This is a genomic window from Flavobacterium sp. Root420 (genome assembly GCF_001427905.1).
Lineage (GTDB): Bacteria > Bacteroidota > Bacteroidia > Flavobacteriales > Flavobacteriaceae > Flavobacterium.
Genome location: NZ_LMEF01000002.1, coordinates 115,344 through 173,014, shown reverse-complemented (window position 1 = coordinate 173,014; position 57,671 = coordinate 115,344). Strand labels below are relative to the sequence as shown.

Below are 57,671 nucleotides of genomic sequence, written 5' to 3'. Positions count from 1 at the left end.
GACATTTGAGGTTTTGGAGTTCCGGCATTAAACAACGTTGGCGTTGCATGCGTAAAAAACTTTTTAGACATTAAGTCGTAAGTTTCAATTACCGATTTTAAATCGTCCAAGTGAATACCAACCGAAACACGCATCAACATATGTTGTGGTCTTTCTACGATTTTTCCGTTTATTTTAAGCAAATACGAACGCTCTAAGGTTTTGAAACCAAAGTAATCATAATTGAAATCTCTTGTATAAATAATATGAGAATCTAAAAACGCAGCATTTTCCTGAATCACATTAAATACTTCATCGGAAAGTAATGGCGCTTCTTGTCCATTTCTTGGATTTACGTAGTGATACATATCTTTCATCGTTTCTGAGAAAGATTTTTTTGTATTTGAATGTAGATTTGAAATTGCCACACGCGCTGCCAATTGAGCATAATCAGGATGCGCAATAGTCATAGAAGCCGCCGTTTCTGCCGCAAGATTATCCAGTTCAGAAGTAGAAACCCCGTCATACAATCCCTCGATAACTCTCATGGCTACCTTAACAGGATCTACAAGTTCATTCAAGCCGTAACACAACTTTTTGATTCTTTCTGTAATCTTATCAAACATTACGGGCTCTTTGTGGCCATCTCTTTTTACTACATACATAAGCTTACTATTTTAATTATTGAAAAAATGAAAGACACTAGAAAAACGAATTCCAGCACTTAAACATTGCGTGTTTTTAAATTATTTTTTGAGAATTATCAAATCCTCAATAGTTGTCTGCTCCCAACCTATAAAATAGATCGAAAATGCAAAAAAATTGTTACTGAATCTACGATTTGGGAAAGAGATCCAATCTTAAAAAAATGATTTTATTCTTTTAGCGTTTTTGGGGTCGCTAAAATATTTTGTTGTCTAAAAATCTGCGTCAAATGAAATTTTCTGAGCATCGCTGTCTGTATTCATCACACCAGATTTTTGATACTCGGCAACACGTTTTTCAAAGAAATTAGTTTTTCCCTGAAGAGAGATCATATCCATGAAATCAAACGGATTCGCTGATCCATACACACGTTCACAACCTAATTCTACTAACAATCTGTCTGCAACAAATTCTAGGTATTGTGTCATTAAAACTGCATTCATCCCAATCAAACTTACCGGTAGCGATTCTGTTACAAATTCTCTTTCGATATCTAAAGCATCAACAATGATTTCTTTAATTCTGTCTTTTGGAACTTTGTTAATCAAGTGATGATTGTGCAAGTGAACTGCAAAATCACAATGTACGCCTTCGTCACGAGAAATCAACTCATTAGAAAAAGTTAAACCTGGCATTAATCCACGTTTTTTCAACCAATAAATAGAACAAAAAGCACCTGAGAAGAAAATACCTTCAACAGCAGCAAAAGCAATTAATCTTTCAGCAAACGAGTCAGATTCTATCCATTTTAAAGCCCAGTCTGCTTTTTTTCTAATAGCCGGAAAAACTTCCAAAGCATTAAACAATTCTGCTTTTTCTGCTTCATCTTTCACATAAGTGTCAATCAATAATGAATATGTTTCACTATGAATGTTCTCCATCATAATTTGGAAACCATAGAAAAACTTCGCTTCAGCATATTGTACCTCATTTACAAAATTCTCAGCAAGATTTTCATTTACGATTCCATCAGATGCAGCAAAGAATGCTAAAATGTGTTTGATGAAATATCTTTCGTCGTCACTTAACTTATTATTCCAGTCTGTCAAATCCTGGTGTAAGTCGATTTCTTCCGCAGTCCAAAAACTAGCTTCCATCTTTTTGTACCATTCCCAAATATCATGATGTTTGATAGGAAAAATAACGAAACGATTTTTATTTTCTTGTAATATTGGTTCGACTTGTGACATGACAGTTTTATTTAATTTTTATGCTGAATTTTTACTTATTCAGAACGATTACAAAGATTGTCATTTGTAGCCAAAAATGAAAGCCAAACTTATTCACAATTCGACGTAGTTTTTAACAACGCAGGAAAAATGAGATATTTTTCAGACAATAATTAAATATTTGTAAATGAGACATTTAATATAGTCACCTATACTTAAAACCCCTGTAAAATATAGACTTTTTAGAATAAAAAGCAAGAAATTCCAATTGTTTTTAAAAAGTTTTTTTTGAGTTAAAACTTTATTTTTTGAGTCAAAATATATCCTTGAAAAGATGTAATTAGAACACTTATTTTATTAAGAATTTCTAAGCTCTTCCGCTACTTTTTCAAGCTCCATATACCAGTCTTCACCAAAGCGGCGAATCAAAGCTTCTTTCACAAATTTATACACCGGAACTTCCAATTCTTTTCCTAAAGAACAGGCATCATCACAAATATCCCATTTGTCATAATTCACCGCGGCAAACTCCGTAAAGTCTTTCACTCGGATAGGATATAGATGACAAGAAACTGGTTTTTTCCAATCTACGATTCCCTGATTGTACGCTTGCTCAATTCCGCAAAGGGCCGTTTTTCCGTCGAAAATAACGTAAGCGCAATCTTTTTCGTCTATTAATGGCGTTTCAAGATCACCGTCCGTTCCTTTTACCCAGGTTCCTTGTGCCTCGATCGCTGCAATTCCTTCTTTTCGTAAAAAAGGTTTTACTTTCGGGTAAATCTCTTCCAGAATTTTGGTTTCTGCTTCGCTTAAAGGCGCACCCGCATCTCCGTCAACACAGCAGGCTCCTTTACAAGCTGACAAGTTGCACACAAATTCTTTTTCAAGAATATCTTCTGAAATAATGGTTTTCCCTAATTGAAACATGATAATAAAGTACTGTAATTTATAAAGTGCAAAGATAGTCAAAGAAAACAGATGAAATGGGATTTAATTTTACTGCGTAATTGGTTAGATTTTACCGCATAAATTCTACCACAGAGTTGCACAGAGTTTTTCACAGAGATCCACAAAGATTCATTATGCTTTGCGAAAAATTTAAACCCCAAAAACTTTATTAACTCTAAAAAATTACAACTCTGCGAAACTCTGTGAAAAACTTTGTGAATCTCTGTGGTAAAGCTATCGATTGTTACAAATATCACTTTTTTAATACTTAAAACATGTTTTTATAACAAAAGTGTATTGCATTCAAAAAACGCCTATCTTTATTATCTACCTTTGCAAAAATTTTAAACCCTTAAAATCAAAGTAGTATGTTAGAAATCGACTTTAAAGAAATTATTACTGTTGGAATGGTACTTTTTGCTGTAATTGATATTGTAGGATCTATTCCGATCATTGTCAATTTAAGAGCGAAAGTGGGACATATTGAATCTGAAAAAGCTTCGATTGTAGCCGGACTAATTATGATTGTTTTTCTTTTTGTTGGAGAAGGTTTGCTAAATCTGATCGGAATTGATGTGCATTCGTTTGCCGTTGCCGGTTCTTTTGTATTGTTCTTTCTGGCTTTGGAAATGATTTTAGGAATCAGAATCTATCGTGATGAAGAACCAGGTTCGGCCTCTATTGTTCCATTGGCTTTTCCATTAATTGCAGGAGCAGGAACGATGACTACTTTACTTTCACTTCGATCTCAATTTCATACGATCAATATTATTATTGCCATTTTATTGAATATTATCTTAGTATATATCGTTTTAAAATCCTCAAAAAAAATAGAAAATTTATTAGGAGAAAACGGACTTGGCGTAGTGCGCAAGACATTTGGAGTCATACTTTTAGCAATTGCTGTTAAATTATTCGCTGCTAATGTTAAAGGTTTGTTCGTCTAACGGATATTTTTATAAATTTACCCCATAAAATTTCTAAAATAGAACTTTTAACAAATTGCATATACTTAAAAGTTTTAGTTTAATTTTTAGACAAACAAACAACCCTATGAAAATCTTTACTTCAATCTTAGTGCTTTTAGCATTAGCTTTAATTGTTTTTAATATTACGCAATTAGACTTCAAAAATCCTTTTCAGGGAGATAGCGGTGTTGCGCTTATTGGAATAGCGGCTGCGTTTTGTGCAGTATTGATTCTTTTGATTTTTAGAATTTCAAAAAGAATTGAAGAAAAAATGCACGACAACAGATAATATGTTTGATGTTCTAATTATTGGCGGAGGCGTATCGGGCATGTCTTGTGCTCTCGTTTTAGGTTCTGCCAAAAACAAAGCTTTTGTTACCGATAAAAAAATCGGAATCTTTACCCATCAAAAGAATTCTTCTTTACAAGAAGCAATCTTCTATAATGCATACGGAATAACACCAGGTAAATTAGGCTCCGAACTACTTGTAGAAAGTACTCAGGATTTAGCCATGACTTATCCGCATATTGCTCAAATCCCAAATGAAAAAGTGGTTACAGTTGAAGGCTCTTATCCTGAATTTATTGTAATTACAAACAAAAACTCATACAAAACTAAAAGTATTGTTATCGGAATTGGTTCTGCCAATACTTTCGATATTGAAGGTTTAATGCAATTTATTGAACCTCACAAAAAAGCACTTCCCGAAAAACAACGTATTCAGCTTAAAAACGACGATCATAAAGTAGCCGAAGGAATTTATGTTATTGGAACTTTAGCCGGCTGGAGAAGTCAATTAGCCATTGCTGCCGGAAGCGGCGCAGCTGTTGCTACAGATATTCTGACTTTATGGAATAATGGTGTTCAGACTCATGCTCACGATAGTATTCGATAATATTTAAAAACATTAAATTTTTATTTTTACCATTAAGATATTAAGTATATTAAGCTTTGGTTTGAATAACCTAATGCTGAAAATCAAAAAACATAAACTTTCATAAAAAATTAAACCATTAAGACATTAAGAAAATTAGCCGCATAGCTTAATAAACTTAATATCTTAATGGTTCAAAAAAATTATGTTTAGTTTTTACTTAACCGAGACAATCTCAGTTACCTTGATATGTTTTTCATCATCTGTTTTCCAGATTTCTCCTTTTACAGAAACATTATCTCCAATTTTTAATTGTTTGTAGTTTTGTGGTCCGCCGACATTTACAATACTGATTGTGGCAAAATAAACTTCTTTTGTAGCTGTAGAAATTTTAGCAGTATAACCGTCTTTCCCTGCTTCTATTAAATCTACTTTACCGGTAACAGTATTTACATTATTATCTTTCATAGTTTTACAAGAAATTACAAAAGTCATTAAAACGAATAGAAAGCTTATTTTTTTTAGATTTTTCATGTTGATAGTTTAACTGCAAAGTTCACCAGGTTTTATACTAAGGTTCGCTAAGTTATATTTAAATTATTATTAATTATTCTATTGTAATTGAATACAGCTTCCTGCAATAACTTTTAGACTTTCTTCGAATTGTTTCCATACTCTGATGTATCGAAAAGCACCATTTATAGGATTATTATCGAATGCTCCTTTTAATGAAACTGTAACCACAACCACAGCCGTATCGTCAATTAGATTTATAATTTGATCTGAAGCTTCAAGTGCATCAACTTTCATTTTTCCAGATCGATAGGAAGCCAAATCAAATTCTTTCGTAATGGTATTTCCATCGGGTAAATTGAAAAGTAAATCTTCGTGAAGGATTTTTTCCAAAACCGAAACATTAGTATTTTTAATGGCTGTCAAAAGTTCTATCTCAGCATTTACAACGGCTTCTATTTTCATCTTAAAAAGTTTAGCGTTATTTTTTCGGATTCTGAACTGCTTTAATCATCACATCTTCTTTCAAAATCACATCGTAGTAATAGATTTCACCGTACAATTGTCTGGCAAATTCGGCAGTGATATAACGATTCACCAAAGCTTTGGTTTTGTCTAATTTCAAATCCAAACCCGTCATGAAAATATAGTTTTTGAATTTCTTGAAATAGACATCCGAGTTTTTCATTTCGGTCAAAAAGGCATTAAATTTAAGTCCGGTAAAAGCTTTTCGGTTTTTATCCAATTCTTCAAAAACAAAATGTCCTACTACCCCAGTTTGAAGTAAATATCCAACATTTTCATTTCCGTGCTCTGCTTCCATCGGAACAAAAACATCAGGAACAATTCCGCCACCGCCGTATACGATTTTACCTTTTGGTGTTTTAAATTTTAATGAATCCGCTACTTTTATACTGTCTTTGGCATAAAGCTCTCCCGATTTTATACGAGACTCTGATTCTTTAAAATATTCTTCATTTCCTTTTTTATAAGGCTTTTGAATTGATCTTCCGGTTGGCGTATAATATCTCGCCACTGTTAATCGTACTGCAGATCCGTCGTTGAAATCCATTTCACGCTGTACTAAACCTTTCCCAAAAGAACGGCGTCCCACAATAATTCCGCGATCGTTATCTTGCAATGCTCCTGCCAGAATTTCACTTGCAGAGGCACTGTTTTCATTAATCAAAACATAAACTTTTCCGGTTTCAAAACTTCCGGCTTTTGTCGCATACGTTTTTTCAGTTGTTCCGTTTTTATTTTTGGTAAAAACAATTAGCTGTTTGTCTTTCAAAAACTCATCGGCAATGGCCACAGCTTCTTCCATATAACCGCCACCGTTATCACGAAGATCGATTACAAGTGACTGGATTCCGCTTTGTTTTAATCTTGTCAAACCGGTCTTGAATTCATTAAAAGTAGTTTCAGCAAAACGATTGATTTTAATGTAACCTGTATTATTTCCAAGCAACAAAGAAGCATCGACACTTTTTATCGGAATAATATCTCTTTTGACTTTAAATTTCAGTTTCTTTTGTTCTGATTTTCTAAAAACGGTTAATTCTATTTCTGAACCCTGCAAACCTTTTAATTTGGAGAACAAACTATCTGAAGGCAACTTTCTGCCAAATAATTTCGTTTTTCCGGCAAATAAAATTCGGTCTCCGGATTTTATTCCGGCTTTCGCCGAAGGTCCGTTTTCAATTGGTTTTATAATCGCAACTGAATCTTTATACATATAAAAATTAATTCCGATTCCAACGAAATCACCTTTCATGCTTTCGGCCACTTCTGCCTGTTCGCTTGGCGGAATGTATACAGAATGCGGATCTAATTTGGATAAAATATTATCAACTGTCAGGTTTACAATTGAATCTGTATTGATACTGTCGACATATTCATTATTAATAAAATCGATCAGTTTATTCAGTTTGGTTTTGGAGTAATTTTTAGCCAAAAGACCATCATCAACGGGAGCATTCATCAGGCTTCCGAGGACAGTTCCGAGAGCAAAAGTCGCTCCGATCACGATTGGCAAATATTTCGAATTAAATTTCATTTACTCTTCTAAAACAGGAATATGTTCGACTTCGACACCTGCTTTTAATAAAAATTGAATTCCGGAATCATCGCGATATCCGTTTTGGTAAACCACTCTCTTGATCCCCGACTGATGTATTAATTTACTACATTCTTTACAGGGCGAAAGTGTAATATATAAAGTGGCACCTTCACAAGATTGTGTCGATCTGGCCACTTTTAGAATTGCATTTGCTTCGGCATGGAGAACTTCCCAGCGGGTTAATCCTTCTTCGTCTTCGCAGCAATTTTCAAATCCGGATGGTGTTCCATTATAACCGTCAGAAATAATCATTCGGTCTTTTACGATAATGGCACCAACCTGTTTACGTTTACAATAAGAGAGTGCGCCCCATTCCTTGGCAATACGAAGGTACGCTTTATCGTACTTATTTATTTTTTTTAAGTCCATTTATTTTATCTGTTCCAAATTGGGCTTTCAATAATCATCGGAACCACAACTCCGATAATAAAAGCCGACATTACAAGTGCCCAGTCGCGTTTAGAAAAACGAAACACGGTTTGCACAATATAGGATAGTATCAAAACCACAAAAACCACAATTAACTGCGCTACTTCAATTCCTAATGCAAATTCGCCTAAAGGTAATAATTTTGAGCTTGGCGAACCACCTAAAATGGTTTTAAAATAGTTAGAAAAACCAAGTCCGTGTATGATTCCGAAAAACAGCGTCACCATAAAAATTAAATTTACGCCTTCGTTTTTAGTTGCTTTTCCTGCGGTAAAAAGATGATATACTGCGGTTATTAAAATGGTAATCGGAATTAAAAATTCCACAATATTTACTTTTATAGCAATGATTCCAAAAACAGAAAGCAATAAAGCCAACGTATGGCCGATTGTAAAAAGAGAAACTAAAAGTAAAATGCGTTTCCAGTCTTTAAACAAATACGGGATCGTTAAAGCGATTAAAAAAAGAACGTGATCGTAAGCGTGGATATCTAAAACGTGTTTTAATCCTATCTGAAAATAAATCCAAAATTCTGACATAGGGGTAATGGTATTAATTGATTAAGGGGTTGTAAACTTACGATTTATTTTGAAAATTAAAGAAACCCCTGATATTAAATCAACGCAGAAAAATAAGTTAAATTTTATGAGAAATTTAAAATCGTTAAATTAAAATAAGATTTATATTTGCGTGATATAAAACTCTATAATTATGTCATTTTCAGATTTATTTGATAGCGAATTTAAACAAAGAAATAAAGGTCACTTTTCAGCTATTGTTCGTGTAGCTTTAGCAGACGGAATTGTGCACCCTGAAGAAAAGAATTTCTTAGACAAATTAGCTGCCCGTTTAGAAATTTCAGAAACTGAATACGAAGAAATTCTTAACGACCCATTAAAATACCCAATTAATCCTCCTTATTTACACGTACAGCGTTTAGAACGTTTGTATGATTTAACAAGAATGGTCCATGTTGATCATCATCTTGAAGATCAGCAAGAAGTGATGTTGAGAAAATTAGGTATTGCGTTAGGATTTACTCCAAGCAACGTAAACTATATAATCGCAAAAGCGTTGTCATTAGTAGACAAAAAAGTTGACGCAGATACTTTTGTTTACGAAATGCAGCACATGCATAAATAGGATTCGATTTAGGCTCCGTTTACAATTTTTGAACGGAATAAAACCAGAATCAAAATTAAACTATAATATAAACCCGACAAATTTTAAAATCTGTCGGGTTTGCTATTTATACTCAAAACTGAGACTAAAATTACTCAGCCGCCATAAACTCTTCCGCTTTCTCTACCATATTATAACTTCCACAGAAAAACGGAACCCTTTGATGCAATTCAGTTGGCAGGATTTCCATAATTCTTCCAAAACCATCTGTTGCTTTTCCTCCTGCCTGTTCAGCAATAAAGGCCATCGGGTTACATTCATATAATAAACGCAGTTTTCCTTTTGGTGCTTTTGAACTTGTCGGATAAATATAAATTCCGCCTTTGATCATATTTCGATGAAAATCTGACACCAAACTTCCAATGTATCTTGAAGTATAAGGTCGGTCATCTTCTTCACGCTGACAATATTTAATGTAATTTTTTACTCCCTGTGGAAAATGAACATAGTTCCCTTCGTTTACCGAATAAATATGCCCGTCTTTTGGAAATTGCATATTTGGATGTGAAAGGTAAAATGTTCCGATTGCCGGATTCAATGTAAAACCATTTACGCCATGTCCGGTTGTATAAACCAACATTGTCGATGTTCCATAAATTACATAACCTGCTGCTACCTGATTGATTCCCGGTTGTAAAAAATCCTCGCTTGTTACCGGAGTTCCAATTGGAGTTATTCTTCTAAAAACAGAAAAAATAGTTCCCAAAGAAACATTTACATCAATGTTTGAAGATCCGTCAAGCGGATCCATTAAGATCACGTACTTATTATTATGACTGTTGTCGCTCCCCTGAACAGTTATAAAATCGTCGTTTTCTTCTGAAGCAATTCCACAGACAATCTCACGGTTTATTAACGTCTGGATAAATACTTCGTTGGCATACACATCTAATTTTTGCTGGTCTTCGCCCTGAATATTTTGTTCGCCAGCGGCGCCAATAATATCGACTAATCCAGCCTTGTTTACTTTATAGTTGACAACCTTTGCCGCCAAACGAATAGAGTTGATAATTCGGGAAAGCTCCCCCGACGAATACTGAAATGCTTTTTGGTTCTCAATAATAAACTCTCCCAGTGTTTTATTGCGTTCTTCCATTGCTATATCGTTATAGTTTTAATTTTAAGTCACAAATATCGCTTATTTTGTGAGAATGATTTAAAAATTATTTTGTTAGTTTGCTACTATTGTATATTTGCTAATTAAAAGCGGAAAGAACGCTGTAATACCAAAAAAATTTAGCTAATAAATACATAATAATAAGAATACATGAAATTGCCCCTCATAAAAAGCTTCTGAAAACAAAGCGTTTTAAAAATCAGGACAGGGCATCTCACAAAATTGGATTAAAGAAATAAATTTTTAAATAAATATGAATATTAGAAAAGGGAATCCTGAAGACATGAAATCAGTTTTAGGATTGATACAGGAGTTGGCAATATTCGAAAAAGAACCGGAAGCAGTTGTAATAACAGAAGAAGATTTAGTACGCGATGGCTTTGGTGAAAAACCATTATTTCATGTCTTTGTTGCAGAGATTGAAAATGATGACAAACAGAAAGAAATTGTTGGAATCGCATTATACTATTATCGTTACTCAACCTGGAAAGGAAAAACAATTCATCTTGAAGATTTAATTGTAAAAGAAAAAATGCGTGGTACAGGTTTAGGATCTGCCCTTTATGCTGAAATTATGCAACAAGGAAAAAGAGATAATGTGAGAAGAATTGAATGGAACGTTTTAGACTGGAATACACCGGCAGTTAATTTTTATAAGAATTCAGGCGCAAGAATTCTTGACGGATGGCAAGTGGTTCAAATGGATGAAGCCGGAATTAATTCGTTTTTACAGAAATTATAAAAAATATTTTGCCACAGATTAAATGATTTTCACTGATTTTAAAAATCATTCTAATCTTAATAATCTGTGGCAAAAAAAATAAAAGGACACTAGATTTCATTTAATCTGAAATCTAAAATTAAAAATCTAAAATTAAAAATGAGAGTATTTAAATTTGGTGGTGCATCCGTAAAAGATGCAGATGGAATTAAAAACGTTTATGACGTTTTACAAAAAGTGGGGTATGAAGATGTAATTTTGGTGGTTTCGGCAATGGGAAAAACCACAAATGCTCTTGAAGTTGTGATCAAGAATTACTTTGATAAATCGGCAGAGTTGAATTCGTCTGTGCAGGAAATCAAAAAATATCACAATCAAATATTGCTAGATTTGTTTGAGGATGAAAAACATGCTGTTTTTGCGTCTGTAAAAGATCAATTCTCTGAATTAGAATACTTTTTGGCACATAATAAATCTCCAAATTACAATTTTGTTTACGATCAGATTGTGAGTTTTGGCGAATTGATTTCGACTACAATTCTAAGTCATTTCATGAATTTCATGGGCATTAAAACGCAATGGCTGGATGTTCGTAATTTCATCAAAACCAATGCAAATTACAGAGATGCTGAAGTGGATTGGGAAATTACCCAACAAAACATCAGTAAAAATGTACCAAGAAAACAATTAAACATCACACAGGGATTTTTAGGTGCTGATGAAAACAATTTCACAACCACTTTAGGCCGTGAAGGTTCTGATTATACTGCGGGAATTTTTGCTTATTGCTTAAATGCCGAAAGTGTAACGATCTGGAAAGACGTTCCCGGAGTTATGAATGCCGATCCGCGTTATTTTGAAAATGCGAGTTTGTTAAACCAGATTTCGTATCGTGAAGCGATCGAATTGGCTTTTTACGGTGCAACGGTAATTCACCCAAAAACACTACAACCTTTACAGAAAAAAGAAATTCCTTTGTATGTAAAGTCATTTATCAATCCATTATTAAAAGGAACCTGCGTTTCTAAAGGTGTTGATCTTGAGCCACAATACCCTTGTTTTATCGTAAAAAGAAATCAGCTTTTGATTTCGCTTTCGTCTATAGATTTCTCTTTCATTATGGAAGAAAACATCAGTGAGATTTTTGCTTTGTTTCATGAATTTAAAATTAAAGTAAACTTAATTCAGAATTCAGCGATTAGTTTTTCTGTTTGTGTAGAAGATAAATTTGAGAATTTCAATGAACTGAACGCAATACTTTCGAAAAAATTTAAAGTTGATTATAACGAACATGTTACTTTATATACGATTCGTCATTTTACAGAACAAGCTGCACAAACTGTTGAAGACAATAAAGAGGTTTTACTAAAACAAGTAAGCCGCGAAACCATGCAGATTGTTACTAAAGAACTAAATTAGTTTTAGACAGGTTATATTATTAAATTCAGCATAAAAAATAAAGGTCTCACCAAAAAGTGAGACCTTTATTTTTTCAATCAGCCAATTCAAAAAAGGTATTTTTATTTTATAATTTTTACAATACCTGATTTTCCGTTGCTGGTTTTTACTTTTACCAATAATATACCATGTTGATTTGATAAATCATTAGAGAACAATGTCACAGTATTATTTGAAACCGTATACATATCTTGCTTTATCAATTTCCCTAATAAATCATAAACCTGAATATTAACCAGAGTTCCGTTTGTATAATCAGGCAGTTCTAATACCACATAATCTTTCATTGGATTAGGATGCGCTTTTACAGAGAATATCTGAGTATCATTCTTAAATTCGTTATCAGAAATCCCAAGATTTACATCGCCGTCGGTATAAACAATTCCTCTTCCTACGGTACTCATATAAACCCTTCCAAAAGTATTCATATCACCAATTACAAAATTACCATTTCCTGTTCCGCCAAACTCATACGCATCATCATTTACACGAAGCCATGTAACGCCCTCATCAATAGAACGAAACACACCGGTAACTCCATTTACTGTTCCCCAAATATATATAGATGGATATGTTTTTCCAGGAGATGCTTTACCAATACCTACAGCTGATGCAGCTGTTACATTTGCTGAAGGAACAACAAAAGTCAGACCGCCATCAATTGAACGTTTTAAACCTCCACCATTCATTGCAATCCAGATGTGTCCTGCATTACCGGGAACAGTTCGAATTAATTTTGAACCCCCAGAACCAGCATTACCTCCAGAAACAAAATTAACTCCTCCATCAGTACTAATCATCATCAATCCTGTTGATTGATCATAAACATAAAACTTATTATTGGTTACATGATCAGAAAACGGGATTGCATCACTAACACTTATACCGTTACAGGTTGTCCATGTAGTTCCGTTATCAACAGAACGATATATACTTGTTGCACCGGAAGGACAATGCAAAATGGTATTACCATCATAAGACAAGGCTGCTCTGCCTTTTTGTCCCATTAAGGCCGCTGTAGTTTTGGTCCATGTCGCACCTTGATTTCCGGAATAATACATGAACTCTCCTAACCTCACAATTTTGTTTGTGTTTCCTGCAGCATACGAAATAGAAGTTGAAGTACCCATAGTCGGAGCATGTTGCGGAGCAAAAACAGTTACATCTGTATGTTTAAATCCGTCAAAATCGCCAATTACACTCATTAATGGACCAGATGGAATACTTATTAAATCTAAAGGAACTGATTCTTCAATACCGATTGCATCAAATTTCCAGGTAGTTTTAACTGCATTAATATCATCGCAAGTAAAAAGTCCGTTTCCTGAAACAATACTTGCCTGAGATGTATTTGTCGGGTTAAATTTAAAATCTGTTGCCCAGTGTATTGACTGACCGCTAACCCATGTACAGCCATTAGTTTCAAAAGAAAATCCGGAATTACCAACTAAATCTCTCCAATTAGTTCCTCCGTCTGTACTTACATAAAAATGATCACCATATACAGCTGTCCCCCCAGAAGTAGTATATTGGAACGACCATGTGTTTGTCGTTGAAGCGATTAATCGTTGTGGATTTGCCGGATCTACATCAATACCTCCAAACGGCCTTGTAACACCAGCTGGCGTAATGTCTGTAAAAATTCCTGTACTGCTTAATTTTGATATTTTCCCTTGGGTTCCATTCCAGGGTCCTTCCAGGTCAGCATAAGCAATCAATAAAGATCGATTTGAATCTAAAACAGCACGCTGCGGCATATAAGATGTTGTGGCTCCTGAAACAGCAGTCCAGCTAATTCCGCCATCAATACTTTTGTATAGATTAGAGGCTCCAACTTGTGAAACCCCGGCATAAATAGTTTGTGTTTTACCTCCTGAAACCGAAGCCGGATCTAAAACAACAAAACATACCCCATTTTCATTTGAAGTTGTCGTAACTGGAAAACCTGACAACTTATTCCAGGTCAAACCGGCATCAATACTTTGAAAAATACCATTGTTTCTGGTTCCGCAATAAATAATATTCGAATTATTTGGATCAACAGCTAAACGTTCACCATTCGAACGCCCCATACCATTACCGTGTGCTTTAAATTTAGAAGTCACTTCAATTTCAGTAAATGTATTTCCTTTATTTGTGGATTTTAAAATAGCCGTTTTTCCATTATTAAAATAACTGGTTCCAACCAATAAGTAAACCACATTATTATTTTGTGGATCTATTGCCAACGATTCAACGCCAAAATAACCAACCTGATCTATACTTAGCCAATCCAGCAAAGAGATCCATTTTTTATTAGCAGCATCCCATCTGTAAGCACCGCCAACATCAGTTCTGGCATATTTTAAATCTGCATCATTTTTACTGGTAATAATTCCAGATACAAAACCCCCTCCTCCTATCTGAACATTCTTCCATACATTTTGTGCTTTTCCTGACCAGGAAGCCAGAAGCAATAAAAAAAGTAAAAAATAGTTTTTCTTCATTTTAGTAATCATTTAAATTGTGGTTTAAGTAAATTCTTAGATCAAAAATATTCTCAATTGACTATCGAAAATATTCCATTTCAACTTGTGGTTAAATTGACAACAAGTATACATTTTTATTTTTTAAATAAAAAGAATATTCGAAAACGTAACAATTAAATATAATCATAAGTGCTGTTTACATTCCTAAAAAGAGTTATAGCTAAAAAATTTATAGAAGCATATTTCAAATATTAAATATGCATTGTTTTTAATTGTTTGTAAAACTTATATCTTTAAATAATGAAATACAATCAAGAACCATCCGAAGAAGAAAAAAACAACTGGCACAACGATCCTAAAAATTGGATCTGGGGTATCTTCTACTACAATCCGCAGGACAAAAGAATATTTCCTCCAAAACGAATAAAACAAATGGGCTGGACCATTAATTTTGGCAACCCAAACTCGGTTTTCTTTGCGGTAATATTAATACTTGTTTTACTTATACTGTCAAGATATATCGGGTAATTTACCTCGCCCTACTATTCTCAGTTTGCTCAATTTCTGATTTCTTGTAATTTGTTTTCTTCGAATTCCCAAAACTATAGGTGGCAGTAAATCTAAAGTAGTTAGTTGTATAAGTTCTATGATAATATATTTGAGTTTGCCCAACGTTATAATCTCCTGAAACCATAAAGTCATGAAAAATATCATTTGCAGTGAAATTAAGTTTTAGCGCCTCCTTAAAAAAATTCCTTTCAATTCCCAAGGCTACTGTAGATCGACTATTGTCGCTGCGCAATCCGTAACTTTTATCGCCAAGATACCAGGCAAGTAATTGAATTTTAAAAAGGTTTGGAATCGAAAATGTATTGTTAGAATACAAATATATTTGAGGTTTTACCGGTCCTGACACATATTCATAAACGTTATCAACAGCTTTCGTTAAATTCATACTTACAGTATTGGTCGAATTCCACCATTTGACTGTAAATGATTTTGAAAGTGAGGTAAAAAAAGTATGTTCTTTTTCTAAATTTAAGGATCTCAAGATATAACTATTGAGTGTATTACCTCTTAAAGCCGCACCACCAATGGGATCTGTTTTATAAGTATAACCTATTTTAAAATCAAACTTCCTGTACATAACACCAATTTCAAATGCATGAACTTTTTCCGGAAGTAAATTAGGATTCCCTTCGATAGTCGTAAACGGATCCTGATAAATAACATACGGATTTAACGCCTGATATCTTGGTCTCGTAATTGTGGAAACATAAGATGCGTGTGCTTTTAGATCATCCGAGAAATCGAAATTTAAAAGCAAGTTGGGGAAAATATTACCATAACTTTTACTGAATTTCTGAATTCCGTTTGCGTTTGTAAACAATTCATAATTGGTCCATTCACCTCGCGCGCCAACAGAAAAATTAACCTTTTCGCCAATCGAATTTCCGTAATTAAAATACACCGCGCCAATTTTTTCTTTATACGAAAAATCACTTGAGAGTTTGTCATCCAAAACAAAATTCATTTCTTCAGGACTTGCAATTAAAAAATCAGTTCCTGACTTTATAGTAGCGTAACTGTACTTCGCTCCTGTTTCGAGTTTTGTATTTTCATTATTTTTTTTAGAATAATCGGCCTGTGCCATAATTATATTTATACCATTCACAACATTATTCTTTAAATATCGCTCCGTATTTGCTTCATCAACCAAACTATTTTCATCAATAAAATCCTTTACAGTTCCATTATAATTCGAATATTGGGTTCCGATAAATAAGGACGAACCTTTAGTATCTGTAATAACATTATAATTTAAATTGATAAACTGATTGAGCAGAACATCATTTTTGGCAATATCCGTCGCATAAAAGTTAGTTCCGGCATTATCTTCAATTGAATTTCGGCTTTCTACAATGCCGCCTAAATCTTCGATATTTCCGCTGTAAGCCAAAGAAATATAATCTTTGTCTGAAAAAGCATATTGCAATCCAAATCCGAAATTAGAATGATTATTAAACTGACGTTTCCAGTCTGTTGTTAATTCTGATCTCATAAATTCATCGGGATTTGGACGCGTTCTTGTTGTAAATAAAAGTTCTCTCCCTTTTCCTAATTGCAATCCATAATTGGTTATAAAAGAAAATTTCCCTTTGGTATAATTAAAATCCAAAAGTGTATTTGTACTTGTTCCGGCAAATTCTGAAACAGTTACCTGCTGCGTTGCGGTTCCCATAATTCCGTTTTCGATATTTTTTTTGGTAATAATATTGACTACGGCTTTTCCTTCGGCATCATATTTTGACGACGGATTTGAAATTACTTCAATTTTCGAGATCTGCGAAACTGGGATTGCAGCAAACCTTTCGTAATTAATCAATATCCCGTTAAGGTAAATTATTGCCTCCCCTTTTCCGAGTACACTAATTTGCCCTTCAGCAAAAATCACATTCGGAACCCTGCCTAATAATTCATTTACAGAACTGCTTGTCGAAAGCAATGTGTTGGCCACGTTTACTTCTATTGTTCCGTTTGAAGAATACTTTACTAATGGCGTTTGTTTTTTAATGACAACCTCATTTAATTCATTATTCTTGTTTGCAACCTTATCTGAAATGGTTTGTGTCGTTTGTGCATTTGCTTTTGTTGAATACAAAAACAGGCAATAAATAGAGAAGAGAACTGAAACTAGGAATCTCATAAACTTTGGCGATTTAAAATTTGACTTTATCTGAAACAAAAGTCAATTCTTAATCACAAAATGAGGTAACCAAAAGAGAAATCAGGAGTACGAATTTATAAATTCACACTTCGTTTTATACTTGTAAAGCCTGAAGTTGATAATTTAGCGGCGTTGTTCCGGTATGTTTTTTAAAGGCTGAAAAGAAAGTCGATTTAGAATTAAAACCAACATCATAACCTACAGCTTCTAATGTAAATTTATCATTTGATGTAATGATTTTACAAGCTTCATTTATTCTGAATTCATTGACAAAACTGGTAAAATTCTTATTCAGATTATTATTTAAAAACTGTGATAATTGATGGCTTGAAATATTGAGTTCTTGTGATAAATCCTGCAAGCTTAAATTTGGGTTTTTATACAAACTTTTTGCATTCATTACATTTTCAAGTTTTTCAGATAAAATTGCTGCTTCTGCCGAATCTATTTTTTTACCAGAATATTTCTGATTATTCAAAAGAAACAAATCGTCTGTCTTTTTTCGGTATAAAAGAATCGAAATAATTAAATACAAAATAAAAGAAAAAACTACTGCTCCACTTATGTAAGTTGCTCCCGGAGCTCCCATTATTGACAGAAAATAGAAAAGAAATAATAAAAAATTACCTAGAAAAAGCATTCCAAACCAAGTTTCTGCCGGAGTTGCCTTGTGTCTTCTGCTTATGATTTTCACCAATATATCTTTGATTGCAAAACCTGAAAAAACAATGTAAACAAACCATTGCAAATAAATAATTCTTATAAAATAACCTCCCCAAAGTTTTGGGTAATGTTCATACGGAAAGATAACGCCAATATTAATAATAAGTATCGCCCAGAATAAAAGTGTGAATTTCCAGGATTTTGGCATTATATTGATTTCTTCAATTGCCGATTTAAGAAAATAATACAAACAAGGACCAATAAAAAAACAAGCCGTAAGCCCAAATTGTAAATACATTTTTGGCAAAGCCGAATCAAAGTATACAAATACAGATTTCCCAATTCGTATACTTAATGCGAATAAAAGCGCTCCCAGAAAATAATTAGTCAGGTATTTTTTCTTGGTAAAGAAGAAGAAATAAACTCCCAAAATAATTCCGTTGAAAACTCCCAAAGCACTAAAAAAGAATAAAAGTTCTTTGCCTGTATCCATGATTTAAGTTTATTTTATCAGGACAAAGCTATAAAAAAGATTGACGTACGCTGAGAATAAAATTTCAAAATATTACTGTCATAATTACAATTTCATTATTAATTGCTGCTATAGTCATTTTTATAAAATTTGCCAAATACAGCTGTAATCCCACTTATTAGCCAATAAAACTAAAATTTACCACCCCGCATTTCCCAATTATAAATACTACTTTTGGCTTTTTAGAGTTAAAGTATTTATGTTGAAAAAATTACTATTTTTAACGGTTATCCTCTGGTTTTCTGGACTTCACGCTCAGGAAACAGAATCATCGTACAAAACCAAAAAAGTAATTGCAACACGTGATACCATTCATCTGGAAGAATTCAGTATCAACTCCAGTTTTTTTCAGCTTTTAAATACCAAAAACGAAGCTATCGATTCGACCTTTTATAAAATCGATTTTCAAAAAGGAACTTTGCTTTTAAACGAAAAATTCACTTCAGGATCCGACACTTTAATTGTCAATTATTTAAAATACCCTGATTTTCTAACTAAAGAATATGGCCTTTATAAAGAAAGCCAGGTAGTGAGTAATGATGTTGGTACCGAGAAATTATACAAGATAGAAAATCAAAACACGAAAAAAGTTACTCCGTTTGATGGCTTAAATACTTCAGGAAGTATTACACGTGGCGTAACTGTCGGAAATAATCAGAATACGGTTTTAAACTCCAATTTAGATCTTCAGATTACTGGAAAAATATCGGATAAAGTGAGTCTGCGAGCTTCGCTTCAGGATAGTAATATTCCGTTGCAGGATGGTGGATATTCTCAAAAGCTGGATCAGTTCGATAATATATTTATGGAACTTTTTAGCGATGACTGGAACATTCGCGCAGGCGATGTCTTTTTAGAAAACAGAAAAACGCAATTTTTAAGTTTTAATAAAAAGGTTCAGGGTCTTTCAACCAATTTTAATTTTGGTACTGACGAAAACAAAACCAACGTTTTTGCATCGGTTGCCTTTGTAAAAGGACAATATGCCAAAAGTACTTTTACCGGACAGGAAGGCAATCAGGGGCCATACAAACTTAAAGGACAAAACGGTGAATTGTATGTTTTGGTTATTTCAGGTTCGGAGCGTGTTTATGTCAATGGTGTTTTACTGAAGCGTGGTGAAAACAACGATTATGTGATTGATTACAACGCCGGTGAAATCGTATTTACTTCTCTTTTCACCATTACTTCTGAAATGAGAATTAACGTCGAATATCAATATTCCGAACGAAATTATAATCGATTAGTTACCTACGCCGGCGCTACGCATGAAAGTAAAAACTGGAGTTTTGGCGGTTATTTATATTCTGAAAACGATTTAAAAAATCAGCCTTTACAACAAAATCTTTCGACAGATCAGGTACAGGTTTTAAGCCAGGCCGGAGATGATCCTGCATTAATGACTGCACCATCAGCCTATGTGGACAAATATGCCGACAACAAAATTTTGTATAAAAAGACGATTCTTAATTCGGTTGAAGTTTATGAATATTCCAGCGATCCCAATGAAGTATTGTACAATGTAAAATTCAGTCTCGTGGGGAATAATCTCGGAAACTACAACATTCAAAACAGTAATACGGTAGAACGGATTTTCGAATATATTGCTCCGGTAAATGGCATTCCGCAAGGAAATTATGAGCCTATCGTTCAATTGGTTGCACCAATAAAAATTCAGGTTGCCACTTTTTTAGGAAAATATAACCCAAACGATAAAACGGCTGTTGATTTTGAAATAGCTATGAGCAGCAACGATAAAAATTTATTTTCGAATATTGATGATGCTAATAACGATGGCCTTGCTCTTAAAACCAATATCAAAAAAAGACTTTTTACCCGAAACTGGACTTTAGACGGATTTGCCAATTACCAATTTGTGCAGGAAGATTTCAGATCTGTAGAGCGTTTGTATACTATTGAATTTAACCGTGACTGGAACTTAAATACCACTCTTTTTGGCAATCAAAGTCTTTTGGTTACCGGCTTAAATTTTAATTTGTTTGCCAAAAAGAAAACAGCAAACGTTGGTTTATTTACGTATCAATTCGAAAAATTAGATTATACTGAAAGTTACTCGGGAGCACGACATACCACGACGGCATTTTTCAAATTAAAAAAATGGACGATTGAAAATCAGGGTAGTTTTTTAAATTCTGATGCTACTACTTCAACTTCAAAATTTATTCGAAATCAGGCCAGAACCAAATATCATTTTGGAAAAAACTGGATTGGAGCAAGTTTTCAGGTTGAAGACAATCAGGAAAAAGATAAAGTAACCAATCAGTTTTCGGCCCTGAGCCAAAGATTTTCAGAATATGGCGCTTTTGTTGGTCGTGGAGACAGCACGAAAGTTTTTGTAGAATTAGGCTTTTTACAACGCCGCAACGATAGTTTACAAAATGGCTTATTACAACATGTAAACAATTCACAAACCTATTTTTTACGATCAAAATTAATTCAGAACAAAAAAACAGATTTAGCAGTTTATGCAAGTTACAGAACTTTGGATTTTACCGATATTTCCAGAAAAAATGAACCTTCATTAAATTCCAGAATTCTGTACAATGACCGTTTTTTAAATCAGTTAATGCAACTCGGAACCGCTTACGAAACGAGTTCAGGAACTATTGCGCAACAGGAATTTACTTATATTGAAGTTCCAACCGGTCAGGGGGTTTATACCTGGAACGATTATAACGGCAATGGGGTTCAGGAATTAGAAGAATTTGAAATCGCCCAATATTCAGATCAGGCACGATTTATCCGAATCTTTTTACCCAATCAGATTTACATTAAAACCAATCAAAATAAGTTTTCACAGTCTGTTGCCTTGAATCCTTTGCAATGGCAAAATGAAAAGGGCTTTAAAAAGTTTGCTTCTTATTTTTACAATCAGACTTCCTTTATAATGGATAGAAAAGTAAAAAGCGAAGGCGAACGATTAGAACTCAATCCGTTTGCTTCTTCTGAAGAAAATATTTTGGGATTAAATTCGAGTTTCAGGAACAGTTTATTTTATAATCGGGGGAAACAGAAACACTCGGTTACGTATTCTTATCTTGTCAATAAAGGAAAAAATTTACTTTCGGTAGGTTCGCAAACGGTCACAAACAATTCACATCAACTGCAATACACTCATTTGTATCAAAAAAGCTGGTTGTTTAATTTCTTTACCAAAACCATTAAAACCGATTTAGTTTCAGAAGATTTTGTGGAGAAAAATTATAATTTAAAAGGCTATCAAATTGCTCCAAAAATCAGTTATTTATTTTCAAAAAATACCAGTTTAGATTTCTTTTATGAATTTCAGAACAAAGAAAATCAAATTGGAAATTTAGAGACTTTACATCAAAACCGACTCGGAACATCATTTTCTTATGCCGGTGAAAAGAAAGTTACGGTGAACGGAGAGTTTTCTTTCTATGAAAATAAATTTGACGGAAATGAATTCTCCTCTGTAGGTTTTCAGATGCTCGAAGGACTTCAGGCCGGTCAGAACTTAGTGTGGAAATTGCTCTTGCAGAAAAATATCACGCAGTTTCTGGATGTGAATTTAAACTACCAGGGGCGTAAGAGTGAAAGTGGAGCAACAGTTCATACCGGAAATGTTCAGTTACGTGCTTATTTTTAATACTTTACAAAAACGTATAGATAAATTGTTTAATTTTAATTGAAATTTAAACTCTTAACCTCATGAAAAAATTATTTTTACTTTGTTTTCTGGTAGTTTTGTCGGGTAATTTTTACGCTCAGGAAACTGCAACAACAACCAAAGCCAAAAGCGAAGCAACGGCTAAAAAGAAAAAAGCAACAGCAGATAAAGCAGCTGCAGATGCCAAAAAAGAATCGGCTAAAGCTAAAAAGTCGGCAGATGACGCTACCAAAGCAGCATCAAAAGCGAAAAAAGAATCTGCAAGCGCAACTAAAAAATCAGCAGATAAAGAAGCTGCAAAAGCTAAAAAATCAGCAGATGACGCTACCAAAGCAGCATCAAAAGCGAAAAAAGAATCTGCAAGCGCAACTAAAAAATCAGCAGACAAAGAAGCTGCAAAAGCTAAAAGCAGTGCTGATAAAGCAAAAAGTAGTGCTGACAAAGCCAAAACTAGCGCAGATAAAGCTAAAAAGGATGCCGCTGCAACTAAAAAAAGCACCACTAAAACTTTAAAAGAAACGAATGAAAAAGCACCATCTGTTCCGGACAAAGTTACAGGAGAATACAATGGTAAAAAAGTATATACCGGACCGAGAGGTGGTAAATACTACATTAATAAAAACGGAAATAAAACCTATATTCAGGATTGAGAAGGTACTGAGGTGCTAAGACGCTAAGGCACTAAGGTTCAAAACATAAAACTTTGAAGCCGAACTTACGTTCGGCTTTTTATTTGTCAAGCCAAAAAAACTTAGTCCCGAAGCTTCGGGATAGCTCCTTAGCATCTCAGTACCTTAACTTAATAATTTAGTAATGTGTTCGAAATAGCATAAAAAACATATTTCTTTATCTTCGTTTTTAAAAAGCGTTAAACATATGAGCATTGACTATTCTGCGAACAAAACAATTTTAGTTGCTCCATTAAACTGGGGATTAGGCCACGCCACGAGATGTATCCCAATTATTAAAGCGCTTCAGGAAAATAATTTTATTCCAATTATCGCTTCTGATGGAGTTGCACTTGCTTTACTTCGAAAAGAATTTCCATACATACAAACCTTAGAATTACCCTCTTATCATATTGAATATGCTAAAAATGGCAAAAATTTCAAATGGAAACTAATTAAGAATTTGCCCAAAATGATTACCGCTATTTTGGACGAGAAAAAAATAGTGAATTCCTGGATTAAAAAACACGGAATAGACGGTATCATTTCTGATAATAGATTAGGAGTTTTTAGCAAAAAAATTCCATCTGTTTTTATGACACATCAATTGAATGTGATGACAGGAAATACGACTTGGTTTACCAGTAAATGGCATCAGCATATCATTAAAAAATATACAGAATGCTGGGTTCCTGATACCAATGAAGCAACCAATCTTACGGGCGATTTAGGACATTTGAAAACCAATCATCTGAATTTAAAGTATATTGGCCCTTTAAGCAGAATGCGCCAAAAGGAAATGCCAAAAGTATACGATTTGATGATCATTTTGTCCGGACCAGAACCTCAGCGTACTTATCTGGATGAGAAATTGCAGAAAGAGCTTATTAATTATAAAGGAAAAGTCGTTTTTGTTCAGGGAATTGTCGAAAAAACACAAACCAAATGGCAAGCCGGAAATGTGACGTATTATAATTTCATGAACTCAAAACAACTGGAACAAACTTTTAATGAAAGTGAATTTGTTCTCTGTCGTTCCGGATATACGACTGTGATGGATTTGGCAAAATTGGGCAAAAAAGCCTTTTTTATTCCGACTCCTGGTCAATATGAACAAGAGTATCTGGCGATAAAACTTCAGGAGGAAAATTTGGTACCGTATGCAATGCAAGACGACTTTACCATTGAAGATCTCTCCAAAGTAAAGTCGTTTAAAGGTTTGTCTCAATTTAATAATGAAATCGATTGGGACAAGTTATTTTCTGTTTTTGAAGACTAAGTTTAGAAATTAAACTGCGCTTGTAATCTTAGTAAATTTCCTTGTTGTCTGTTAATAGGGCGCGCGCTGTCTTCAAAAGTCCTGTCAGCGATAACGTACTCGGCTGTTAATTCGAAAGCTTTGATTGGCTGCCATTCGATACCAAATTCGTAATCTCTTACGACATAACTTCTGGCATCTTTTTCATATTTTTTTCCTCCGTCATAATATTGAAATTTGGCGAAAGGATAAATATGTTGCTTTTTTAAGTCCCATTTGTAGTTTAATAAAACATAACCTCCGTTCAAATCTGTTTCATCAACTGTGTTCGTTGCAGGATTATAACGTGGGCCTGTTCCAATATTATATTCAGTTTGAATACCGAAAGGTTTTGGGTACAAAACAAAAGTTGCCCCTATTCTTTGATCTTTCACATATTTTGGATCATTGACAATTACGCCAGTCGAAATTTCGTCTGTAAAAGCCCACTTTCCAGTATAAGCCTGAATGCCGGGCTCAATAATCTGACTTCCAATTACAAAAGGATAACTTACTCTTGCCACAACATTCAAATCTCTGTTTGCGTCAATTTTATTTGCGATTTGTCCATTATAAACTCCAAATCCAAAAACTCCATAATCGCCTGAGCCTTTGTAACCGTCTTTAACCAACATGGCAAAACGTTCTCTGATTTCTGCGGGAGCCCAATAAAAAATTATTCCCAAATCACGTTCATTTGCTATTGAACTGTTTATACCATCGGCTCGGTCTAAAGTTAAACGTTGTGAGCTAGACTGCATGTTTTCAAAACCATACGGAATTTTACTTTGCCCAATACGAACACGATATTCTCTTTTCTTATCAAAAGAAAGATCAAAATATAAGTCACGAATTTGCACAAAATTTTGAATTCCCGTAACCGGCGAACTGGCAAAATCAGGCTGGAAATAGAAGAAAACATTAGGATGAACCTGTCCAGAAAACACTAAACGTGCACGGCGAATAAAGAGTCCGTTATTTGCTTTTGCGTCTGGAGCCGTTGAGGTTGTTCCCCAAGATCTATCACATTGATCGCAGGTAATTTTATCATTCGTAGAAAACAAACCATTGTAACGAATTTGAGCATAACCCCTTAAAGAAATTTTATCATACCAATGTTCTTCGACTCCACCTCCAGATTTAGTTTCCGGTAGTTTTGCTTTATTGATAGAATCCAGAAGGCGAACTACTTCTTTTTTTACATCTTCTTTACTTAATTCCTGCGCATTTGAAACACAAGAAAATAGCAACAAAATTGCTAAAAGTTTTATTTTCATTATTTTCTTTTTCTTTGACACTAAATTTCGAGTGCAAAGATGTAACCATCTATGTTAAGAAATCATTAACAGGATGTTACCATTATAAGAAGATTTGTTTCGAAATAGTTAGGTAAATATTATTGAGTTCAACGCAACTTATTCCATGGCACTTTAAAATAACTGAACTTACAATTATTTAACCTCAGCTTTTATTGTTTTATGCGCTTTTTCGAGTGTAAAAGAGAATTCGGAACCAATCCCGAACTCACTTTCTACATAAACTTTCTCTTTATGAGCCTCAATAATATGTTTTACAATCGCCAAACCTAAACCAGAACCACCTTCTGATCGGGTTCCGCTTTTGTCTACTCTGTAAAAACGTTCAAAAAGCCTTGGAATATTTTGTTTTTCAACTCCTTCTCCGTTATCACTAATACGGATTAAGACTTTTTTCTTGGTTAAATTTACAACGCCAACTTCCGTCAGACCACCGTCTTTTCCATATTTAACAGAGTTCACAATCAAATTTTCGAGAACTTGCTGAATTCTGTCCTGATCTCCACGAACAATAACCGATTTTACATTTCGGCTTTCAAAGGCCAATTTGATTTTCTTTTTGTCCGCTTTCATTTCTAATAAATCGAAAACATTCTGAATCAGCTCCACAATATCAAAATCAGTCATATTCAAATCCAGATCACCAGATTCAAGTTTGGTAATCATATCTAAATCTTCGACTATATAGATAAGACGCTCCACTCCTTTCTCGGCACGTTTTAAATATTTTTTTCGGATATTTTTGTCATCCATCGCACCATCCAGTAAAGTGGAAACGTAACCCTGAACGGTAAACAAAGGCGTTTTAAGTTCGTGCGAAACATTCCCTAAAAACTCTCTTCTGTATTGCTCACGAATTTCGAGCATTTCGATTTCCAGTTTTTTATCGGTAGCAAACTTTTTCACTTCACGTGAAAGCGTTTCCATATCGGTGGTAATCGGCTGATTGATTAATGTCGTTGATTCTAGTAATGAAACCTCATCGTAGATTTTTTTCACTCTTCTGTAGATGAAGCGCTCTACACGATATTGCAAGACCAAAAAAGAGAAAATATAAATTGATATAAGAAAAATTATTCCAAAAGCGATCTGATGATTCAATTGACCTTTATAGAACAAGGACATTAATATCAATACAAAACCTGTCCCAAAAAGACTTATATATAAAGCCGATTTGACAGCAAACTTGTATGTTTTTTTAAAATTAATTTTCATTGAAATTGTTCAACCATTAAGAGATTAAGAAAAATTAAGTCTTCTATTTGAGTTAATACGTTTTATTGAATTAACATTTGAACTCAAAACAAAGTTAATTCAAAAACCATATAGGTAATTAAAGATCGCATGAACTTTAATTGCCTATATGGTTTAATTTTATTTAATGTTTTAAAAATTTGAATCTGTTTTTAAATCTAAAAATCACTTAGAATCTTAGTCCCTTAGCAACTTAGTATCTTAAAAAACTAAACTTCAAATTTATAACCTACACCTTTTATAGTTTTAAAAAAATCTTCTCCAATCTTTTCACGTAGTTTTCTAATGTGAACATCGATCGTTCTTCCTCCCACAACAACTTCGTTACCCCAAACTTTATCAAGGATTTCATCTCTTTTAAAAACTTTTCCGGGTTTTGAAGCTAATAAGTAAAACAATTCGAATTCTTTTCTTGGTAAAGCTATTTCGACATTGCCTTTGATGATCTTATATTCTTCACGATTAATCTCGATGCCGCCAACGTTTAAAGTATCGCTAACCACTTCTTGTTCTTTTAACCTTCTTAACAAAGCCTTTACTTTGCTGACCAATAATTTTGGTTTTATTGGTTTGGTAATGTAATCATCAGCACCTGCATCAAAACCAGCAACTTGCGAATAATCTTCACTTCTCGCCGTTAAAAATGTTATGATAACATTATTTAATTCAGGAATTTTTCTGATCTGTTCGCAGGCTTCCATTCCATCCATTTCGGCCATCATCACATCCATAATAATTAAGTCCGGCAATTCTTTTTGAGCTTTTGCGATGGCGTCTTTTCCATTTGAAGCTGTTACAATTTGGTAGCCTTCCTGAGCAAGGTTATAGCCTACAATTTCCAGGATATCCGGTTCATCGTCAACTAATAAGATCTTGGTTTGTGTTTTTTTCATAAAATAGCAAAAATTGAGTTTTTTCATCAAATTCTCTTCTATAAATCCGATGATTTGTAATTGCGATGGTAAATATAACAATAAATCAACGGTTAAAAATTCGTGTTAACGGTAATTTAATCTGGTAACAATTTGATAATCTAGCAGGAACAAAAACATAACAAGTAGCTAACATGAACTTTACAAAGCGGTCATTTCTTTGCACAAAAATAAATTAAACACAACTGAAATGAAATTCAATTTAAAATTTCTATTTATTACATTATTTATCTGCACGATTTCGATCGCTCAAAACAAAGGTACAATTTCTGGTGTACTAACTGACAAAGAAATGAATAATGAAGTTTTACCTTTTGCAAATGTCCTTATAAAAGGAACTAACATTAGCGCTAACACTGACATTGACGGAAAATATTCCATAAATGTAAATCCTGGAACTTATACTATTATTTTTAGCTTCGTAGGATATGAATCTGTAGAAAAACCTGTAACGGTTAAAGCAAGTGAAACTGTTACTTTAAATCAGGTTCTTTCTTCAGGAGGATACACACTTAAAGATGTTGTAGTAAAATCTACTGCTAACAGAGAAAAAGAAACTGCTTTACTTTTAGACCAAAAGAATGCTGTAGTTATCAAACAAAGTATTGGTGCTCAGGAAATGTCTAGAAAAGGTGTAAGTGATGTTGAGGAAGGTTTAACTAAAATTACCGGAATCACAAAAGTAGATTCCCGTGGAATATTTGTACGTGGACTGGAAGACCGATATAATAATTTATTGATTAATGATTTGGCTGCACCAACAAACAGCCCATTCACTAAAATTATTGCTTTGGATTTGTTTCCAACGAATATTGTTGGAGTAATTGATGTGTACAAAACATTTAATCCAAATATATATGGTGATTTTGCCGGAGGTACTTTCAATATTCAAACTTCAAAGCCAACAAAAAGCATTACGAAAATAAGTATTGGAGCAGGTTACACAACCGGAAACAGCTTTAAAGATTTCTTATTATCAAATGATGCAGATACAGCAACAGGCTTTTTAGGATTTAATGGTAAAGACAGACAATTACCAAGTTTTCTTGGCAATCAGGCAACGAGACAAACTTACACAACTGACCAGGCTTTAAACTCAGTAAGTAACGATAAAGGTTTTAATGTAAATGAAACTAAAAGTCCTTTAAATACAAGTATCAACCTTTTGCATGCCGAGAAATTCAATTTGAATAATAATCAAGTTTTCTCGTACCTGCTTTCTATAAATTACGACAATAATTTTTCAATAAGAGAAGGAGTTGACAGAACTATCGATTTACAGTCATCCGGATCTAAGTATGTAAACAATTTTATCACCACTGATTATCGTTTCAAAACCACAAACTCAGCATTAGTTGGTTTAAACTACAGCAATGACAGGCTTAAGTTATCGTTCAACACATTATACATCAGAACTAACTTAAACTCTATAAAAGATCAGTACGGACCATCAGGAGGGACAGCTGCTGAAAATGGATTTATCCGTACCAATCAATTAGACAAAAGTGATTATTTGAATGCCCAATTATTGGGTGAATACGCAATAAGTAAAGACAAAAACCAAACTATTAAAGCTGGAGCCTCATTTGCTACTACAAAATATGAGCAGCCAGATAGAAAGTATTTCTCTGGTCTTAAAACAGGCGATGATATGATAAGCACTTCTTATGGAGCAAATAATTTCCTGCGCCAATATTTAACTGTCGATGGTAATTCATTTTATTCAGCATTAGTAGAGTATAATTTGAAATTCGGGAAAAATGACAAACAAAACAAATTAACCGTTGGATATAATGGCAGCGGATCTAAGATGGAATCTTCATACCGTTTTGTTTCAAGTACCGGTAATGATGGTTTTACTTCAAGCATAAATAATATAGATACTCAAATAACCAGCGACATTTTAGCTAATAAAATGACTTTTAGCGAAAACTCTAATGCTACTTACAAAGTTAAACTTGACGAAATGGCTAATGCAGGATATGCTAATTTGTTTTTACAATTTGGAGAGAAACTTGAAGTAAACGCAGGAATTCGTTTTGAAAGCACTCTTAAAGAAACGCATTACAGAACATTAGGTTCTTTTGATGCTCCTTTCAGAATATTAAAATATGATAATGCCTATTTTTTACCATCCGTAAATCTTAAGTATTTGCTAACTGACAACGCTAACATTCGTTTTGCAGCAAGCAAAACATACACCAAACCAGTTATTATGGAGGCTTTCCCTATATCTTTCATCAATGCTGACGGAACTTCAACTCAAGGAAATTCAATTTTGAAAAACAGCGACAATTACAATGCTGACATAAAATATGAGCTGTTCCCAACGAGTAAAGAAATGATTGCTGTTGGAATATTTGGAAAACACATTATCAATCCAATTGAAAAAACTTTCATCTCAAACGCAACAACAGGAACAGTTACTACTTTTCTAAATTCTGAAAGTGCCAACATATATGGAATAGAAGCTGAATTACTTGTTGGTTTAGAAAGAATCAGCGAAAACTTAGATAATTTTTCATGGGGATTAAATGCTACTTTGATGTCATCAAAAGTTACTGTAAGCCCAACTTTTGAATCTATCGATGAGGACGGAGTAATTACCGTAAAACCTTCCATTGAAACGCATCAATCAAGATCACTGCAAGGAGCATCAAACTGGTTAGTAAATTCAGATTTAAAATATGAATTTAATTTAGGAAAAGACATGACAAATACTATGTCTCTTGTTTATGGTGTTTTTGGAAAAAGAATATATGCTGTAGGAACCAATGGACAAGACAATATCTATGAGTTGCCTGTACAGCAATTGGATTTTGTATGGGGAAGCAAACTTTCTGATCACTTTGATGTAAAATTCACTGCCGATAACATTTTGAATTCATGGAGAAAACGTGAATTTGGAAACGAAGGAACTATAAAAGTAGATGAATCCTCTTTACTGGCAAACAGCTATAAAAAAGGAGTTGGTTTCTCTTTAAAACTAGGATATACTTTTTAATTAAATCACTCATATACAAAACCAAAGTCCCAGATATCTGGGGCTTTTTTATTTAAGGATACTTTCAGAAATCCCTTAGCATTTTTCTGACATTTAAATACCTTTTAGTTAACTATAAGGCAATACCTACATAACGTGTTGTGAAAATTATCCTGCTAATTTTATATGGAATTTTAAAAAACAACTTATGAAAAATGCAAAATTACTATTAAACTTTTTCTTTTTTTTTGCAGTATTATCTGTAATTTCAACCTATGGACAAACAGTAACAATTTCTAATTTAAGATATACAAATGGTGCTCTTATACCTAATGGGTCAGCTATTGAAATATATGAAGGCGGATCTAAATCTGTAACTTTTGATTTAAAAATAGATAACCCTCTATCACTACCAGTGAAAGGTTATTTATATGTCATGAGTAAGAAATCATCTTCAGCAAGTAGTTCTCTACAATATTTAAATGTTGATTTCAATAATAATACCTTAAGCTCTTGGTATAGTAAAGAATTTACTATTTCGTTAAATGCTACAAATTTTAGTACTACTGGTGGAAGATTATATGGTCAGTTTGATGTCACTTCAAGTAGTGGTGGCGTAATTACAGGAAATATTATCCCCATAAAAGTTATTCCCTCTCCTCCTCTCCAAAACAATACAATCTACTTAGATAATTTAGCAGTTTTAGCGACTGAACTTACAGGAGGATTAGGTATCAATTCTTATCAGTATACCTGGTTTATTACAGATAAAAACGGTGACAAGCGTCAATTACCTGATTCATCTCCAAATTTAATGCTTACTACACCTCAATTCGCTCCATATTTAAATTCAGTTGATAATTTTACAATAATGAGAATGGTAACTTCAGGAAGTCAATCTGTAGCCAGTAATACCATTCCAATACCACATATTTCTCCTATACAAAACAATATTATTTCAAATAATGGCTACTATGTAACGGGAAGCGTTCCTACTGGAGGAATTGGGGATTATACATATTCTTGGGCACTTCTTGCTACAAGTACTTATATAGAATTGGACGAAACTACTAAAGACCTAGATTTAACTTCTCATCCCAATTTTTTTGATGGTTCACTATTAATTAGAATAGTAACAGCTGGAATATTTTCGACTAGTAATAAATTAGCTCTTAATGCCATTACAGCTAAAGCTTTGAATAAAGAAAATATGGTAACATCTGCTGTTTATCCAAACCCTACATCGGGCTCTATAAATTTCACTACTGGCTTTTCCAGTAATAAAGAAATAGAAATCATTGTTTATTCTGAAGGATTAAGAAACGCTCAATCCGTTTTTAAAGGTACTTCCACTCCCAATCAAATTATAAAATGGGATATCCCATCAAATTATTCAAAAGGAATATACTACTATAAAATTATATCTGACAACAAAGAAGTTAAATCTGGAAAGATTTTATTTCAATAAAATTATAATGTATTTAAAATCAAAGCTCCGAAATTTTTTTGGAGCTTTTTTTTATTTATAAACTATTGTAAAAAATCTCTTAACATTCTATTCACATTATAATTGTCTTTTGGTAACCGTAAAGTAATATTCAGATAACACCCAAAAAAGATTATCGTTCTAATTTTGACAAAAATAAAAACACATAATAACACAACTATGAAAACTAAACTTTTTGCTTTAGCACTTGCTACAGGATTATTTTTAAATTCTTGCTCAAGTAGTGATGATCCAACTCCTGCACCGACACCTGCAACAGGCGAAATCACAGGTCCAATCACTGCAAACAAAACTTACGCTTTTGGTAACTACACTTTAAAAGGTATCGTAAAAATCAATGCTGGTGTAACTGTAACTTTTGAAGCAGGATCTACAATCACGATTGACAAAGCTACGGGCGACAATGCTCTAGTTGTTTTGAAAGACGGAAAATTAATTACAAAAGGAACTGCTGACCAACCAGTAGTATTTACAGAAAAATCAAAAGTTCCAGGATCTTGGGGAGGAATCATTATGTATGGTGATGCTCCTGCAAAAGTAGCTGGTGGAGGAACGACTTCGACATCTGAAGACGGAAATAATATCTCTTACGGAGGAACAAATGCAACTCATAATAGTGGTTCATTAGCTTACACAAGAGTTGAATACGCTGGTTCAAAATTAGCTGACGGTGCAAAAGAAAACAATGGTTTTACTTTTTATTCAGTAGGTTCAGGAACAACTTTAGATCACTTAGTATCTTACAAAGGTGCTGATGACGGATACGAATTCTTCGGAGGAACTGTAAGTTTAACAAATTCTATCTCTTATGGTAACTATGATGATTCATTTGACTGGCAAGATGGATGGCAAGGTCAAGCAAATACAAACTGGTATGCTTACCAAGTTGATAAAGGAAACTATGGTATGGAAATTGAAGCTTCTTCAAATGACAATGCGTTTTTTCCAAAAGTAACTAATATCACTCTAAAAAGAGCTGCAGGTACGGTTACAGAAGAACAAAAAGAAATTCAATTGGATGCTATTCAATTTAAAAAAGAAGGAAATGGAGACTACAGTAACATCGTAATCGATGGTTACGTTAGTCAAACTACGCCTACAGCATTTAATGGTGGTGTATTACAAATACTAGACAAAGTTACTTACGATCACCAAGTTGCTGGTGGAAAAATCAAATTAAATAACGTAAAAATTACTAACTCTCCTATTACTTTCATTTCAGGACAGGCTACTTTTACATTATCTGCTGCTAGCTTTCTTCCTGCAACAAACTGGTCAACTAGTACTACTGCTACTGGAGCTACATTAACTCCTGGAGCTTGGGCAACAGTTGATGGTGTAAACTTGATCAAATAATTTGAAAATCATATTTCAAACATAAATTGTTAAAAACATCCTAAATTATTAGGATGTTTTTTTTTGGCGTGTTTTTTGTAATTTATTTTTTTGTATATTTACTGTAACCAAAATAACGCGATGGCAAAAAACTACTTTTATATTACATTCTTATTGGCTTTTTTCTTTACTGTAAGTGTCTCAGCACAAGACAGTAAGCAATTACCAAAACCTCAAGAGCCTACAACTATTGAGGGATTAAGCTTGTACCCTAATCCAGTGACGAACGGAAAGGTTTATATCTCTTCTAAAAATGATTTAGAGAAAGAGGTAATCGTTTTTGATATTCTGGGAAAAAAATTAATTCAAACCCATTTGTCTTCAAAAGAATTAAACGTTTCTGATTTGGTTCCCGGCGTTTATATTATCAAAATTTACGAACAAGATGCCTCTGCAACCCGAAAGCTCATTATTCGGTAAAACATAAACACAATAAAAAATCCTCAATGATATTGAGGATTTTTTATTGTGTTCAGTTTTCAGTCTCAGTTCTCAGTCACAATCAAACTGGGACTGAAAACTGAGACCAAAAACTATCTAAATATCCACAATTGTAATATCTTTGCAAAAAAAAGTTTTGATTACAGCCAACGATATTTTTACCATTTCAAGTCAGAAACAATTTGAAAAAATAGCACTAAAAGTGTTTCGTTTTCAGCACGAGAATAATAAAGTGTATCGCGATTTCTGTGATTTTTTAAAGGTGAATCCACAACTGGTAAAATCTTTGGAGCAAATTCCGTTTTTACCGATTCAGTTCTTCAAAAGCCATGAGGTTGTTTCTAATTCTGATTCCCCTCAGGTTACTTTTACCAGCAGCGGTACAACCGGAATGATCACTAGCCGCCATTTGGTTACCGATGTTTCTCTTTATGAAGAAAGTTACCGCAACGGATTTTCTCAGTTTTATGGCAACATCGAAGATTATGTTGTTTTAGCCCTTTTGCCGTCCTATCTTGAACGTGATGGGTCTTCGCTTATTTATATGGTCGAAGATCTTATAAAACTCTCCAATCAACCTGAGAGTGGATTTTATTTACACAATCACGACGACTTAATTAAAAAATTGATTGCTTTAGACGAATCTGGGCAAAATGTGATTTTAATTGGGGTTACATACGCTTTATTAGATTTGATTGAAAAACATCAATTCAATCTTCAAAATACCATTATTATGGAAACTGGCGGAATGAAAGGCAAACGCAAAGAAATGATTCGCGAAGAATTACACGAACAGCTTTGCAAAGGCTTTGGTGTTTCATCCATTCATTCAGAATATGGAATGACGGAGCTTTTAGCGCAAGCCTATTCTTTAGGCGAAGGTATATTTGAATGTCCTTCCTGGATGCATATTTTAGTCCGCGATCCCGAAGATGCGCTCACTTACGTGAAAGATGGAAAAACTGGCGGAATAAATGTGATTGATTTGGCTAATATCAATTCATGCTCTTTTATCGCAACGCAGGATTTAGGCAAAAAAAATCCAAACAACTCTTTCGAAGTATTGGGACGTTTTGATAATTCTGATATCCGTGGTTGTAATTTGATGGTGCTTTAAAGTTTAATCGTTGATTTGTTTAATTGGTAAACCGATTAAACAAACCAAAGAAAATTTATTTTAATTTTCTTGCACTAGTCCAATACTTTCTATTCCTTCTTTCTCCGCTAATTCTCTTTCTTGTTGACCTTTACTTTCCAGATATTTATAAACACCATAACAGCCTAAGCCACCCGCAAGCGCAAAAATAAAATCTATTCCGGAACTATAGTAACTATCATCATCTAAGGCATCAAACCCGTTAAAAATCGCAATTACCAGAACATAAATAATTGCTGAGAGAAATGTGATTCCGTAATAAGACCCTAATCCAATAAAGAAATACTTCCATTTATTTTTGGCATACTCAAGAGCCAAATTACTGAATGCCTTCCAAATCCAATAGATAAATAAAAATCCAAACATAAGCTTTTAGTTTTTAGACAATAAACTTAGTAAATAAATCATTACTTAATTCTAATAAAAAATCCCAACAACTCTTTCGAGGTATTGGGACGTTTTTGATAATTCTGATATTAGTGGTTGTAACGATTAAACAATTAACCCATTAAACAGTTAAACCACTCTAATCACAAAATAATTTTTCTTTCCGCTTTGTAATAACACAAACTGATTATTAATTAAATCATTTGAATTTAAAACAAAATCTTCTTTTATTTTTTCTCTGTTTACCGAAATTGAATTTGCTGTCAGAGCACGTCTTGCTTCTCCATTTGATTTAAAGAAACCCGTTTTTTCATTTAAAACAGAAACAATATCCAATCCGTTTTCTAAATCAGCCTTTGCGATTTCAGCTTGCGGTACTCCGTCAAAAACTTCTAAAAAAGTAGCTTCATCCAATTGTTTCAAATCTTCTGAAGTTGAGTTTCCGAACAAAATATTCGAAGCCTGAATCGCTTTCTCTAATTCTTCTTTGCTATGAACAAAAATGGTGATTTCTTCAGCCAGCTTCTTTTGCAAAACTCTTAAATGCGGAGCCGTTTTGTGCTCTTCGATTAAAGCGTCAATCGTTTCTTTATCTAAGAAAGTAAAGATCTTGATATATTTTTCAGCATCAACATCAGTAGCATTTACCCAAAATTGGTAAAATTTATAAACGGAAGTTTTATCAGCATCCAGCCATACATTTCCTCCTTCAGATTTCCCGAATTTAGATCCATCTGCTTTTGTAATTAATGGTGTTGTTAAGGCAAATGCTTTTGCACTTTCTCCACCCATTCTGCGTACTAATTCTGTTCCTGTAGTGATATTTCCCCATTGGTCAGAACCTCCCATTTGCAAAAGGCAGCCATTGTTTTTATATAAATGATAAAAATCGTAACCCTGAATTAATTGATAAGTGAATTCAGTGAAAGACATTCCTTCTCCTTCTCCGCTCAATCTCTTTTTTACAGAATCTTTCGCCATCATGTAATTTACCGTGATACGTTTTCCAACTTCACGAGCAAAATCAATAAAGGAGAATTCTTTCATCCAGTCATAGTTGTTCACCATAACCGGAGCGTTTTTATCAGAAGAATTAAAATCTAAGAAACGAGACAAAACACTTTTAATTCCGGCAACGTTTTTAGCTAAAGTTTCTTCGTTCAGCAAATTTCTTTCGTCAGATTTTCCAGATGGATCACCAATCATACCGGTTGCACCACCAACCAATGCAATAGGCTGATGACCAAAATTCTTTAAATGAACCAATAAAATAATCTGAACCATACTACCAATATGTAGTGAATCTGCCGTTGGATCAAAACCAATATACGCCGTAGTTACTTCTTTCAGCAATTGTTCTTCCGTTCCTGGCATGCTATCATGATATAACCCGCGCCACTTTAATTCTTCAACTAGATTCTTCATTTTTTAAAATAATTTGTGCAAATATAAGGATTGTCTACTGCAATATCAAAAAGGATTCTGCCACAAAGGCGCAAAGGCACGAAGACAATTAAAAAACTTCACAAACTAAAGCCTTTATGCAAAAAAAACTTAGTGTCTTTGCGCCTTTGTGGCAAAATCGGTATATTTACAAAATGGTATTAGTAACTGGAGGAACAGGTTTAGTTGGCGCACATTTATTGCTTCATTTAATTGAAAATGGAGAAAACGTTCGGGCAATTTACCGCAACCAAAATAACATTCAAAAAACAAAATCAGTTTTTGAACTTTATGGAAAAACTGATTTATTTGAAAAAATCAATTGGCTTGAAGCCGATATTTTAGAGGTTCCTTCACTTGAAATTGCCTTTATTGATATCGAATACGTTTACCATTGCGCCGCTTTAATTTCATTTGATCCAAAAGACGAAGACGCACTCAGAAAGACAAATATTGAAGGAACTGCCAATATGGTTAATTTTTCTTTAGCCAAAGGAATAAAGAAATTTTGTTTTGTAAGTTCCATTGCAGCATTGGGAGACTTAGCTCCTCACGAAACTTATGTTACTGAAGAAACTGACTGGAATCCTGAAAAACCACATAGTGATTATGCCATTTCTAAATATGGTGCCGAAATGGAAGTTTGGCGTGCTGTTCAGGAAGGTTTAGATATTATTATTATAAATCCGGGTGTGATTTTAGGACCAATTGCAACAACAAAAATTTTTCAGGAAGGCAGTAATGAGCTGTATCGAAAAGTGGCTAACGGGCTTCCGTTTTACACATTGGGAAACACTGGTTTTATTACCGTAAATGATGTAGTGAAAATTGCTTTTGAATTAATGAAAAGCGATATCAAAAATGAACGTTTTACCTTAATTTCAGACAATATTGTTTTTAGAGATATTTTAAATACAATTGCTGATACTTTAAAAGTAAAAAAACCAACTATTCACGCAGCCCCAATATTCATGAATTTTCTTTGGATAGCTGACGGAATATTTTCAACCTTATTTTTTCAGAGAAGACGCATGACCAAAGCAACCGCAAAAGCTTCATATTCCAAAAATCTTTATTCAAATGAAAAAATAAAAACCGCTCTGGGAACGGTTTTTCTGAATGTTCATCAATATATAAAAGACACTCCGAAGTTGTAAAAAACTATCTTAATTGTCTTGTTCTTCTGATCGAATCAATATTTATAGGTTTTGAAGGTTTTTTCATAGAATCTTTTGGATTCACTTTTACCTTATTCTTTTTAGCAGCAGCTTTTGCAACTTTTGCAGCCTTCTTTTCTTCAATTTTAACAATCGAATCGACGGCTCGTTGCCTTACCGCTAATCGTTTGCCAATTTCATCATACATTTCTTTATACGTATTGTAATCGGCTGCATAATAGATATTACTTTGAGCAAACTGAAGGCTGTCTACTTTATATTTCTTAAGAACAAAATTCTTTGGATCAGAATTAACAGAATCCAAAGACAATGGATTTTGATATTTGATTGCCTCCAGAAGAGACAAATCATACATAATATCAATCATTTTTTCTTTCTCAATAAGTCGTTTTGGCTCTTTGACCAATTCTTTTTTACAACTTACAGAAAGAAACAAACCCAATATTATAAATACAAAATTCTTCATTTACCTTTTTTATCTGTCAAACAATAATCTTTTTCCGGCGCGAATATCTTTTACTTTAAAATTATTGTAAACCATTTCACCATTTACAAAAGTATGTGTGATTCTGGATTTAAAAGTAAAATTTTCAAATGGTGACCAACCGCATTTATATAAAATGTTCTCTGGTTTAACGCTCCATGGTAAACTCGGATTCACAATTATCAAATCGGCATAATAACCTTCTTTTATAAAACCTCTTTTTTCGATTTTGAAAATTTTAGCCGGATTGTGGCACATTTTCTCCACGATTTTTTCCACAGTAATTTTCCCTTGATGATGTGCTTCAAACATTGCCACCACAGCATGCTGAACCAACGGACCACCAGAAGGTGCTTTTAAATAGGACTGCTCTTTTTCTTCTTTGGTATGAGGTGCGTGATCTGTTGCAATAACATCAATACGTCCGTCATTCAAAGCTTTCCAAAGTTCAGCACGATCTTCGGCAGTTTTAACAGCAGGATTCCATTTAATAAAATTCCCTTTTGTTTTGTAATCTTCGTCAGTAAACCAAAGATGATGTACACAAACCTCAGCGGTAATTTTTTTATCTTCTAACGGAATTTTATTCGTAAATAATTCCATTTCTTTCGCAGTCGAAAGATGAAAAATATGAAGTCTTGCTCCTGTCTTTTTCGCCAGCGCCACTGCTTTTGAAGATGAAATATAACACGCTTCTGCACTACGAATTAAATGATGTGCTGTTACCGGAATATCCTCACCGTATTGTTCCTTAAAGGCTGCAAGATTATTTTGAATCGTAGTTTCATCTTCACAATGTACCGCAATTAACATAGGCGTACTTGAAAAGATTTTTTCTAAAGTTTCTTCTTTATCAACCAGCATATTTCCGGTTGAAGAACCTAAAAAGATCTTAATTCCGGCAACATTTTTTGGGTTTGTTTTTAGAACTTCTTCCAAATTATCATTCGTTGCTCCCATCATAAACGAATAATTCGCAAATGATTTTTCGGCTGCAATCACATATTTATCTTCAAGGATTTCCTGCGTAACCGCATTCGGAACTGTATTGGGTTGTTCGATAAAAGAAGTGATTCCACCTGCAACTGCCGCTCTCGATTCTGATTCTATATCTCCTTTGTGTGTTAATCCCGGTTCTCTAAAGTGAACCTGATCATCAATTGCACCCGGCATTAAATAACTTCCTTCGGCATCTATTACTTTGCAATCAGATGTTTTTAGGCTGATGCTGTCTGAAATTTCAACTATTAAGTCGTTTTCGATCAATACATCACCTTCAAAAATTGATCCTTCGTTTACAATTTTAGCATTTTTAATTAAAATCCTGTTCATCGCCCTGGCTTTATAATGTATTGAATAATTTTTTTAATCGAAGAGAAATTACTCCAAGTATAGCTTCTTTGATAATGGCATTGCTCATTTTTGAAACTCCTTTAGTCCGATCCGTAAAAATAATCGGAACTTCTGTTATTTCAAATTTACCACAATATGTTCGATATTTCATTTCGATTTGAAAAGCATATCCAACAAATTTAATTTTGTTCAGATTTATCTTCTCTAAAACCTCTCTTTTATAACAAACAAAACCTGCAGTTGCATCATGAATTTTCATTCCGGTAATGAATTTCACATAAACCGAAGCAAAATAAGACATTAATACACGGCTTAATGGCCAGTTTACCACATTTACACCCGTTACATAACGAGATCCAATAGCTAATGATGCGCCTCCAAAATGACAGGCGTCATACAATTTTTCAAGATCGTTGGGGTTATGGGAAAAATCGGCATCCATTTCAAAAATGAAATCATAATTGCGTTCTAAAGCCCATCTGAAACCGTGAACATAAGCAGTTCCTAAACCCGATTTTTTGGCTCTTTTTTCTAAAAATAATCTTCCAGAAAATTCTTCCTGTAATGCAACTACTTTATTTGCAGTAAAATCTGGCGAATTATCATCAATAATTAAGAGATGAAAAGGTTTATGTTGTGAAAGAACAGCTCTAACTATACTTTCAATATTTTCGATTTCGTTGTAAGTGGGAATTATGACAATACAATCATTCATTTTTCTGGGTAATTTCACCGCAAAAGTAAACTTTTTATGGCATTTGATTCATAATAAATTTATAATAAAAGTATTGAAACAAAAAATTACTAATTTTGTATCGTTATGATTGAACAACTTACTCCCAGAATCCTCGAAAACAAAGATTGGGCTACACTTTTATTTGTGGTGACCTTTGCCGTTGTTGCAATGACAAAATCAGCTTATGAAACTAGATTCAGCGAATTTAGTAAACTTATTTTTTCTGATAAATACGCCAAAATTTATCGTGATAATAACCATTTGAAAAGCAGTTTTACTATTGGCTTATTTTTCGTTCAGGTTATTTCGTTTGCTTTTTTCATACTGCTTACGTTGAATATTTTTGATGATAGTATTAAAAAAACCGACTGGATTTTATTCATTCAGATCGCGACCTTTTTGCTTTATTTTATCCTTGCAAAATATTTAATTGAGAAAATTGTAGCTACTTCCTTCAATATCGACGATTTTGCGGACCTTTTTAACTTACAAAAAGTAACTTACAGAACGTATATTGGCGTTTTAATTCTGCCTATCAATGCCGTTTTGTTCTATTATGACAATATTCCGCAGATTATTCCTCTAGTAATCATAGGCGTTTCGCTGTGTCTAAGCCTCTACTCGTATTTTATTTCGATTAAAACATATCAAAATGTAATATTCAGCAAGTTATTTTATTTTATTTTATATCTTTGCGCACTTGAAATAGCCCCTTATTATTTTCTCTATTATTGGATTACAAAAGGGAGTGCTTAGAAAATGTTTATAATATGAAAGTGAAAACAATTTTGGTGTCACAGCCTGAACCTAAAGTGGAGAATTCTCCTTACTTTGAGCTCCAACAAAAACACAAAATAAAAATTGATTTCAGACCATTTATTCATGTGGAAGGGGTTAGCGCAAAAGAGATTCGATTGCAAAAAATCGATCTTAATCATTACACTGCGATCATTTTAACAAGTCGAAATGCTGTAGATCATTTTTTTAGAGTGGCCGATGAAATGCGTTACAAAGTCCCAGAAGGATTGAAGTATTTTTGTCAATCAGAAGCTGTTGCATTTTACCTGCAAAAGTATGTAGTGTACAGAAAGCGTAAAATTTATGTGGGAGCAAAAGATTTTGCGGACTTATCCCCTCTTATTAAAAAATACAAGGATGAAAAATTCTTGTTACCTGCTTCTGATCAATTAAATGCAGATGCGCCTGTTACATTAAACAACTTAAAAGTAGATTGGACTCAAGCTATTTTTTACAAAACTGTAATGAGTGACTTATCTGATTTGGCTGATGTTTATTATGACGTTTTAGCATTTTTTAGTCCAACCGGAATTAAATCTTTATTTAAAAACTTCCCGGACTTTAAACAAAACGACACCAGAATTGCTGTTTTTGGAAGCACAACTCAAAAAGAAGCTTTAGATTATGGTTTAAGAATTGATATTCTTGCTCCAACTCCTGAAACACCTTCTATGACAATGGCTTTAGAGAAATACATTAGTGAAGCAAACAAAGGAAAATAAATCTTTTTTAAATTACAATATTGAAAATTCCAAATCCCCACTTTCTGTTGAGATTTGGAATTTTTCTTTTTAATCCACCTTCAATAGCCACCAATGCTTAACATAGCCCACGGTTTCAACAGTTGGAAACATTATGCATTATCACAATCCGTCTCCCACGGTTGAAACCGTGGGCTATAATTGAAATACGATTAATTTCTTATATCAATCTTTGTCTCAATACTATTTTAAAATTCTTGTTTCATATTAATCATTTAAAATTTGGAGTTTCAAGTATTGGAATTTTCTTTTTTACAGCATTTTGAGTACATTTGATTTCTAACTAAAACCTAAACAACTAAATTAGTTTCAAATTACAACTCATGAAAATCAACTCCCTTATAATTGAAATTGACGGTATCGACAAAGAAATTCTTCGTTATTTAATGGATGATGCCCGAAAACCTATTTTACAAATTGCCAATAAAATAGGCATTTCCGGAGCAGCGATTCATCAGCGTTTGAAAAAATTGGAACAATCGGGTGTGATTTCCGGATCAAAATTTACTGTTAACCCAAAAGTTTTAGGTTATAACACGATGGCATTTATTGGCGTTTATCTTGACAAAGCTTCCCGAAATTCTGAAGCGGTAAAAGACTTAAAAAAAATTCCAGAAGTTTTAGAGTGTCATTATACAACAGGAAACTGGTCGGTTTTGATTAAAATTATTTGTCGTGACAACGAACATTTAATGCAACTTTTGAATACAAAAATTCAGGCTATTGAAGGGGTTTCGAGAACAGAAACTTTTATTTCACTGGATCAACAAATTGACAGACAGATTCAGCTTTAGCAATTAGAGAATGAGATAATGTGCCAATTAGATAATTTTTATAACACTCTTTTAAATGATTTCGAAATTAAGGCCTGAGATTAAAACAATACTATTTTATATAATTTACTTTATACTATTTCTTACTATAAGAGCGGTTCAACCTAAAAGTAGTCCACATATCCCAAATATAAGCGATCTTTTTTTCTTACTATCAATTCCTGTAAGTATAATCTACAGTATAATTCTTCTTTATAAATATTTCAAATCTGGAAACAAAAATTACTTAAATGCTATATTCGTAGTAACGATGTTATGGATTATTTTTTACAATTCACTGAAATTGATATATTAATATGTAAAAAACCCGACAGCTTTTAAAAAACCTGTCGGGTTTGCTATAATTATCTAATTGGCACATTTTCTAATTGGCACATTATTAATTTCTCCTATTACCGGAGTAAATCGAGATATAGTACAACAACGTTGCAATTGAGCCAATCGCCGCTACGACATAAGTTCTTGCAGCCCATTTTAAGGCATCTTTTGCTCCTGCCTGTTCTTCTTGTGTCAGCATGTGTTTATTTTCTAACCAGGCCAATGCTCTGTTGCTTGCATCGTATTCTACAGGCAAAGTAATGATTGTAAATAATGTTGTTGCTGCAAAAATGATTATTCCAATTAATAACAGCGACGGAAAAGTTCTGATCATCAAAATTCCTGCAAGTAAAATCCATTGTACATAGTTTGAAGCCACACTTACAATTGGCACTAATTTAGAACGCATTGTCAGCCATTCATATCCAATCGAATGCTGAACTGCGTGGCCACATTCATGCGCTGCAACTGCCGCCGACGCGGTATTGCGATGATTGTAAACTGCCTCACTTAAATTAACTGTTTTATCTGTTGGATTATAGTGATCTGTTAACTGACCCGGAGTCGAGATTACACGCACATCTGTAATTCCGTTATCAGCCAGCATTTTTTCGGCTATTTCAGCACCACTCATTCCGTTTCTTAGTTGCAGTTTAGAATATAATTCGAATTTACTCTTCAATCTTGAACTTACCAGCCAACTGAAAAGCATAATTGCTCCGGCAATAATTAAATATCCAGTTCCCATGTTTATATATTTTTAAAATTGTTTTTAGAATATGTTTTTTTAATATTCTACAATTTACGAACCATTTTTATAAAATGCCAAAATGACATCCTAATTTTAAATTAAATTCCAAATAAAAAAAATCCAAATCCCAAAGTGAAATGATTTTCCGCCACAACCCGAGCGATAGCAAACAGGCGAAGCAATTCACGAATTAATTTAAAATTCGTGAATTCGTGGCGGAAAAACCAGGCTCAAAAAAAAATCCCAAACCTCAATCGTAAAATTGGAGTTTGGAATTTTAAAATATTGGAATTTATTCCTTCAATTGTTCATTAACATCTTCAAATTTAGTTATGAGCTCATTAATTTTTTCCTGTTGTTTTTTAATTTGTTTAGGGCGGATATAAAACCAGTTAAAACCTATCCAAAGCAATGTTACGCCGTAAGTAACCAAAGCATAAAAAACAGTCATTCTTGAAGCATATTCATACATATACAAACATATTCCTGTCATCAACAAAACAAAATACCACCTCAGTATTGTAGACTGCATAAATTGCTGCTTTCTTTTAATTAAAATCAGCTTCTGCAAATATTCCTGATTGGTTTGAGTGACGTCAATATCTTTATAAATATGCAATAAACCATTATAAACCGTTACATACATCAGCATTGCCACAATTGCCAAAACAATTCCGATTTTAGTTGAAATAAACTGTGGCTGATAATAATACCAGACAAAAAGAATAAAAGCAGAAGTAGCAAAAAGCAAAATGTTGGTTTTCCATAAACTTCTCAAACCTGCTTTTTTAAATTGCTTTAATCTTGCCATCAAATCCTCTATATTGGGCTGACTTACGGTTTGTTTTTTCCATAAATCTTTGAAATCTATATTATTGTTGTCCATTTTCTTTAAATTTTTGAGTCAGCTTTTCTTTAATTCTGTGAATTTTCACTCTTACATTCGCTTCAGAAAGCCCAACGATTGTGGCAATTTCTGCTTGTTTTATATCTTCCAGTTCCAATGAAATAATAATACGCTCGGTTTCGGGTAATTCGGCAATACATTTATACAAAAACTGAATTTGTGGCTCTAATGATTGTTGTTTTTCTTCCGTAAGTTGATGCGGTAAATCTGATTTTGGGAAACGTTTGTCTTTTTCAATCTGCCTCAAACAATTATTAGAAGCGATTCTAAAAATCCAGGTTCCAATTCCGGACTCATTTCTAAAAGTATCCAGTTTTTGCCAGACAATTATAAAAGTTTCCTGAGCCAGGTCCTGAGCAATGTCATAATCATTAACGAAACCCATGCAGAGCCTGAATATTCTGTCCCAATACGTTTTATAAATTTGTTCAAATTCCATTCTTAAGATTTTATAAAATTGCTTACCTGATTCAAATACCAGTCTTTATCATCGTACATTATAAAATGCAAACCTTTATCAGCATATTGAAAATTAGCTGTTTTTAAGTTTTTATATTGCCCTTCGATAGCGGGTTTGAAATTTACAAAATTAGATTCAAGCAATATCAATGACGGACATTTTATTGTGGTAATTTTCTCTCTTAAATCGGTATTGGAAAAATCACAAAACATTTCAGCAAATGTCTTTCTATCTGATTTTACGCTCCAGTCTACCACAATATCCAATTTTGATTTATCCTCCAAAAGTCTTGGCATCATTTTTTTCTGCATCTCTAAAAATTGAGTTTCAGACATTGCCGTCATTTGGTTCACCATTGGCGAACAATCATTATTTTCTTTTGATTTGAAAGAAGGATCCATCAGGGCATTCAAACACGGAAGAGCATCAACTACTATAATTTTGCTAATCAATTCAGGATAATCTGAAGCGATTGCCAACGCTAATCCGCCACCCATACTATGACCGATCAGGATTGGTTTTTCGATTTTATTAGTTTTGATATAATTAGCGATTTCATTTTTCCAATTTTCAAATGAAGGATTTGGCTGTGGTTGTACTCCGGCAAAACCGGCCATTGTCAAAGTGTAACAGGTATACTCTTTTTCAAAATTGGCTTTGGTTTCACTCCACACATCTCCCGAAGAAGCAAATCCGGGAATAAATATTATGGCTTGTTTTCCTTTTCCGGTTTTAGAAACTTCAAATGAATATTGTTTTGTTTGTGCAAAAACATTTAAACACACAGCAGAAAATAATAATGCGATAATCAGGATAATATACTTTTTCATTTTTAAGAGATTTAAGTTGTTAAATGATTTAATTCGCCTTTTGGATACGAGAGGTTTTAAAATGTTACAGATTTTTTGAAAAAAAAATAAATTTCAATTCAAAAATTCCAAATTCCAAAAAATAAACACGCTAAATTTCCGCCACGACCCGAGCGATAGCGAACAGGCGAAGCAATTCACTAATTTTTAAAATTAATTCGTGCAATTCGTGGCGGAAAAGTATGCGTAAAAAAAATCCCAAACCCCAATCGTAAAATTGGAATTTGGAATTTTAAATATTGGAATTTTAAATTATTACCCTACAAGGTTGATGATTTTTCCAGGAACAATAATCACTTTGTTTGGAGTTCTTCCGTCTAATTGACGTAATGTTCTTTCATCTTTCATAATGATTTCTTCGATTTGCGCAGCGGTTAAATCCAAAGGCAATTCGATAGTGAAACGCATTTTTCCGTTGAAAGAAACTGGATATTCTTTACTGCTTTCTACCAAATATTTAGCATCAAAAACAGGAAAATCAACCGTTGCAATTGAAGTCGTATGACCCAATTGTGCCCATAATTCTTCTGCAATGTGTGGTGCATAAGGTGAAACCAGAATTGCCAATGGCTCTAAGATTGCTCTTGAATGACAATTTTGAGAAGACAATTCATTTACACAAATCATAAACTGAGAAACCGAAGTATTGAAAGAGAAATTCTCAATATCTTCTGCCACTTTTTTAATGGTTTTATGTAATGATTTTAAGTTGTCTTTTGTTGGTTCGTCGTTGTTTACGATTAAACCGTTATTCTCATCGATATACAAACGCCACAATTTTTTCAGGAAACCGAATACTCCCGAAATTCCAGCGGTATTCCAAGGTTTTGCCTGCTCTAACGGACCTAAAAACATTTCGTACAAACGCAATGTATCAGCACCATATTCAGCACAAATATCATCCGGCGTTACTACGTTGTATTTCGATTTTGACATTTTTTCGACTTCACGGCCTACAATGTATTTTCCGTTTTCTGTAATAAAGGTTGCATTTCCGTAATCTTCTCTCCAATTTCTGAATTTTTCAACATCTAATTCATCCGAAGAATTTACTAAAGCAACATCAGCATGAATCGGATCAAAACTATAATTCAAAAAAGTTAAGGTAACACTACCGCTACTGTTATACGAATTAATGACAGAACTAACAAATTCATTAACATGATCATTAACGAAAGAATCATCGCCATTCTTTATATAATTCTTCACTAAATTACTAGATACTAAAACATTTGAACTCTCAAAACATTCAGATTTTATATTGTCCCCTACAAACTGTTGCTCAAAATTTACATTTAATCTATAAACAAAAGCACTAGTTCCCAAAATCATTCCCTGATTGATCAGTTTTTTAAAGGGTTCTTCAGTTGGAGCAAAACCTTTGTCTTTTAAGAATTTATTCCAGAAACGAGAGTATAATAAGTGTCCGGTTGCGTGCTCACTTCCTCCAATATATAAATCTACACTTTCCCAATACGCCAAAGCTTCCTTGCTTGCAAATTCATCTTCATTGTGTGCATCCATATAACGCATCCAGTACCATGAACTTCCTGCCCAACCTGGCATCGTGTTCAACTCTAAAGGAAAAATTGTCACATTGTCAACCAAATCAGTATTGATAACTTTATTATTTTTTGAATCCCAAGCCCAAACAGCTGCATTTCCTAACGGAGGCAAACCATCTTCGGTTGGTAAATATTTCTCAACTTCTGGTAAAATGATTGGTAAATGCTGTGAATCAATCATTTTTGGCAAACCATTTACATAATAAACCGGGAAAGGTTCTCCCCAATAACGTTGGCGGGAAAAAACAGCATCACGCAAACGGTAATTTGTTTTTCCGCTTCCTTGTCCTATTTTTTCTAAAGCTGTAATAACAGCCTGAGTTGCTTCTTTGTAATTTAATCCGTTTAAGAAATCAGAATTGGCGATTTCAACATTGTCTTTTGAACCGTAAGCCGCTTCAGAAATATCAACATTTGCAAAAATATTCTTGATTTCCGGCATTCCGTTTTGACCTTTAAAGAAATTCGCAAAAGCGTAATCTCTTTCGTCTCCGCAAGGAACCGCCATTACAGCGCCTGTTCCGTAACCTGCCAAAACGTAATCTCCAATCCAAACCGGAATTGCTTCTTTTGTAAAAGGATGTTCGGCATAGGCTCCTGTAAATACTCCGGAAATGGTTTTCACATCAGCCATACGCTCACGCTCTGAACGTTTTGCTGTTTTTTCGATATACGCTTCAACCGTAGCTTTTTGTTCCGGAGTTGTAATTTTTGCTACCAAATCATGTTCCGGAGCCAAAGTCATAAAAGTTACTCCAAAAATAGTATCAGGACGAGTTGTGAATACATCAATAAAAGAGTCTAAAGTCGAATGTCCAAAGTCCGAAAGTGTAGCTTCACTTGGGACTTGCGACTTTTGACTTTTGACTTTAAATGAAACCATCGCACCAACAGATTTTCCAATCCAGTTTCTTTGTGATTCTTTTATAGATTCACTCCAGTCAATATCATTTAAACCTTGCAACAAACGTTCTGCATACGCAGAAATACGCATGCTCCATTGCGTCATTTTTTTACGGATTACAGGATATCCTCCACGTTCCGAAACTCCGTTTACGATTTCGTCATTTGCCAAAACAGTTCCTAAACCAGGACACCAGTTTACTTCTGTTTCTGCCAAATACGTCATTCTGTATTGCAAAAGGATTTTTTCTTTTTGGTCATCCGAATACGAATTCCATTCTGCTGCAGTAAAAATGGCAACGTTATCATCGCAAACTGCTTCAACCAATTTATTTCCTTCTTCTTCAAAAACAGTTACAAGCTCAGAAATATCAAAAGCTTTCCCTTGTTTTTTACAATACCATGAATTGAATAATTGGATAAAAATCCATTGTGTATGTTTGTAATAATCCGGATTTGAAGTACGCACTTCGCGGCTCCAGTCAAATGAAAACCCAATTTTATCTAATTGTTTTCTGTATCCGGCAATTTGTTTTCCTTCTTTATCAACTCCACCGTCAATGTTTACGCGCGTTGTATCTTCGGGACGTTGTCCTGTCTGAATCGCATATTGTTCTGCAGGCAATCCAAAACTGTCATATCCCATTGGGTGCAAAACATTGAAACCCTGATGTCTTTTGAAACGAGAATAAACATCTGAAGCAATATACCCCAACGGATGCCCAACGTGTAATCCCGCTCCTGATGGATAAGGAAACATGTCCAGCACATAATGCTTTGGTTTTTCAGAATTGTTACTTGCAGCAAAAGTTTGGTTTTCAGCCCAATATTTTTGCCATTTTTCTTCGATTTCGTTTGGATTGTATTTCATTTTTAAGTGACTAAGATTCTAAGTGACTAAGGCTCTAAGGCTTTTCACTGATTAATTAGGCGCAAATTTACATTTATTGTAGATTGTACCAAAGCTATTTCATTGACAAACAAATAAAATAACAAAATACGTATTTTTAATTAAGTAAAAATACGTATTTTTGGATTCTGATACGTAGAAAAAATAATTTCCGAAGCAATAAAGTTCCATAGGAACGAACCATATTGTAGGGCTGGACTTCAGTCCGGCATAAACAAAGAATAATATTAAAGCTTAATACCTATTTTTGTACTAGCATTTAAAAAATCTAAAATGGCTGACCGTAAAAAATATAATGTTGAAGTTCGGGTTTGGATTGAAGAATCCGAAGGCGCCTTTTTAGGAATTGGAAAAATCTGGCTTCTTGAAAATATTCGAAAAACGGGTTCTATTACCAATGCTGCTAAAGAAATGAAAATGGCGTATCGTCAGGCCTGGCAATTAGTGGAAGAAATGAATCAGCGTGCCGAAAGTCCGTTGGTTGAAAAACTGCTTGGCGGAAAAGGCGGTGGCGGTGCAAAACTAACTGAAGCCGGAGAAAAAGCGATTATTATCTTTTATGAAATCGAAAAACGTATTAAAGACTTTGCTTTAAAAGAAACCCAAAATCTAAAATTTTAAAACTCATTAATTTTATTTTAAAAAACAAAACAACCACAACCATTTTTTACAATCTTCAGTATTCATTTAAAAACATACTGAAATTCAAACTAAGATTATGAAATTAAAAATATATCTGTTTCTATTTTTTATAAGCCTAAAAAGTTTTTCTCAAACCGAAAAACCCAAAACAGTTCAGGACAGTATCAAAAAAGAAGATTTAAACGAAGTTGTGATTAGCGCTTCCCGTCGATCTGAAAATATTATGCGTTCTCCTATAAGTATTGAGCAATTGAAATCGGCGGAAGCCAAAAAAATGGGATCACCAACTATTTATGAAGCACTCGAAAATGTAAAAGGTGTCCAGATTATTACGCCAAGTTTAGGTTTTAAAGTAATTAATACGAGAGGTTTTGCTAATTCGACGAATGTAAGATTTGCGCAATTAGTGGACGGAATCGACAATCAGGCACCACATTTAGGCGCTCCTATCGCCAATGCACTCGGAGCAAACGATCTTGATATTGATAAAATCGAAATTATTCCGGGAACGGCAGCAGCTTTGTACGGAATGAATGCTATTAATGGTCTGGCGAATATTCAGACTAAAAATCCATTTGAATATCAAGGCATCGCTATTCAGCAATTAACTGGTGTAAATCACGCTGGCAATATTGATCGATTTTCACCGAAAGTGTATTCGCAATTTAATTTGAGATTTGCCAAAGCATTTAATGAAAAAATCGCCTTCAAAATAAATGCGTCTTCAACCGGCGGAACAGATTGGGTTGCCGACGACCGAACGGATTTAGCGCCACTTGCCAATGCTTCAACCAATTTATTTGGCGCTGATAATCCGGCTTACGATGAAGCGAACGGTTACGGAAATGAATCGGCAAATCGAAAAACATTAAATTTAAATGGCAAAAATTACGTTGTTGCCAGAACAGGATATCGTGAAACTGATATTTCTGATTACGACATCAAAAATTATAAAGCAGATGTTAGTTTTTATTTCCGTCCAAGAAAAGGAAATGAACTTTCGATAACTTATAAAACCGCTTTAATTAATACGATTTATCAACGTTCAAATCGATTTAGATTAGACAATTATACTTTAAATCAATTTGCAGTTGATTATCACACACCTATTTTTCAGATAAAAGCATACGCGACAATGGAAAATACCGGAGACTCTTATAATATGCGGTCTTTAGCCGAAAATATGGATCGCGCTTTTAAATCAGATGATAAATGGTTTGCCGATTATACAACCGCTTATAAAAATGCAATTACTGGTGGCGCAACAGTTGCAGATGCGCACAGAATGGCGAGAACTTCTTCTGATCAGGGACGATTTATCCCGGGAACGGAGGCTTATGAAAACAAGAAAAACGAATTAATCGACATCAACAATTGGGATATTGGCGCGGCGCTCCGTGCAAAATCGACTTTGGTTCATGGCGAAGGTTTGATTAATTGGGACAAGGCTTTTGCCTCTTTCTTCGAAAAAATAAACGCCAACTTATTAAGCGGATTCGATTATAGAAATTATATAATTGTTCCTGATGGAAATTATTTTATTAATCCAAAAAGTGATTCTGAAAACCTGACGTATCAAAAAACAGGTGCATTTATACAATTGACTAAACATTTATTTCAGGAGAAATTAACTTTGGGCGCGACTTTAAGAGTTGACAGAGCCGATTATTTTGATGCTAAATTTACCCCTCAATTTACCGCCGTTTATTCGCCAAAAGAAACCATCAATTTTAGAACATCCTACCAAACCGGATATCGTTTTCCGAGTATTTTCGAAGGATTTTCGAATGTGAATTCGGGTGGAGTAAAACGTGTTGGCGGTTTGCGAATTATGTCAGATGGTATTTTTGAGAATTCTTATACCAAAACTTCAATCGATAAATTTCAGGCGCAGGTAAACACTGATGTAAACACAAATGGCTTAACTCAGGCGCAGGCCATTGAAAAGAATAAAAATACGATTCAGAAAAATCCATACACATATTTAGAACCTGAATTTGTAAAGTCTTTTGAATTTGGTTTTAGAGGAATGGCCTTAAACAAAAATCTTTATATTGACGCCGATTTCTATTACAACTCCTATAAAAATTTCATCGCACAGGCTGAAGCCAGTATTCCGAATACAAGCGATCCTAATTTAATTCCGACTGTCTTATATTCTAAAAACACGCAGAATCGTTATCGTTTGTGGACGAATTCGAAAAGTAAAATTTATAATTATGGAGGAAGTTTAGGTTTAAAATATCGAATTGATCAGACTTTTACCGCCTTAACAAATGTTACATTCACAAAATTAGACCGAACAGACGATAAAGATGGTTTAGAAGACGGTTTCAATACGCCTGAATTTAACATCAACGGAACTTTAATGGCAAATAATATCTGGCAAAATCTTGGTGCCAGCGTAACGGCACGTTATCAGAACAATTTTGATTATGTTTCATTCTTGGTAAGTGGAACCGTTCCGGCGTATTGGACCACGGATGCGCAGGTAAATTACAATTTCAAAAAAGGAATTACAGCAAAATTAGGTGGAACTAATGTTTTAAATAAAACCTATACTTCAATTCTTGGAGGCCCGTCAATTGGCGGATTGTATTATTTATCATTGGTTTGGGAAACAAAATGATTTAACCGCAGTGCGCTAAGTTTTTACTAATGAAGCTAACTTATTTCACGCAAAGTCGCGAAGTCGCTAAGAATATAAAAACTTTGCGACTTCGCGACTTTGCGAGATTAAATAGGAACAACTTTGCAAACTTGGCGTAAAACTTACCGCAATTTGCGGTTAAATCAACTTTTTATTAAATATCTAATCGTATATTTATGGTATAAAAGTTAAAACTTTGATCGTTATTAACTTCAAATAAAGAAATTCTTTATTATTTTTACCACATAATTTAAGCATACTATGAGTTCCAACTTTGATAAATTTCAAAAGCGCAGGTTAATTTCCTCTTATTTTTCGGTTGTATTAAGTGTTTTTCTGGTTTTATTCCTTTTAGGAGTACTGGGATTATTCATTATCAATTCTAAAAAACTGGCTAATGATTTTAAAGAAAAAATCGCAATGACGGTTTTCTTTAAAAACGAAGCCAATGATAGTGTTATCAAAGCATTCAACACCGAATTAAAAAGAGCACCTTTCGCAAGATCTTATGCTTATGTTTCTAAAGAAAAAGCAGCAAAAGAACATACCGATATTATTGGAGAAGATTTCCTGACCTTTTTGGGAGAAAATCCATTATTGAATTCCTACGACATTCACTTAAAAGCAGATTATGTTGAAAGAGACAGCATTTCAAAAATTGAAAGCAGTTTACGTCAAAATACCATGATCGAAGATATTGTTTACGATAAACAATTGGTAAATCTGGTAAACGACAACATCAAGAAAGTAAGTATGTGGATTTTGATTATCAGTGCTTTCCTTGCGATAATCGCCGTTTTATTGATCAACAGTTCACTACGTTTATCCATTCACTCTAACCGTTTTATCATTAAAACCATGCAAATGGTTGGCGCAACAAAATCGTTTATTCGTAAACCATTTGTAATGCGCAGTGTAAAACTAGGAATGTTAGGCGCCGGATTAGCAATTATTGCTCTAATTGCATTATTGCTTTATGTTGAAACTAATTTCCCTGGATTAGGAATTTTAGAAGACAAAGCCTTAATTGGATTGGTATTATTAGCCGTTTTCGGATTAGGAGTTTTAATTACCTGGGTAAGTACGCATTTTGCAACACAACGTTTCCTGAATTTAAGAACAGACGATCTTTATTAAGTATTCAGTCGCAGTCATATATTCAGAAAAACAAAAAATTGAACTCAATAACAATGAAAAATATTAGCACTAACGAAGAACAACAACCTCAAAAACAAGAATTCCTTTTTGACGGCATCAACTACAAAATCTTACTGATTGGAATTGGTGTAATTGCCCTTGGATTCATCTTAATGTCTGGTGGAGGAAGTGATAATCCGAATGTTTTTAATGAAGATGTTTTTAGTTTTAGACGTATTCGTTTAGCTCCAACAACTGTTTTAATAGGTTTTGGAATCACGATTTATTCGATCTTCAAAAAATCTAAATAGACTTTCTTAGACTCCTTAGAATTCTCAGACATCTTAGATTATTAGATTAATCTTTAAAAAGGTCTAAAAATCTAAGATGTAAAAATCTAAAAATCTAACATTCTCAATGAATACATTACAAGCTATCGTTCTTGCCATTATTGAAGGAATCACAGAATTTCTACCTGTTTCTTCAACTGGACACATGATTATTGCCTCTTCTTTTTTCGGAATCGCACACGAAGATTTTACAAAACTTTTTACGATTGTTATTCAGCTAGGCGCTATACTTTCAGTTGTTGTTTTATATTTCAAACGTTTCTTTCAGACACTTGATTTTTACTTTAAACTTTTGGTCGCTTTTGTTCCGGCCGTAGTTTTAGGATTATTATTAAGTGATTTTATCGATGGTTTATTAGAAAATCCTGTAACGGTTGCTATTTCACTTTTAATCGGAGGTTTGATTTTATTGAAAGTAGACGAATGGTTCAACAATCCAAATACAACAGAAACTTCGCAGGAAATCACTTATTTGCAAGCTTTTAAAATTGGATTATTTCAGTGTATTGCGATGATACCGGGAGTTTCAAGAAGTGGAGCAACTATCGTTGGAGGAATGTCACAAAAATTATCAAGAACTACTGCGGCTGAATTTTCATTCTTTTTGGCTGTTCCAACCATGTTGGGGGCAACCGTAAAAAAATGTTATGATTATTATAAAGCCGGATTTGAGTTGTCTCACGATCAAATTAATTTATTAGTTATAGGGAATGTGGTAGCTTTTATTGTAGCACTTCTGGCTATTAAAACCTTTATCGGATTTTTAACTAAAAACGGTTTTAAAGTTTTTGGTTATTACCGAATCATTGCCGGAATCATTTTATTGATTATCCACTTTTTCATTCACCCGCTTACCATACTATAATGACAACTGAAGAATATTTAGACGGACAAGTTTTACTGATAGACAAACCTTTAAAATGGAGTTCGTTTCAAGCTGTCAATAAATTAAAATACCTTTTAATCAATAAAGTTGGACTTCCAAAAAAGTTCAAAATTGGACATGCGGGAACTTTAGATCCTTTAGCCTCTGGATTATTATTGATTTGCACCGGAAAATTTACCAAAAGAATTTCTGAACTTCAGGGTCAGGCCAAGGAATATACGGGAACTTTTTACATTGGAGCCACTACTCCATCGTATGATTTAGAAACGGAGATTGATCAGACTTTTCCAGCTTCTCATATTGACGAAGCTTTGATTCATGAAACCGTAAAACAGTTTTTAGGCGAAATCGATCAAAAACCGCCTATTTTTTCAGCCATTAAAAAAGATGGCGTCCGCTTATACGAGCACGCACGCGCTGGAGAAACGGTAGAAATTGCCAGCAGAAAAACTACTATTCACGAATTTGAAATTACCAGAATTGCATTGCCTGAAATTGATTTCAGAGTCGTTTGCAGTAAAGGAACCTACATTCGTTCATTAGCTTTTGATTTTGGAAAAGCAATGAATTCAGGATCACATTTAACCGTTTTACGCCGAACTAAAATTGGTGATTACGATGTAAAAGATGCGATTGATATTACTTTGTTTGAGGAAAGTCTTAAATTGGAATAAAAAATAAAATAGCACACTACATATAAGACAATAGCAATGTGCCAACTTCTAAAATAATTTTGCTTTCCGTACTTGTTTTTTTCGAGGTTAATAATGTGTCATATTTTTCCCTCCAAACAATAAACCTGAAATAAAATCGTAAAACCTGTCGAATAACTTTCTCATGATTGTGTATTTTTAATTGTTAAACATTAAAGAGACACCAATAAAAAAAGTAAATCAAAAAGTAAATAATAGAAGTGGGATTATGTCACTAAGATATAAAAAAATCAATACACATCAAAATACTATAACATTTGTTTTCAACACTTTACTAACATTCGATTTCAGACAATTATTACAAAAATTACAATCGGTTATACTTTATATTTTCCATAATGGCAATCAATTCTTCCTGAACCGAAATTCCTTTATCAGCCAGATACCATAATTGTAAATCGGTTTTTATTTTTTCATCAATTACCCCAAAGTCTCTTTTATAATTGATCATTAATTCGGTTGCTCCTTTTGGTCTTGGACCCCAATCTGCACGAACAATTCCGGCTTCTTTACAAATTACAATAACTTTTGGAATAGCTCTTCCGCCATTTGTCAGATACTGACTCATTAATTCATCATTTTGATCTCGCAGTACAATTTTAAGATCAATTTTTTTATCAGACGCTAACGCCATCTTATTTAATATTGGAAGTATCTGCGCTGCATCTCCGCACCAGCCTTCGGAAATTACCAACCAAATAAAATGATTGTCTAAATTTTGCAGTTTCTCAATTGTTTCTTCCGAAATTTTAATTGTTTTTTCCAATCGATTCATTCGGGCTTCGTTTAAACTTGTGTAATGCGTCAAACTTTCTGATTGGTCGTCTCCCGTTGATTTTCCTTCAGATAATAAATCGGTTACTAATTTTCGATATTCGGCATACGAATAACTGTTGAATAATGCTTTAGCGACAATACTTTTCATATTTGTTTCGTTTTGGTTTTATAAATTTAAGCAATTTAAAAAGATGCCCGAATGACTTTTATCAGATTCGACAAAAATAAAGCTTAAAAATCTTTAGGAATTTTTAAATACATAAAGAGCAATTAATTTTTTGTCAACATTATTTTTAAAAATCAGAATATGTCTATATTTGCACAAATTAACGCAACACAAACATGAAATATAAAAGAATTCTTCTAAAACTTAGCGGCGAGGCCTTAATGGGTGATTTACAATACGGAATTGACCCTAAAAGATTAGCCGAATATGCTGAAGAAATTAAGCAGATTCACAGTAAAGGAATAGAAATTGCTATTGTTATTGGAGGAGGAAATATTTTTAGAGGCGTTGCTGGTGCAAGTGCCGGTATGGACAGAGTACAAGGCGATTATATGGGAATGCTTGCAACCGTAATTAACGGAATGGCTTTACAAGGCGCGCTTGAAGACAAAGGAATGAAAACGCGTTTGCAGACTGCTTTGAAAATGGAATCTATTGCAGAACCTTACATTAAAA

52 protein-coding genes (2 of these 52 cut by a window edge) are annotated in these 57,671 nt (G+C 33.7%); 26 read left to right on the top strand and 26 right to left on the bottom strand.

Annotated features, from left to right (window positions below):
• From ASC72_RS04300 to ASC72_RS04290, 3 genes are all read right to left on the bottom strand, one after another.
• On the bottom strand, positions 1-644 hold the start of the coding sequence (locus tag ASC72_RS04300) for a ribonucleoside-diphosphate reductase subunit alpha (protein ID WP_056187332.1). 1,750 nt of this gene lie to the left of the window's left edge; the window shows 644 of its 2,394 coding nt (coding positions 1-644); it begins with the start codon at positions 642-644; its stop codon lies off the left edge, out of view.
• Positions 645-896: 252 nt separating this feature from the next.
• Positions 897-1,874 carry a ribonucleotide-diphosphate reductase subunit beta gene (locus tag ASC72_RS04295; RefSeq protein ID WP_056187329.1) on the bottom strand — a complete coding sequence of 326 codons (978 nt, stop codon included), beginning with the start codon at positions 1,872-1,874 and terminating at the stop codon, positions 897-899.
• 336 nt (positions 1,875-2,210) lie between these two features.
• The gene (locus tag ASC72_RS04290) at positions 2,211-2,780 is read right to left on the bottom strand and encodes a DUF3109 family protein (protein ID WP_056187326.1); all 570 of its coding nucleotides are present in this window, start codon (positions 2,778-2,780) and stop codon (positions 2,211-2,213) included.
• A 389-nt stretch (positions 2,781-3,169) separates the two neighbouring features.
• On the opposite strand from ASC72_RS04290, the gene ASC72_RS04285 reads away from it, so the two are divergent.
• The 3 genes from ASC72_RS04285 to ASC72_RS04275 all read left to right on the top strand — a co-directional run bounded on the left by ASC72_RS04285 (position 3,170) and on the right by ASC72_RS04275 (position 4,665).
• Positions 3,170-3,748, top strand: coding sequence for a MarC family protein (locus tag ASC72_RS04285; RefSeq protein WP_056187324.1), 579 nt, complete (start codon positions 3,170-3,172; stop codon positions 3,746-3,748).
• A 106-nt stretch (positions 3,749-3,854) separates the two neighbouring features.
• Positions 3,855-4,058: a hypothetical protein gene (locus tag ASC72_RS04280; RefSeq protein ID WP_056187321.1), complete on the top strand. Its 204-nt coding sequence runs from the start codon at positions 3,855-3,857 to the stop codon at positions 4,056-4,058.
• A gap of 1 nt (position 4,059) precedes the next feature.
• A complete protein-coding gene (locus ASC72_RS04275) occupies positions 4,060-4,665 on the top strand; it encodes an FAD-dependent oxidoreductase (protein WP_056187318.1) in 606 nt (201 codons plus the stop codon).
• A gap of 195 nt (positions 4,666-4,860) precedes the next feature.
• Here the strand turns inward: ASC72_RS04275 and ASC72_RS04270 are convergent, their stop codons facing one another.
• The 5 genes from ASC72_RS04270 to ASC72_RS04250 all read right to left on the bottom strand — a co-directional run bounded on the left by ASC72_RS04270 (position 4,861) and on the right by ASC72_RS04250 (position 8,247).
• Positions 4,861-5,178, bottom strand: a complete 318-nt coding sequence (locus ASC72_RS04270) for a hypothetical protein (RefSeq protein ID WP_056187315.1) — start codon at positions 5,176-5,178, stop codon at positions 4,861-4,863.
• Positions 5,179-5,256: 78 nt separating this feature from the next.
• Positions 5,257-5,622 (bottom strand): nuclear transport factor 2 family protein, encoded by a 366-nt coding sequence (locus tag ASC72_RS04265; protein WP_056187313.1) that lies wholly within the window; start codon positions 5,620-5,622, stop codon positions 5,257-5,259.
• Positions 5,623-5,638: 16 nt separating this feature from the next.
• The gene (locus ASC72_RS04260; protein ID WP_056187312.1) at positions 5,639-7,216 is read right to left on the bottom strand and encodes a S41 family peptidase; all 1,578 of its coding nucleotides are present in this window, start codon (positions 7,214-7,216) and stop codon (positions 5,639-5,641) included.
• Entirely contained in the window at positions 7,217-7,648 is a 432-nt protein-coding gene (locus ASC72_RS04255) for a dCMP deaminase family protein (RefSeq protein ID WP_056187309.1), read from the bottom strand.
• A 5-nt stretch (positions 7,649-7,653) separates the two neighbouring features.
• A complete protein-coding gene (locus ASC72_RS04250; protein ID WP_056187306.1) occupies positions 7,654-8,247 on the bottom strand; it encodes a HupE/UreJ family protein in 594 nt (197 codons plus the stop codon).
• A 172-nt stretch (positions 8,248-8,419) separates the two neighbouring features.
• On the opposite strand from ASC72_RS04250, the gene ASC72_RS04245 reads away from it, so the two are divergent.
• On the top strand, positions 8,420-8,851 hold the full coding sequence (locus ASC72_RS04245) for a TerB family tellurite resistance protein (protein ID WP_056187303.1): 432 nt from the start codon (positions 8,420-8,422) through the stop codon (positions 8,849-8,851).
• 130 nt (positions 8,852-8,981) lie between these two features.
• On the opposite strand, the gene fbp is transcribed toward ASC72_RS04245, so the two are convergent.
• Positions 8,982-9,986, bottom strand: a complete 1,005-nt coding sequence (gene fbp / locus ASC72_RS04240; RefSeq protein WP_056187300.1) for a class 1 fructose-bisphosphatase — start codon at positions 9,984-9,986, stop codon at positions 8,982-8,984.
• A 274-nt stretch (positions 9,987-10,260) separates the two neighbouring features.
• Here fbp and ASC72_RS04235 point away from each other — a divergent pair, with 274 nt between their 5' ends.
• Together ASC72_RS04235 and ASC72_RS04230 are read left to right on the top strand one after the other, a co-directional pair.
• Entirely contained in the window at positions 10,261-10,749 is a 489-nt protein-coding gene (locus ASC72_RS04235) for a GNAT family N-acetyltransferase (RefSeq protein WP_056187298.1), read from the top strand.
• A 138-nt stretch (positions 10,750-10,887) separates the two neighbouring features.
• The gene (locus tag ASC72_RS04230; protein WP_056187296.1) at positions 10,888-12,147 is read left to right on the top strand and encodes an aspartate kinase; all 1,260 of its coding nucleotides are present in this window, start codon (positions 10,888-10,890) and stop codon (positions 12,145-12,147) included.
• Between the two features lie 101 nt (positions 12,148-12,248).
• Here ASC72_RS04230 and ASC72_RS04225 read toward each other — a convergent pair whose 3' ends face one another.
• Positions 12,249-14,672 (bottom strand): T9SS type A sorting domain-containing protein, encoded by a 2,424-nt coding sequence (locus ASC72_RS04225; RefSeq protein WP_157849258.1) that lies wholly within the window; start codon positions 14,670-14,672, stop codon positions 12,249-12,251.
• A gap of 282 nt (positions 14,673-14,954) precedes the next feature.
• On the opposite strand from ASC72_RS04225, the gene ASC72_RS04220 reads away from it, so the two are divergent.
• The gene (locus ASC72_RS04220; protein WP_056187289.1) at positions 14,955-15,182 is read left to right on the top strand and encodes a DUF5808 domain-containing protein; all 228 of its coding nucleotides are present in this window, start codon (positions 14,955-14,957) and stop codon (positions 15,180-15,182) included.
• A 1-nt stretch (position 15,183) separates the two neighbouring features.
• On the opposite strand, the gene ASC72_RS04215 is transcribed toward ASC72_RS04220, so the two are convergent.
• Complete coding sequence (locus ASC72_RS04215) at positions 15,184-17,361, bottom strand: TonB-dependent receptor domain-containing protein (RefSeq protein ID WP_056187286.1); 2,178 nt, start codon at positions 17,359-17,361, stop codon at positions 15,184-15,186.
• Between the two features lie 115 nt (positions 17,362-17,476).
• Positions 17,477-18,538 carry an AraC family transcriptional regulator gene (locus ASC72_RS04210; protein WP_056187284.1) on the bottom strand — a complete coding sequence of 354 codons (1,062 nt, stop codon included), beginning with the start codon at positions 18,536-18,538 and terminating at the stop codon, positions 17,477-17,479.
• A gap of 238 nt (positions 18,539-18,776) precedes the next feature.
• Between ASC72_RS04210 and ASC72_RS04205 the strand changes: the two genes are divergently transcribed.
• The 3 genes from ASC72_RS04205 to ASC72_RS04195 all read left to right on the top strand — a co-directional run bounded on the left by ASC72_RS04205 (position 18,777) and on the right by ASC72_RS04195 (position 24,176).
• Complete coding sequence (locus ASC72_RS04205) at positions 18,777-22,208, top strand: hypothetical protein (RefSeq protein WP_056187282.1); 3,432 nt, start codon at positions 18,777-18,779, stop codon at positions 22,206-22,208.
• A 62-nt stretch (positions 22,209-22,270) separates the two neighbouring features.
• The gene (locus tag ASC72_RS04200) at positions 22,271-22,879 is read left to right on the top strand and encodes a hypothetical protein (protein WP_056187279.1); all 609 of its coding nucleotides are present in this window, start codon (positions 22,271-22,273) and stop codon (positions 22,877-22,879) included.
• Between the two features lie 226 nt (positions 22,880-23,105).
• Positions 23,106-24,176, top strand: a complete 1,071-nt coding sequence (locus ASC72_RS04195; RefSeq protein WP_056187276.1) for a glycosyltransferase — start codon at positions 23,106-23,108, stop codon at positions 24,174-24,176.
• A 2-nt stretch (positions 24,177-24,178) separates the two neighbouring features.
• On the opposite strand, the gene ASC72_RS04190 is transcribed toward ASC72_RS04195, so the two are convergent.
• From ASC72_RS04190 to ASC72_RS04180, 3 genes are all read right to left on the bottom strand, one after another.
• Entirely contained in the window at positions 24,179-25,474 is a 1,296-nt protein-coding gene (locus ASC72_RS04190; protein ID WP_056187468.1) for a porin, read from the bottom strand.
• 171 nt (positions 25,475-25,645) lie between these two features.
• Positions 25,646-26,725: a cell wall metabolism sensor histidine kinase WalK gene (locus ASC72_RS04185; RefSeq protein WP_056187273.1), complete on the bottom strand. Its 1,080-nt coding sequence runs from the start codon at positions 26,723-26,725 to the stop codon at positions 25,646-25,648.
• Positions 26,726-26,973: 248 nt separating this feature from the next.
• Complete coding sequence (locus tag ASC72_RS04180; RefSeq protein ID WP_056187270.1) at positions 26,974-27,657, bottom strand: response regulator transcription factor; 684 nt, start codon at positions 27,655-27,657, stop codon at positions 26,974-26,976.
• A gap of 229 nt (positions 27,658-27,886) precedes the next feature.
• Here ASC72_RS04180 and ASC72_RS04175 point away from each other — a divergent pair, with 229 nt between their 5' ends.
• The 5 genes from ASC72_RS04175 to ASC72_RS04155 all read left to right on the top strand — a co-directional run bounded on the left by ASC72_RS04175 (position 27,887) and on the right by ASC72_RS04155 (position 35,139).
• The gene (locus ASC72_RS04175) at positions 27,887-30,700 is read left to right on the top strand and encodes a TonB-dependent receptor (RefSeq protein WP_056187267.1); all 2,814 of its coding nucleotides are present in this window, start codon (positions 27,887-27,889) and stop codon (positions 30,698-30,700) included.
• Between the two features lie 187 nt (positions 30,701-30,887).
• Positions 30,888-32,147, top strand: coding sequence for a T9SS type A sorting domain-containing protein (locus ASC72_RS04170; RefSeq protein ID WP_056187265.1), 1,260 nt, complete (start codon positions 30,888-30,890; stop codon positions 32,145-32,147).
• A 198-nt stretch (positions 32,148-32,345) separates the two neighbouring features.
• The gene (locus ASC72_RS04165) at positions 32,346-33,542 is read left to right on the top strand and encodes a hypothetical protein (protein ID WP_056187263.1); all 1,197 of its coding nucleotides are present in this window, start codon (positions 32,346-32,348) and stop codon (positions 33,540-33,542) included.
• Between the two features lie 120 nt (positions 33,543-33,662).
• Positions 33,663-34,001 carry a T9SS type A sorting domain-containing protein gene (locus ASC72_RS04160; RefSeq protein WP_056187259.1) on the top strand — a complete coding sequence of 113 codons (339 nt, stop codon included), beginning with the start codon at positions 33,663-33,665 and terminating at the stop codon, positions 33,999-34,001.
• Positions 34,002-34,158: 157 nt separating this feature from the next.
• Positions 34,159-35,139, top strand: coding sequence for an acyltransferase (locus ASC72_RS04155; RefSeq protein ID WP_056187256.1), 981 nt, complete (start codon positions 34,159-34,161; stop codon positions 35,137-35,139).
• Positions 35,140-35,199: 60 nt separating this feature from the next.
• Here the strand turns inward: ASC72_RS04155 and ASC72_RS04150 are convergent, their stop codons facing one another.
• Together ASC72_RS04150 and tyrS are read right to left on the bottom strand one after the other, a co-directional pair.
• The gene (locus ASC72_RS04150; protein WP_056187252.1) at positions 35,200-35,544 is read right to left on the bottom strand and encodes a hypothetical protein; all 345 of its coding nucleotides are present in this window, start codon (positions 35,542-35,544) and stop codon (positions 35,200-35,202) included.
• A 150-nt stretch (positions 35,545-35,694) separates the two neighbouring features.
• Positions 35,695-36,990: a tyrosine--tRNA ligase gene (gene tyrS, locus ASC72_RS04145; protein ID WP_056187249.1), complete on the bottom strand. Its 1,296-nt coding sequence runs from the start codon at positions 36,988-36,990 to the stop codon at positions 35,695-35,697.
• A gap of 173 nt (positions 36,991-37,163) precedes the next feature.
• Between tyrS and ASC72_RS04140 the strand changes: the two genes are divergently transcribed.
• Entirely contained in the window at positions 37,164-38,165 is a 1,002-nt protein-coding gene (locus ASC72_RS04140; protein ID WP_056187246.1) for an NAD-dependent epimerase/dehydratase family protein, read from the top strand.
• 4 nt (positions 38,166-38,169) lie between these two features.
• Here ASC72_RS04140 and ASC72_RS04135 read toward each other — a convergent pair whose 3' ends face one another.
• From ASC72_RS04135 to ASC72_RS04125, 3 genes are read right to left on the bottom strand one after another with little or no spacing between them, the layout of a single operon-like run.
• Positions 38,170-38,652 carry a DUF4296 domain-containing protein gene (locus ASC72_RS04135; RefSeq protein WP_056187243.1) on the bottom strand — a complete coding sequence of 161 codons (483 nt, stop codon included), beginning with the start codon at positions 38,650-38,652 and terminating at the stop codon, positions 38,170-38,172.
• Between the two features lie 9 nt (positions 38,653-38,661).
• The gene (locus tag ASC72_RS04130) at positions 38,662-40,002 is read right to left on the bottom strand and encodes a dihydroorotase (protein WP_056187240.1); all 1,341 of its coding nucleotides are present in this window, start codon (positions 40,000-40,002) and stop codon (positions 38,662-38,664) included.
• A gap of 10 nt (positions 40,003-40,012) precedes the next feature.
• A complete protein-coding gene (locus ASC72_RS04125) occupies positions 40,013-40,738 on the bottom strand; it encodes a polyprenol monophosphomannose synthase (protein WP_056187237.1) in 726 nt (241 codons plus the stop codon).
• 105 nt (positions 40,739-40,843) lie between these two features.
• On the opposite strand from ASC72_RS04125, the gene ASC72_RS04120 reads away from it, so the two are divergent.
• The 3 genes from ASC72_RS04120 to ASC72_RS04110 all read left to right on the top strand — a co-directional run bounded on the left by ASC72_RS04120 (position 40,844) and on the right by ASC72_RS04110 (position 43,112).
• Positions 40,844-41,515, top strand: a complete 672-nt coding sequence (locus ASC72_RS04120; RefSeq protein ID WP_056187234.1) for a DUF4271 domain-containing protein — start codon at positions 40,844-40,846, stop codon at positions 41,513-41,515.
• A gap of 14 nt (positions 41,516-41,529) precedes the next feature.
• Positions 41,530-42,279, top strand: a complete 750-nt coding sequence (locus ASC72_RS04115) for a uroporphyrinogen-III synthase (protein ID WP_056187230.1) — start codon at positions 41,530-41,532, stop codon at positions 42,277-42,279.
• A gap of 362 nt (positions 42,280-42,641) precedes the next feature.
• Positions 42,642-43,112 carry an Lrp/AsnC family transcriptional regulator gene (locus ASC72_RS04110; protein ID WP_041518480.1) on the top strand — a complete coding sequence of 157 codons (471 nt, stop codon included), beginning with the start codon at positions 42,642-42,644 and terminating at the stop codon, positions 43,110-43,112.
• A gap of 418 nt (positions 43,113-43,530) precedes the next feature.
• On the opposite strand, the gene ASC72_RS04105 is transcribed toward ASC72_RS04110, so the two are convergent.
• The 5 genes from ASC72_RS04105 to ASC72_RS04085 all read right to left on the bottom strand — a co-directional run bounded on the left by ASC72_RS04105 (position 43,531) and on the right by ASC72_RS04085 (position 49,795).
• Positions 43,531-44,217, bottom strand: a complete 687-nt coding sequence (locus tag ASC72_RS04105) for a zinc metallopeptidase (RefSeq protein ID WP_056187227.1) — start codon at positions 44,215-44,217, stop codon at positions 43,531-43,533.
• Between the two features lie 295 nt (positions 44,218-44,512).
• A complete protein-coding gene (locus ASC72_RS04100; RefSeq protein WP_056187224.1) occupies positions 44,513-45,106 on the bottom strand; it encodes a hypothetical protein in 594 nt (197 codons plus the stop codon).
• Positions 45,093-45,566 carry an RNA polymerase sigma factor gene (locus ASC72_RS04095; protein ID WP_056187221.1) on the bottom strand — a complete coding sequence of 158 codons (474 nt, stop codon included), beginning with the start codon at positions 45,564-45,566 and terminating at the stop codon, positions 45,093-45,095. The genes ASC72_RS04100 and ASC72_RS04095 overlap by 14 nt, the downstream gene beginning before the upstream one ends.
• 2 nt (positions 45,567-45,568) lie before the next feature.
• The gene (locus ASC72_RS04090; protein WP_056187218.1) at positions 45,569-46,417 is read right to left on the bottom strand and encodes an alpha/beta fold hydrolase; all 849 of its coding nucleotides are present in this window, start codon (positions 46,415-46,417) and stop codon (positions 45,569-45,571) included.
• Positions 46,418-46,711: 294 nt separating this feature from the next.
• Complete coding sequence (locus ASC72_RS04085; RefSeq protein WP_056187215.1) at positions 46,712-49,795, bottom strand: leucine--tRNA ligase; 3,084 nt, start codon at positions 49,793-49,795, stop codon at positions 46,712-46,714.
• 312 nt (positions 49,796-50,107) lie between these two features.
• Here ASC72_RS04085 and ASC72_RS04080 point away from each other — a divergent pair, with 312 nt between their 5' ends.
• From ASC72_RS04080 to truB, 6 genes are all read left to right on the top strand, one after another.
• Complete coding sequence (locus ASC72_RS04080) at positions 50,108-50,455, top strand: winged helix-turn-helix domain-containing protein (protein WP_056187212.1); 348 nt, start codon at positions 50,108-50,110, stop codon at positions 50,453-50,455.
• A gap of 97 nt (positions 50,456-50,552) precedes the next feature.
• Positions 50,553-53,105 carry a TonB-dependent receptor gene (locus ASC72_RS04075; RefSeq protein ID WP_056187209.1) on the top strand — a complete coding sequence of 851 codons (2,553 nt, stop codon included), beginning with the start codon at positions 50,553-50,555 and terminating at the stop codon, positions 53,103-53,105.
• A 282-nt stretch (positions 53,106-53,387) separates the two neighbouring features.
• The gene (locus tag ASC72_RS04070) at positions 53,388-54,263 is read left to right on the top strand and encodes an ABC transporter permease (protein ID WP_056187206.1); all 876 of its coding nucleotides are present in this window, start codon (positions 53,388-53,390) and stop codon (positions 54,261-54,263) included.
• A 53-nt stretch (positions 54,264-54,316) separates the two neighbouring features.
• The gene (locus ASC72_RS04065; RefSeq protein WP_056187203.1) at positions 54,317-54,574 is read left to right on the top strand and encodes a DUF3098 domain-containing protein; all 258 of its coding nucleotides are present in this window, start codon (positions 54,317-54,319) and stop codon (positions 54,572-54,574) included.
• Between the two features lie 106 nt (positions 54,575-54,680).
• Positions 54,681-55,478: an undecaprenyl-diphosphate phosphatase gene (locus ASC72_RS04060; protein ID WP_056187200.1), complete on the top strand. Its 798-nt coding sequence runs from the start codon at positions 54,681-54,683 to the stop codon at positions 55,476-55,478.
• Positions 55,478-56,173: a tRNA pseudouridine(55) synthase TruB gene (truB, locus tag ASC72_RS04055; protein WP_056187198.1), complete on the top strand. Its 696-nt coding sequence runs from the start codon at positions 55,478-55,480 to the stop codon at positions 56,171-56,173. Before ASC72_RS04060 ends, truB begins: the two co-directional genes overlap by 1 nt.
• Positions 56,174-56,519: 346 nt before the next feature.
• On the opposite strand, the gene ASC72_RS04050 is transcribed toward truB, so the two are convergent.
• Positions 56,520-57,137 (bottom strand): thioredoxin family protein, encoded by a 618-nt coding sequence (locus ASC72_RS04050; protein ID WP_056187195.1) that lies wholly within the window; start codon positions 57,135-57,137, stop codon positions 56,520-56,522.
• Between the two features lie 194 nt (positions 57,138-57,331).
• Between ASC72_RS04050 and pyrH the strand changes: the two genes are divergently transcribed.
• Positions 57,332-57,671: the 5' portion of a UMP kinase gene (gene pyrH, locus ASC72_RS04045; protein WP_056187192.1), read on the top strand. Its footprint extends 368 nt past the window's final position; only the first 340 of its 708 coding nucleotides appear in the window; it begins with the start codon at positions 57,332-57,334; its stop codon lies off the right edge, out of view.

Excerpts from the sequence above, each read along its gene's own strand:
- ASC72_RS04295 (WP_056187329.1), bottom strand. The coding sequence starts at position 1,874 with ATGTCACAAGTCGAACCAATATTACAAGAAAATAAAAATCGTTTCGTT.
- ASC72_RS04290 (WP_056187326.1), bottom strand. The coding sequence starts at position 2,780 with ATGTTTCAATTAGGGAAAACCATTATTTCAGAAGATATTCTTGAAAAA.
- ASC72_RS04285 (WP_056187324.1), top strand. The coding sequence starts at position 3,170 with ATGTTAGAAATCGACTTTAAAGAAATTATTACTGTTGGAATGGTACTT.
- ASC72_RS04280 (WP_056187321.1), top strand. The coding sequence starts at position 3,855 with ATGAAAATCTTTACTTCAATCTTAGTGCTTTTAGCATTAGCTTTAATT.
- ASC72_RS04275 (WP_056187318.1), top strand. The coding sequence starts at position 4,060 with ATGTTTGATGTTCTAATTATTGGCGGAGGCGTATCGGGCATGTCTTGT.
- ASC72_RS04270 (WP_056187315.1), bottom strand. The coding sequence starts at position 5,178 with ATGAAAAATCTAAAAAAAATAAGCTTTCTATTCGTTTTAATGACTTTT.
- ASC72_RS04265 (WP_056187313.1), bottom strand. The coding sequence starts at position 5,622 with ATGAAAATAGAAGCCGTTGTAAATGCTGAGATAGAACTTTTGACAGCC.
- ASC72_RS04260 (WP_056187312.1), bottom strand. The coding sequence starts at position 7,216 with ATGAAATTTAATTCGAAATATTTGCCAATCGTGATCGGAGCGACTTTT.
- ASC72_RS04255 (WP_056187309.1), bottom strand. The coding sequence starts at position 7,648 with ATGGACTTAAAAAAAATAAATAAGTACGATAAAGCGTACCTTCGTATT.
- ASC72_RS04250 (WP_056187306.1), bottom strand. The coding sequence starts at position 8,247 with ATGTCAGAATTTTGGATTTATTTTCAGATAGGATTAAAACACGTTTTA.
- ASC72_RS04245 (WP_056187303.1), top strand. The coding sequence starts at position 8,420 with ATGTCATTTTCAGATTTATTTGATAGCGAATTTAAACAAAGAAATAAA.
- fbp (WP_056187300.1), bottom strand. The coding sequence starts at position 9,986 with ATGGAAGAACGCAATAAAACACTGGGAGAGTTTATTATTGAGAACCAA.
- ASC72_RS04235 (WP_056187298.1), top strand. The coding sequence starts at position 10,261 with ATGAATATTAGAAAAGGGAATCCTGAAGACATGAAATCAGTTTTAGGA.
- ASC72_RS04230 (WP_056187296.1), top strand. The coding sequence starts at position 10,888 with ATGAGAGTATTTAAATTTGGTGGTGCATCCGTAAAAGATGCAGATGGA.
- ASC72_RS04225 (WP_157849258.1), bottom strand. The coding sequence starts at position 14,672 with ATGAAGAAAAACTATTTTTTACTTTTTTTATTGCTTCTGGCTTCCTGG.
- ASC72_RS04220 (WP_056187289.1), top strand. The coding sequence starts at position 14,955 with ATGAAATACAATCAAGAACCATCCGAAGAAGAAAAAAACAACTGGCAC.
- ASC72_RS04215 (WP_056187286.1), bottom strand. The coding sequence starts at position 17,361 with ATGAGATTCCTAGTTTCAGTTCTCTTCTCTATTTATTGCCTGTTTTTG.
- ASC72_RS04210 (WP_056187284.1), bottom strand. The coding sequence starts at position 18,538 with ATGGATACAGGCAAAGAACTTTTATTCTTTTTTAGTGCTTTGGGAGTT.
- ASC72_RS04205 (WP_056187282.1), top strand. The coding sequence starts at position 18,777 with ATGTTGAAAAAATTACTATTTTTAACGGTTATCCTCTGGTTTTCTGGA.
- ASC72_RS04200 (WP_056187279.1), top strand. The coding sequence starts at position 22,271 with ATGAAAAAATTATTTTTACTTTGTTTTCTGGTAGTTTTGTCGGGTAAT.
- ASC72_RS04195 (WP_056187276.1), top strand. The coding sequence starts at position 23,106 with ATGAGCATTGACTATTCTGCGAACAAAACAATTTTAGTTGCTCCATTA.
- ASC72_RS04185 (WP_056187273.1), bottom strand. The coding sequence starts at position 26,725 with ATGAAAATTAATTTTAAAAAAACATACAAGTTTGCTGTCAAATCGGCT.
- ASC72_RS04180 (WP_056187270.1), bottom strand. The coding sequence starts at position 27,657 with ATGAAAAAAACACAAACCAAGATCTTATTAGTTGACGATGAACCGGAT.
- ASC72_RS04175 (WP_056187267.1), top strand. The coding sequence starts at position 27,887 with ATGAAATTCAATTTAAAATTTCTATTTATTACATTATTTATCTGCACG.
- ASC72_RS04170 (WP_056187265.1), top strand. The coding sequence starts at position 30,888 with ATGAAAAATGCAAAATTACTATTAAACTTTTTCTTTTTTTTTGCAGTA.
- ASC72_RS04165 (WP_056187263.1), top strand. The coding sequence starts at position 32,346 with ATGAAAACTAAACTTTTTGCTTTAGCACTTGCTACAGGATTATTTTTA.
- ASC72_RS04160 (WP_056187259.1), top strand. The coding sequence starts at position 33,663 with ATGGCAAAAAACTACTTTTATATTACATTCTTATTGGCTTTTTTCTTT.
- ASC72_RS04150 (WP_056187252.1), bottom strand. The coding sequence starts at position 35,544 with ATGTTTGGATTTTTATTTATCTATTGGATTTGGAAGGCATTCAGTAAT.
- tyrS (WP_056187249.1), bottom strand. The coding sequence starts at position 36,990 with ATGAAGAATCTAGTTGAAGAATTAAAGTGGCGCGGGTTATATCATGAT.
- ASC72_RS04140 (WP_056187246.1), top strand. The coding sequence starts at position 37,164 with ATGGTATTAGTAACTGGAGGAACAGGTTTAGTTGGCGCACATTTATTG.
- ASC72_RS04135 (WP_056187243.1), bottom strand. The coding sequence starts at position 38,652 with ATGAAGAATTTTGTATTTATAATATTGGGTTTGTTTCTTTCTGTAAGT.
- ASC72_RS04130 (WP_056187240.1), bottom strand. The coding sequence starts at position 40,002 with ATGAACAGGATTTTAATTAAAAATGCTAAAATTGTAAACGAAGGATCA.
- ASC72_RS04125 (WP_056187237.1), bottom strand. The coding sequence starts at position 40,738 with ATGAATGATTGTATTGTCATAATTCCCACTTACAACGAAATCGAAAAT.
- ASC72_RS04120 (WP_056187234.1), top strand. The coding sequence starts at position 40,844 with ATGATTGAACAACTTACTCCCAGAATCCTCGAAAACAAAGATTGGGCT.
- ASC72_RS04115 (WP_056187230.1), top strand. The coding sequence starts at position 41,530 with ATGAAAGTGAAAACAATTTTGGTGTCACAGCCTGAACCTAAAGTGGAG.
- ASC72_RS04110 (WP_041518480.1), top strand. The coding sequence starts at position 42,642 with ATGAAAATCAACTCCCTTATAATTGAAATTGACGGTATCGACAAAGAA.
- ASC72_RS04105 (WP_056187227.1), bottom strand. The coding sequence starts at position 44,217 with ATGGGAACTGGATATTTAATTATTGCCGGAGCAATTATGCTTTTCAGT.
- ASC72_RS04100 (WP_056187224.1), bottom strand. The coding sequence starts at position 45,106 with ATGGACAACAATAATATAGATTTCAAAGATTTATGGAAAAAACAAACC.
- ASC72_RS04095 (WP_056187221.1), bottom strand. The coding sequence starts at position 45,566 with ATGGAATTTGAACAAATTTATAAAACGTATTGGGACAGAATATTCAGG.
- ASC72_RS04090 (WP_056187218.1), bottom strand. The coding sequence starts at position 46,417 with ATGAAAAAGTATATTATCCTGATTATCGCATTATTATTTTCTGCTGTG.
- ASC72_RS04085 (WP_056187215.1), bottom strand. The coding sequence starts at position 49,795 with ATGAAATACAATCCAAACGAAATCGAAGAAAAATGGCAAAAATATTGG.
- ASC72_RS04080 (WP_056187212.1), top strand. The coding sequence starts at position 50,108 with ATGGCTGACCGTAAAAAATATAATGTTGAAGTTCGGGTTTGGATTGAA.
- ASC72_RS04075 (WP_056187209.1), top strand. The coding sequence starts at position 50,553 with ATGAAATTAAAAATATATCTGTTTCTATTTTTTATAAGCCTAAAAAGT.
- ASC72_RS04070 (WP_056187206.1), top strand. The coding sequence starts at position 53,388 with ATGAGTTCCAACTTTGATAAATTTCAAAAGCGCAGGTTAATTTCCTCT.
- ASC72_RS04065 (WP_056187203.1), top strand. The coding sequence starts at position 54,317 with ATGAAAAATATTAGCACTAACGAAGAACAACAACCTCAAAAACAAGAA.
- ASC72_RS04060 (WP_056187200.1), top strand. The coding sequence starts at position 54,681 with ATGAATACATTACAAGCTATCGTTCTTGCCATTATTGAAGGAATCACA.
- truB (WP_056187198.1), top strand. The coding sequence starts at position 55,478 with ATGACAACTGAAGAATATTTAGACGGACAAGTTTTACTGATAGACAAA.
- ASC72_RS04050 (WP_056187195.1), bottom strand. The coding sequence starts at position 57,137 with ATGAAAAGTATTGTCGCTAAAGCATTATTCAACAGTTATTCGTATGCC.